Here is a 54,421-nt window from a genome sequence, read left to right on the forward strand (position 1 = left end):
GGAAGAGGCACCCGCCATTGGCCAACGCACCCGTACATGGACCGGGCCGCGCTGCAGCTCCAGTTCGATGGACTGCGTGGCTCGCATGGTTCCGCTTCGGTGACCACCGACACCGGGACGAAGGCAGGGGTGCCAGCGGGCTCGCCATCGTGCCCAGCCACGCGCCGCCACTTGTGCACAAGGTTGGCGTTGAGGCCATAGCTCATCGCCACCTGGGCCACGGACGCGCCTGGCGCCGCGCATGCGGCGATGACTTGGCGCTTCAGGTCTGCATCGTGGCGCCGGCGACTGGCGGGCTTGGCGTCTGACATGGTGTCCACCTAACTGGTTTGGTGGACACCATGCTGGCCGTCGTTGACGGGCGGTTCAAGGTGAGTTGGCCGGACGCATACCTTGCAACGGCCGTTGCGGCCTTGTCCTCGGCGGGAGCGTCAGCACAACTGGCCAGCAAAGCAAAGCCGGTCGTGGCGAGAAGCAGGGCGACGTTACGCAGGAGGTGTTCAGTAGCCATGGATGTACATCGTCGTCTGGACATTCTTCGTGTCGACATGACCGACGGAGGAGGGACTTCCACGACCCGCGTCCCATGGCGCCGTTCTTGCCCTCCAGCCCCGATGCGCACTTCCACGTCCGCCGCCCGGCCACGGATCGCGTCCGCGGTTTCTGCGCGGCTTCATCTGTTCTTCGCGATCCTCGCCGCCGGCTTGTGCGTCGCATCGCTGCTCGGCTGGATCTTCGGCATCGAGCGCCTGACGACTTTCGTCCCCGGTCGGCCCGCCATGTCCCCGATGACCTTTGCGGGACTGTCGACCGGTGCGCTGGCGGCCGCCGCGATTCCCCGCTGGCTCCCACTCGCCCTGGCGTCGGCGCTCGCACAGCTCTCGATCGGAACCTTCGTCGTCATATGTCACGCCGTCGGGTGGACGCATCAGCTGGGCATCCCCACCTTCTGGTGGTCCTCGAAATTCACGGGACTGATGCTCGTCATCTCCGCGTCCGCCTGCGTGATGCTGGCGCTCAAGAAGTACGCCGTCGGTCAGGTCGTCAGCTTCGGCGTCCTGCTGATGGCGGGACTGATGGGGCTCGCGCACCTGTTCCCGAACGCATCCGTGTACAAGGCGCTGCCCGGCACCGGCGTCGCGATCCCCACCGTGCTCGGCCTGGCCGCCGTCTCGTTGAGCCAGCTCACCGCCTGCCGCTCCAGTGGCATCGCCGGCGCGCTGTCGTCTGGATCGTTGGCCGGGCGCACAGGTCTTCGCCTGCTCTTCGCCGGCGTCGGCGCCGTGCTGGCGATGTCCTTGGTCGTGGCCTTGGGATACAGGATCGATCTCTTCGATGCGGAGTCCGCGCTGCTGCTGATCGGCTGGGGCTCCGTCGCCGTGCTGGGAACGACGCTCTGGAGCCTGGCGGTGGCCGTGGCGCGCGCCGACGCCGCCAGGATGCGCGCGGAACGGGACCTCGACGAGCAGCGCACCATGGTCATGGCCGCACTGTCCCACGACATCCGCACGCCGCTGCAGGTGGCGTCCCTGTCCGCGGTCCTGCTGCAACGGCTGGTGCAGGGGGAGCAGGCACTCAACGCCGTCGAGCGGCTGCAGCGCTCGCATGGACGCATCGATCGCATGCTCCGCTCCCTGCTGGACAGCCTGACACTCGAGGGCGGCCAGCCGCTGCATCTGCGCGCCGGCGCGGTCTCGCTCCACGAGCTCGTCGCGGAGGTCATGGCGGAAAACCCCTCGACGCTGGACGGCCGGGTCGCCTGGGAGGGCGAGGCCCAAGGGTGGTGGGACCGCGACGCGGTCTACCGCGTCATCGAGAACCTGCTGCTGAACGCCGCCAAGTACGGGCGGCCGCAGACGCTCATCTGGTGCCGCATCGAGCCCCGAGGCGACCATGTGGCGCTGACCGTCGAGAACGAAGGCGAGCCCATCCCCGAATCGTCGTGGGAGGCGATCTTCGAGCCGTTCCAGCGTGGGGGCAGGGCGTCCGCGGCGGACCCCGTCGGCTGGGGCGTCGGATTGGCCTACGTCAAGGCGGTCGCGGCGCGACATGGCGGCGGCGTGCGCGTGGTCCAGTCCGACGGGACGCGCACCGCTTTTGAGTTGCTGCTGCTGCGGGACTGCCGGCCTTTGCTCGGTGGCATGCAGGCGGAGGAGGCGTCAGGCGGGCGCAGATGATCGGCCGATGCCCGATCAACGTCCAACATCTCGTGTGCTCATGCGGCGCCGCGCCTCGTCACTCCCACCGACCGAACACATGTGCCCCGGTGGCCGCCGACACGGCTCTCGTCGCGAATTCGATGGGGAAGACTTCGCGCAGTCCTAGTCCCAATCGCTTCAACGCGCGGCGCGTCTCGGCCGCGGAATCGCTGTTGCGACAGACTGCATCACGGCGGGAGCGGGCGGCGCCGCAGATCCGTTCCGCTGTGTTTATCTCCAAAGATTGGAGGTCGATGAAAGACGGCCGTCATCCTCTCGATTGGTGATGTGGCGGAAAGGCCGACCCACCCAAAAGAGGAGGAGACGTTTCAACTCGGAATCGGCGAGCATTCGGCCCGATCGCGAACGACGATTCCGAAGGAGAAGGCATGAGTTCCGTGAAACTGAGCGCCGAGACGCTCAAGGTCCTGGCAGGCTTGATCAAGAACCCGTCCCAGGCCCTGCCGGACGCGCTGAAGACCTTGGACCCCAGTGGTCCGTGGCACCTGCTGACCCAGAAGGTGGGCTCCAACCTGGCCAAGACCGGAGAAGCTGAACTCGCCTTGCCGCTGCTGGACAAGTCGGTCGCCAAGGACGGCTCGCTGTCGACCGACTGGACCTGGAATGCCTCGATCGAGGCCAATGCCGCGTTGGCCGTGGACCTCCTGACCGAGGAGGATCTGGAAGCGCTGCCCGTCAAGCCCGACGCCGGCCACACGCTCATCGTCTACGGCGCAAGTATTTCCGCAGGCGGCACGCTGGGCGCCAACGCCGACCATCTGCCCTGGGGCAAGGTGGGCGCGAGCGCCGGCGGCAAGCGCGGCGCGGACATGCGCTGGTACATCCAGGCGGCGGACAGCGTCACCCTGCTGGCCGCGCTGGAAGCGGCGCAAAACCACTTCGTCTGGCCGCACGACCTGCAGGGCATGCTGCGGCAGGCGCTGCGCACCGATTGGTTCGGCATGGCCTATGAGCTCGACGGCGAAGCGCAACTGGCCATCGACGTCGATGCCTCGCTCCAAGGTCCGGGAGTGACCTTCAGCCTGAACGGCGACACCTCGACCGTCGGCCTCTCATTCGGTCTGAAGGCGGGATTCAAGGCCGCGCGCAAGAGCCGCTGGAAGCTCAGCGCCATGGTCGAGCCGCGCGCTCTACCGGGCGGTGCCGCGGTGCTCGGGCTGCGCGTGCAGTTGCATGACCTGAAGCAGAACAGCAGCAGTGGGTCGGTGGCCTTCACGGCCGGCGCCGACTTCTCGGCGGTCGCCGCCAGCGCCGAGCGCGCGCTTCGCGCCGCCTGGCCGGCGGTCGAGCGCAGCGAGCTGCTGGACGCGCTGACGCAGCCCGGGACGGTCGTCGCCGACGACCTGCGCGGCCTGATCGACCAGGAACTGGATGGCTCGCTGAAGCCGCTCGCCGCCGTGCTGGCCGGGGGCAAGCCCAGCGCCGACCTGCGCGCGGGCCTGGTGGACAAGATCACCTTCGGACTCGCGGATGTGCTGGACGGAGCGCTGGGCAAGATCGCGGACGAGAAGGCCGATCTCCATCAGGTCGCGACGGCCTGGTTGCATCAGCTGCTGGGTCCTGCGGCGGATTCGGTGAAGGTGGACGAGAAGATCCAGGCCCTGGTGTCCAAGTCGCTCGACCAGGCCACCGACCGCCTCCAGCAGGCCATCGAGTCGCTGCGTAAACAGATCGTCGGGAAAGCCCAGACGCCGATCGATGCGGTGCTCAAGGGCCTGGGCGAACTGGGCGCCCAGTTCGACGAAAAGCTGACGGACCTCAACGACAACGGCGTGTCGGCGGCGATCACGAAGGCGCTGAAGCAATATGCCGATCGCCGCGACAAGCTGCTGGGCGTGCTGGCCGACAGCCACCGCCAGAAGCTGACCTTGGCCCTGGCCGCCGCCTCTGCGCGCGAGACCGGATCGGAGGCAGCCTTCGACGTCTGGTTCCGTCCGGACGACAGCGTCACGCCCGAAGCGCAGGCGCTGTTCGATGCGTTGTATGCGGGCCAGCTGCTGACGCTGCCGGAGCTGGTGCGGGCCGCAGCGGCCCGAGGCGCCATCGCCGACGCCAAGGGCTGGCTGCTGTCCACCAGCAAGACGCTTCAGGAGCAGCGGGTGACGCTGAACTTCTTCGGCGTCGAGATCGGCAGCCGGTCGACCTGGCTGCGCGACGTGGCCGTCAAGACCGATCTGGTCACGGGCGACCTGCTCGCCGTGAACGCGGGCCTGTCCGGCGAGACGGCGATCTTCAATCCCTGGAAGAACCGCACGGCGCGGCTCGGCCTGCGGCTCGATCTGAGCGGTGAGCGTGCCGCCTCCCGTCAGCTGGCGGTCTCGCTGGACGGTGCCTTCACGGCGAAGCAGGAGAACACGAATCGCCAGAAGGTGCAGGACCTGCTGAACGCCTACGCTGATGCGACCGGCACGCAGCAGAGCGACATCAGCCAGTTCCTGGAGCTGCCGCCGGCCAGCGACAGCGACGGCCTGCGCCGGTTCTGGAAATCGCTGACGATCGCGGTGCCCGTGGCGCTCGATGGCCGGCAATGGGCGAGCTTCGCCGCCATGGACGCGGCGCAGATCGAGCGCGTGTCGACGGAGGTTGCGTTGGCGCAGTTCCAGCGGCGCTACGTGGCGGACTCGCTGTTCTCCAAGGATCCGGTCGGGGATCTTCGGCGGTTGGTAGTCTCGGTCAGGGATCTGAAGAAGGCAGACAACGTCGACGTCCTGAGCTATCTGAAGCTGTTCCCGGAGCGCCATGTCGGCGCGTTCAGTGCCGCCGCCGCGGCTCGCAAGGTCGGCATCGAGGCCTCGGACAGCACGTTGCACAGCCCGGGGGCACGACGATTCCTGGCCTATCACCGCCTGTCCGCCACCATCCAGGCACCGCTGCGTCTGCGCGATCTCGCTGCCGAGGCGTCGCGCGTCGTGCAGTCGCTGCCTGCCCATCCGGACCCCGCGGCCGTGCGCCAGCTGCTGGAGCCCATCATGGCGCGCATGCAGGACGCGCTGGCGCCGGTGGCGCTGGTCAGCGAGACGTGGCTGGGCCTCGGCCTCTTGGGCGCCAAGGACGAGCCCGTGGCCTGGCCCTTCGTCAGCTTCGTGACCACCATGGCCCGACTGGCCGGTCTGCCCGTGCCACCCGGCTTCGCGCCCATCGCCCAGGTGGGCAATGGATCCCCGGTGCGTCTGATCGCGGGCTGAGGGCGGTTGGGCGGGCAGCGTGATCCGCAAGTCCTGACCCCAAAGGGGGATACCGATCCCCAGCACTCCCACCAAGGAATGAACCGCCGGAAGTCTGTCCGGCCCGCACACATGCCGCCCGCAGCCCGGCGTTCCAGCACCTGACCCAGCAGCAACACGCCGGCCGTGCAGTACGCGAAGGGCCCCAGTGGCAGGACGGCGACGTGAGATCCAGGCGGATGCAGGGCGAGATTCAAGCCGCTCAACGCGCGCCGTGCTGCCGCAGCAAGGCGATCATCTGATCGTCCTGGTTGTGGCGGGCCCGCGCCATCACGGAAGTGCCGTCCTTGGCGACGGCCTTCACGTCGGCGTGGTGCTCGATCAGCAGCTGGGCCATCTCCATGTTGCCGACGCCGGCCATCCACCACAGCGGCGTCGCGCCGTCCGTGTCGCGCGGATCGACCGGAACGCCCTGGTCGAGCAGCACGCGGGCGACATCCTTCTCTCCCGAGTCGGCCGCGCGATGCAGCACCGTGTTGTTCCTGACTTCCGGATCGACGGCGCGGGGATCGGCGCCGGCGGCGATCAGGAAGGTCGCCGTGGCGGCGCGGGCCGACGAGGACGCGGTGCTCTCGCGTGCGCCGCCCGCCAACGCCCACAGCGCTTCCGTGGCCACGGGTCCCGGGCTCAGGCCCACGCGTGGTGCCAGGATCTGCAGCATCGGGAACTGCCCGGCAGCGGCGGCGGAGACGTACGCGCGCTTGACGACATCCGCAGCGGGATTGGCATCGAGCAGCAGTCGCGTCAATGCCTCATCCCCGGCGAAAGCCGCCACGGACAGGGCCGGTCCCACCCTCGGCCCCCACTGGGACTGATCCACCTTCGCCGCCAGCAACTGCTTCACGACGGCGGTCCGTTTGGCCCGGGTGGCCGCATCCAGCGCGGTCAGTTCCTGACCCGACAGTTCGTTCACGGGAATCGCCGCCTGGAGATACCACCGCACGGCGGTCTCGTCTCCTCGCGCGGCAGCGGCGACGAAGGCGTCCTGCGTGAACGGCTGCCCCAACTTCACCAGCTGCTGCCGAGGATCTTCCCTGGGCTCGGGTTGGAACAGCGCCACCAGCTTCTTCGCCGAATCGGTGAAGCCGGCCACGCCGGTGACGATCGCGGCGATCACCAGCAGGACCGCCACCCAGCGCCGCTGCTTCAGCTGCGCGAGATAGCGTTCGTGAAGCGGCGGGGCCGGTGGCGGTGGCGGTGGCGGTGGCGCGGCATCGGGCATCGCAGTTCCTCGTGAGAGACCGGTGCCGGGTCTTGCGCCGTCAGGGCAATGCCTTCACCTTGATGTTCCGGAAGTGTGCCTCGCTTTCCGGGTCGTGGCCCTGCAGCGCGAAAGTGCCGCTGGCGAGGTAACGCTTCTCCAGTCCCTTCTTGCGGACGATGGGCGACTCCTCGGTGTAGTCGGCCGTCTTCTCGCTGTTGACGAAGGTGGTCACGTGTCTGCCTTCGACGCGAACAGTCAGCGTGAACCACTGGTGGTCCGGCGACACGACCTTCAGGTAGTCCTGCACGCCCCACAGCCCGCCGGTGCGGCTGGGGTCGCTGTGGGAGTTGTTGACCTGCACCTCGTAGCCCAGCTCAGGCCAGCCCACCTCCTGCCACTTCGTGTGGAAGTACACCCCGGAGTTGGCCTTGGGGAAGGTCATCACGTCGACCTTCAACTCGAAGTTCTTGAAGTCGTGCTGCTGCACGGGGCCCGTGTAGAACAGGTGCGAGCGCGGACCGCGCACGACGATGGCGCCGTCCTTCACGCTGAAGGAGCCGGGCTGGTCGCTGGCGCGCCAGTGCTCCAGGCTCTTGCCGTCGAACAGCAGTTGCCAGCCGGCGGCGGTCTCTTCGGCGGTGAGCGTGTTGGGCATGTCGGCGGCGTGGGCGGAGGGGGACAGGGCGAGGCCGGCGACGGTCACGGACAGGGCCGCGGCCGCGGTGACAGGGGCGAAGCGCATCAGGCGACTCCTACGATCTGCAAGACCTTGAGGGGCGGGCCGTCGAAAGTGACGGAGGGAATGTTGCCGACGAAACCGACGTCCTTCATGCCGTCGGGCGTCGTGTAGAAGCCGCCGGCGGTCAGGTCGCGGAAGCGCTTGAAGAAGCGCGCGGCGGTGGCGAACTCGGGACGGGCGGATTCGGTCCAGCAGATGTCGTCGGCGATCTGAGATTGCTGCGCGACGTCGAGCTGGTCGAAGCGCTTGCCGCCGAAGCGCTTCGCGCTCTCGGCGTCCAGCCAGGCCAGCCCCTCCAGGATGAGCGGCTTGTCCTTGGCCTGGTTGGGGTAGGGCGCGCTGATCCATTCGTCGATGAAGCGGTGCACCTGCAGCTGCGCCGCGCTGGGCGACTGGTCGTCGGCCGGGATGATGAGACCGCACAACGCCTGCGCGCTGCGGTTCTGCGCGGCGTCGAAGGTCAGCGGCCACAACTCGCCGCTCGTGTAGCGTTTCGTCAGCAGCGGGTCGGTGCCGTAGCCCTTGGGCTTGCCGCCCTTCTTCCGGGCGGGCGTGGCGCCGGCCGACACGTCGACGCTGAGCGCCGCGGCGGCCGCCAGCATCCATTGCAGGGTCGTTCTGCGGTCCATGCTCAGAGCTCCTTCTTGCGGAAGCGGTCGACGATGTGGTCGGCCTGGCGCCAGGCCAGCGCCATGATGGTCAGCGTCGGATTCTTGTCGGCGTTGGAGGCGAAGGGCGCCCCGTCGGACAGGAACAGGTTGGGCACGTCCCAGGTCTGGCCCCAGCCGTTGGTGACGGAGCTCCTGCGGTCCGCGCCCATGATCGCGCCGCCCACCTCGTGGATGATGTAGCCGCCGGGGGCGATCGCCTTGCGGCCGTCCAGCTCCGGGCCGCCGTCGAGCACCTTGCCGCCCATGGCGCCGACGATCTCCGCGAAGGTCTTCTGCATGTGCGCGGCCTGGCGGGTCTCGTGCTCCGACCACTGCCAGTGGAAGCGCAGCACCGGAATGCCGAAGCGGTCCTTGGTCGCCGGGTCGATCTCGCAGAACGACTGCTCGTTGGGGATCATCTCGCCGCGGCCGGCGAAGTACACAAACGATCCGAAGGTCCGGCGCACGTCCTGCTTGAACTTCGCGCCGTAGCTGCCCTTCGTCAGCCACTCCAGGCCCGCGCCGGTGCCGGCGCCGGGCATGCGGCGGCCGGTGCCCAGCTCGATGTGATACCCGCGGGGGAAGCCCAGGCCCTGCTCGGCCCAGCGCGCGCCCTGCTTGCCGTAGAGCCACCAGGGCGCGTACATGTGAGAGCCGCCGGCGCCGTCCTCGTTGTGCGGCGGCAGGTTCTCCAGCAGCGGCACCTGGCCGGCCAGGTCGCTGCCGACGGTGTCCATCACGTACTTGCCGACCTTGCCGCTGCTGTTGGCCAGCCCCTGCGGATACGCGCTGGTCCTGCTGTTCAGCAGGATGCGCGCCGATTCGCAGGCGCTGGCGGACAGCACCACGGCGCGGGCCTTGGCTTCGATGTGCTTGCCCGTCTTGCGATCGATGAAGCGCACGCCGCTGGCCTTGCCGTTGCGGGTCGTGACCTCGTAGACCATGGCGTCGCACAGCACGTCGAGGTTGCCGCTGGCGAGCGCCGGCGGCAGATGCACCGCGGGGCTCTGGTAGGTGGCGCCGATGGAACAGCCGCGCGAGCAGGGCGTGGCCCAGAAGCAGGCGGCCCGTTCGCGCATGGACTGCGCGACCAGCGCCTGCGCGCGCGGGTTGCCCGGATGCAGCAGGGCGGGGATGCGGGCGTCGTCGAGCTTGGCGGTCAGCACCGCGCGGTGGATGGGCACCACCGGGATGCCGAGCTTGCCGGCGCGCTGGGCGACCAGGCGTTCCCCCACGCGCGCGGCGGGGGCGGGCAGCAGACAGCCCTCGGGTGAGTCGGGGGTGTTCTCCAGACCCTCGTTGGTGCCGTAGATGCCCACCAGCATCTCGACCTTGTCGTAGTAGGGGGCCAGGTCTTGATAGTCGATGGGCCAGTCGAAGCCCAGGCCGTCTCGCGTGTGGGGCTTGAAGTCATAGGGGCCATTGCGCAGCGAGATGCGGCCCCAGTGGTTGGTGCGGCCGCCCAGCATGCGGGCGCGCCACCACTCGAAGCGCTGTTCCTCGTTGTCGGAGGCCTGCGTGTAGGGCTCGCCCGGCACCTGCCAGCCGCCGTCCACCGTCGCGTCGTAGAACCCGAAAGCCTTGTCCGGCGTGCTGGCGCCGCGCAGCGGGGCGTCGTGCGAGGTCTGGAACATCGGCGTCTCGGTGCGGAAGTCGTAGTACCTGCCGGCTTCCAGCATCAGCACCTTCACGCCTTCGAGCGCCAGCGTGTAGGCCGTCTGGCCGCCGCCAGCGCCCGAGCCGACGACGATGACGTCGTAGTCGCGCGCCAAGTTGCGCGTCGTCACAAAACCCATGCGCCCTCCTGAAGAAGTCGGCGCAGTTTGCCACCGCGGGGGAGGGCGTTTCGGGAAGTCATGGAGCGGCCGCGCGACGGCGTGCGATTACGATTCCGCGCGGCGGCGGAGATGGCGCAAGCCCCTATTGCACGGGTCCGGTCTGCTCGTGCTGGAAGCGCTTCAGACTCAGCCCGCGCGTCGTCCGAACATGATGATCCCCATCCCGAGCAGGCTGACGCCGACGCCCAGCCAATCCGTCCCGGTGGGCTTGATCTTGTCGACCACCATCAGCCAGATCACGGCCACGCCGATGTAGACGCCGCCGTAGGCCGCGTAAACGCGACCGGCGGCGGTAGGGTGCAAGGTGAGCAGCCACGCGAACAGCGCGAGGCTGCCTGCCGCCGGAATGAGCAGCCAGATCGGCTTGCCCTGCTTGAGCCAGAGGTAGGGGAGGTAGCAGCCTACGATCTCGGCGAGGGCGGTCAGCACGAACAGGGCGAGGGTGCGAAGCAGGTCCATGGGCGGATTGTGCTGTGGGGGGCGGGTCTTGCTCTGGCGCGTGCGGCAGATCGCTCCGAGCCGCCGGCCTCTGCTAACGTGCGATCGACATGCGCGCCACACCGATCCGCCTTCGACTGCTTCTCGCATTGACCGCCGCCATCTGCATGATGCCTGCATGGGCGGTGACGTCGTCGTCGTCGCCCGAAGCCGTGCGGTCGCCGCCGCCGCTGAATCTGCGACTGCCGCAATCAACGATGCGCGATGCAGGTCCGATGGTCCAGATTCCGCCATCGAAGCCTGCTGCGCTCGCCGGTCAGTCGATGCGTCTGCAGCCCGTCAGGAACATCTTCGAGTGGGGCGTCGAAGGCAGCCGCGAGGCGATCATCGCCTGCCAGAAGGGCGCCTACCCAGGCGCCGCGGTCGCGGCCTACCAGACCTGGACGCCGAAGAGCAACGCGCAGCCGGATCACTGCGACAGGTTCTGAGAATGCCCGCCCGACCCGCCTGCCGGAACTGCCGGACGCCCATCCTCGCGCTGACCGCCGCTGTCACCGGTGGCGTCTGCGTGCGCTGCGCCGGGAAGTGGCGCCACGCCACGAAGCATTCAGCGGTGCTTGCCGATCAATCGGCATGGTCCGATGCGAGCAAGCGTTCCCGGTCCTACGAGCCCGACGCGACCATCCATTACTTCGACGAGTTCTACTGGTGCGAGCGCTGCGACGCGCCGTCCGTGTTCACCGCGATCCAGCAGAAGCACGCGTACGAAGTCGAGAAGCGCTATCTCTTCCAGACCCGGAAGCTTTGCGATGGCTGCCATGCGCTGTCCAAGGCGTCGCAGCGCGCCTCCGACACCTCGGTTTGACCTTCGGCGCCGAACGATGGTGCCCCCGCTCCTCGGTGCAAGACCTGGCACCTGAAGCCAGCCGCTCGGCGTTCCTGCGAATTATTCGCAATTGCGATCAATTCTCATCTATAGTGCCGATCCGCCTGCGGACCCGGTGTGGGGACCGCTCAACGACTCAACCGGCTCCACCGACATGTCCCTCTTCAGGTTCCAGAAGCTCGGCCTCCTGCTGACCCCGCTGCTGCTGTGCGCGGGCGCCGCCCAGGCCCATTCGCCCTACCTCAAGCCCAACACCTTCACCGCGGAGGAGCAGCGCAAGCATGTGACTGTCGAAGCCTCGTTCGCCGAAGGCGACCTGCGCCCCGACGTGGCGATGAAGTCCGACACCTTCCAGGTGATCGGGCCCGACGGCAAGAAGCTGCCCCTCGCGCCGGCCGCCGTGCTGAAGGACGCCAGCTACCTGGAGGTGCCGCTGGGCGCCGGGAACGGCACCTACCTCGTGTCGTCGGGCGTGCGCAAGGGCCGCCTGGCCAAGGGCATGTTGCGCGAAGGCAAGGTGGTGTTCTCCGAACGCGCCGAAGACGCCAAGCCCGGCGACAAGCCGATCGACGTGCAGAGCATCACCCGCGCCGATGTCTACGTGACGCGCGGCCGCCCGAACGCGGTGGACTTCGACACCGAGGGCGTCGAGATCTTCCCGGTGACCAAGCCGTACGAGCTGTATGCCGGCGAGCCCGTCACCGTGCGCGTGCGCGAGAACCGCAAGCCGCTGGCCGGCGAGACGCTGACCGTCATCGCCGACGGCCAGAACTACGTGAGCCACAAGCAGCCGGAGCTGGACTTCAGCACCAACGCCGCCGGCGAGGTGAGCTTCAAGCCCAAGACCGCCGGCCTCTACCTGCTGCAGGTGCGCGTGCGTCGCGCGTCTGCCGACAACCCCGCGCTGTGGACCAGCACCACGGCCACCCTGACCATCGAAGTGCAGCCCCAGCCATGAAGACGACCCTCCAACGTTCCCTGCTCGTGAGCCTGCTGGGCCTGGCCGCGCTGCCGGTGCTGGCCGCTTCGCATTCCTCCACGACGTTCATCGCCGAGCAGGACCTCAACGGCGACGGCAAGGTGCTGCTCGCCGAGTTCAAGCTCGGCCGCGAGGTCGAGTTCGTGCGCGTCGACTTCAACGCCGACGGCCAGTTGAGCGAAGCGGAATACCTCGGCGAATTCGAAGGCCGGCTGATGCAGCGCATCGGCAAGCTCGCCGATCCCGAGAAGCGCCGCGAGGAACTCCAGCGTCAGATGCGCCAGGCGAAAGTTCGCTTCGGCGTGCTCGACAAGGACAAGAGCGGCGGCATCAGCCTGGAAGAGTTCATGGCCGCCGGTCTGAGCATGTTCAACCTGCACGACCGCAACAAGGACGGCGTCGTCGACGAGGTCGATGTGAAGATCGCCGAGGACGACAAGAAGGCGGGCAAGGAGAGCTTCGTTTCGCCTTAAGCTGGAGCGATGCAACGCATCGTTCAAGTCAAACGGCGGCCGCCGCTCGACAGCGTCATCGGTGTTCTCCTCGTCGACGCGCCGGGTCTGGTCGTCGTCTCGGCGATCTCGGGGTCGCTGGATCCGGATGGGTATTGCTTCCTGCCCAAGTCGGACCTCGTGGAGATCGAGGACGATTTCGAGCACCTCGATTTCCATGTCGCGGCGGCGTCCGTCTGGGACCGCGTCGAGCCGGACATCCCGGGGCTCGATCTCCAGGGCGGCTACTTCGAGCTGATGCAGTCGATGTCGCGGGAGCAGTCGCTCATCGCCATCTACCCGGAAGTGTCCGATCCGGACATCTGCTTCGTGGGCACCGTGCGCCGCGTGCTCTCGGACAGGATCGGATTCACCAATCTGTCCTCGAAGGGCGTCTGGGTGCCGGAGACCCAGACGATCAAGATCGGCGAGATCACCAAGATCGAACTGTCAACGCGCTATCTGAGGTCGTTGCAGGGGGTGATCGCGGGGTGGCCCCCTCTCCCGCACTGCGGGAGAGGGCGGGGGTGAGGGCCAGCGGCCGTGGCAGTCATCAATTGCCATCCAGCCGGAACGTCTCCCGCGCTTCGACCGCCGGCGCCGCATCGGCACTCTCGTCCTTCAACGCAACACCTGTCACCTGACGAGCCCGCGCTTCGTTGAGCAGCCACGCGAGCCGAGCCGCTGCGGCTTCCAGCGCCAGTCCTTCCGGCCGCACGTTGGAGATGCAGTTGCGCTCCGCGTCCACGCGGCCGGGGCGAGGCGCCCAGGTGACGTACACGCCCATGCTGTCGGGCGAACTCAGGCCCGAGCGCTTCGATGAACGCGAGCGCATGTCGCTCGATCGCCAGCGCAGACAGCCCGTCCGCCACGACCAGCGCCAGATCCGGTTGAGCCTCCACATCGAGCGCGGACAGCACGGCTGTCGACGCGTCGTCCAACCTTCGCCCAAGATCCGGCCGCTGAAGGTACTCCGCCCGATCGGCGGCAGCGCTGTGCAGATCGAGCGTCTCCAACCCCGCCTCGTTCAACGATGCCGCCAAGGCCGCGTGATCGAGCTCGAGATGCACCGCGTCCCGCGCCTGCGCATGCGCGAGCTGGAACGCCAGGTGCGCCGCCGTCGGCTGGCTGACGCCCGCGCGTCCCAGGCCGATGCGCGCCGGCGTGTGGCGGCGCAACGTGTGCCAGGGGTTGCGGATGAGGGCGTCGCTCATGACGATGGCAGCAAGGCGGCGAACGCCGGCGACATGCCGTCCACCAGATGCCCCGGCGCGCCGGGCTGGGCGATGCGCATGCGCTCGAGCCAGCGCTCGAACTCCGGCGCGGCGCGCAAGCCCAGCACCCGCCGCGCATACAGCGCGTCGTGGAACGACGTCGTCTGGTAGTTGAGCATCACGTCGTCCGATCCCGGGATGCCCATGATGAAGTTGCAGCCCGCCACGCCCAGCAGCGTGAGCAGCACGTCCATGTCGTTCTGGTCCGCCGCGGCATGGTTGGTGTAGCAGATGTCGCAGCCCATCGGCAGGCCCAGCAGCTTCGCGCAGAAGTGGTCCTCCAGTCCCGCGCGGATGATCTGCTTGCCGTCGTACAGGTACTCCGGCCCGATGAACCCGACCACCGTGTTCACCAGCAGCGGCTCGAAGTGCCGCGCCACCGCGTAGGTCCGGGCCTCGACGGTCTGCTGGTCGCAGCCATGGTGCGCGCCGGCGGACAGCGCGCTGCCCTGGCCGGTCTCGAAGTACATGACGTGACGCCCGCGTCCGCCGTCGTCGAAGACGGCGCCTCGCCCCAGCGACAACGCGGCCGCGCGAGCCTCCGCCAGCAGCTTCAGATCGACGCCGAAGCTGCGGTTGGTCGCCTCCGTGCCGCCGATGGACTGGAACACCAGATCGACCGGCGCGCCGCGCTCGATGCACTGCATCGTGTTGGTCACATGCGTGAGCACGCAGCTCTGCGTGGGGATCTCGAAACGTTCGATGACCTCCGCGAGCAGGCGCAGCAGATGCGCCACCTGGGTCACGTTGTCGGTGGCCGGGTTGATGCCGATGACCGCGTCGCCGCTGCCGTACATCAGGCCGTCCAGCACGCTGGCGGCGATGCCGCTGACGTCGTCGGTCGGGTGGTTGGGCTGCAGTCGCGTCGACAGCCGGCCCGAAAGGCCCAGCGTGTTCCGGAAGCGCGTGACGACCTCGCACTTCCTCGCGACCAGGATCAGGTCCTGGTTGCGCATGATCTTGCTCGCTGCGGCGACCATCTCCGGCGTGAGGCCGGGCGCGAGGCGCGTCAGCGTCGTCGTGTCCGCGGTGTCCGAGAGCAGCCACTCGCGAAGGTCCCCGACGGTCAGATGACTGATCGGCTGGAGGGCCGCGGCGTCGTGCGTGTCGACGATCAGGCGCGTGACCTCGTCGTCCTCGTACGGGACCACGGCCTCGTTGAGGAAGGCCTTCAGCGGCAGGTCGGCCAGGGCCATCTGAGCGGCCACGCGCTCCCGCTCGGACTCGGCGCATACGCCGGCGAGCCGGTCGCCCGAACGCTCCGGCGTGGCCTTGGCCATCAACTCACGCAAGCTGTCGAAACGGTAGCTGACGACGTCGTGCGCCATGCGGGCTCCTGTCCTGCGCGTCAGACCCGCGGCGCGGGCCGTTCAGTCTTGCCGTCGGCATGCCGCGCGAAGCGGTCCTCCTCATCGCCATGCACCGGCGCTTGATCCGGCCACGGCCAGCCGCCGAACTCGGTGCGGCGGTAGTCCTCGAACGCCTGGCGCAACTCCTGCTCGGTGTTCATGACGAAGGGGCCGTACTGCGCCACCGGTTCGCCGATCGGTCGGCCCTGCAGCATCAGCAGCTCAGCGGGTTCGTTCCCGTTGACCAGCGCCACGCTGGCCCCGGCCCGCACTTCCACGGAATTGCCGACGGCCACGGATCGACCGTCGATGGTGATCTCCTTGCCGGCGAAGAAGTACAGCTTGCGTCGCGTGCCGTCCCCCAGCGCCGCGGGCAGGGTCCATCGCGCACCGGCTTCCAGGCGCAGCGTCCACATCGCCAGATCCGAATGCAGCCGCGCCCCCCACGAGTCCGGCGGCGGCGCGAGCGGCTTGGCCACGTTCCCGCCGGCATGCCCGGGGGCGGGGAGATCGCCCGCGATGACCACCACCTCGGTGGCGCGCCCGGCCGCGTCCACGAAGGTGTGCCGGGGGATGTCCTCCGACCAGAACATCGTGAAATGCGGCGCCACCATCTTGCTGTCCGCCGGCAGGTTGAGCCAGATCTGGAACAGTTCCAGCGGGTTGGGGCGGTCGTCGTGCAGCAGCGGGAACATCTCCGCATGGACGATGCCCTTGCCGGCCGTCAGCCACTGGACGTCGCCGCCGCCGAAGCGCGCGCCGGCGCCCAGCGAGTCGGAGTGGTCGATGCGACCCTGGCGCACGATGGTCACGGTCTCGAAGCCGCGGTGCGGGTGGGCGGGGAAGCCGGGCACCTGCTGGCCGTGGTACATGCTCCAGCCGTCCTGGCGGGAGAAGTCCGAGCCCATCTTCCGGCCCGCGAGCAGCGAATCGTCCGGGCCGTAGTGGCCGTTGCCGCGCGGATAGGCGTCGTCGTGGTGGACGCAGAACAGGAAGGGATCGATCGTGTCCCAGGGCATGCCCAGGGGCTGGACGGAGAGGACAGAGAGGACGGACGAGGCGGTCTCGGTGGTGTCGGTGTCGGGCGTCATGGTGATCCGGTGGTTCCAGGTGTTCCCCGCACCCTAACCCGATCCGGCCGACCTTGCGCGACGCGAGGGCGTTCCTCAGGGCAATCCCCGTCGGTGGACGCCCTACACGAGCTTCAGCCAGTCCCGGCTGGTGGGGCCGGCGACGCGGGCGTACAACGTCCAGGGCTTCCGGCGGGCGTTTTTTTACCGTCGGCTCCACAGGGAAGACGATTTCATGAAACTACAACGGACGATCGTCAGGAATACATTGGCCCGCCTGCGCCGCTGGCTGGCCGCCGGCAATCTGCTGCTGGCGCTGATGCTGTGCCTGGCCGCCGCGTTGAGCCTGCGCAACGCCCGGGAGGGCGACGAGGACGCCGCGCGCCTGACCGCCGAGAACCTGTCCACCAGCATGAGCAGCGAGGTCGCCTCCGAACTGCGCCTCATCGACAACGCCCTGGCCACGGTGGCCGAGCGGTATGCCAAGACGGCCCGCGAAGCGGACCGCCCCGACGTGCTGTCGCAGATGGTCGCCGAGCAGCGCGTGCTGCTCAAGCATGTGAGCGCGGTGCGCGTGGTCGACGCGACCGGCGACCTGGTCAGCGACGGTGTCGGCGCCGACGGCGGGCCGACGGCGGCCATCCACCTCGGCGACCGGTCCTACTTCGAGCGCGCGAGGGCGCGCGACGCCACCGTCGTGTCCGAGCCGCTGCTCAGCCGCCTGACGGGCGTCTGGTGCATCGTGGTCGCGCGCCGGCTGATCAACGCCGACGGCGGATTCGACGGCGTGGTGCTGACGGAGGTGAGTTCGGAGCATTTCGCGGAACACTTCGCCGGGATGGCGCTCGGGCGCTCGGGCGCCATGTCGATGCGCATGAACGACAACTTCCTGCTGGTGGCCCGTCATTCCGCGTCCGAGCCCCGGGCGGTCAAGGGGCTGGGCGAGGGCACCGTCTCCGCGGCCTTGCGGGAACACATCCAGCGCAACGCGGCGCAGGGCTGGTACGTGACGTCGACGGCGCTGGACAAGGTCGAACGGATCACCGCCTACCACCGCGTGGCGGGTTATCCGTTCACCGTCCTGGCCGGCCTGAGCACCGATGAGTACCTCGGGGCCTGGCACCGGCAGGTGGCCGAGGTCTGCGTCCTGGTGGCGTTGATGATCCTGCTGGTCGGTGTCGCCTCCGTGCTGCTGTACCGGGGCCAGAAGCAGGAGCATCACGGCCGTCTCGCGGCGGACCGCACCGCGCGCGAGCAGGCGCTGATGCTGGAGAACGACCTGGTCGGCATGGTGCGTCTCAAGTCGCGCGTGATCCTCTGGGACAACAAGGCCCTGGCGCGCATCCTCGGCTACGGCCCCGGCGAGCTGCGCGGCAGGTCCATGCGCGACCTCTACCTGGACCAGGCCACCTTCGACCACATCGGCCGGGCCGGTTACGGCGCGCTGCGGGGCGGGCAACGCTTCCGCACCCAGGTGCAGATGCGCAGGAAGGACGGCGGCGTGTTGTGGATCGACCTGAGCGGCATGCTGGTGTCCGAGGAAGAGAGCCTGTGGATGCTGATGGACATCGACGCGCTCAAGCAGAGCGAGGAGAAGGCCTACGGCATGGCCTTCCGCGACGCGCTGACCGGTCTGCCGAACCGGCGCCTGTTCGAGGAGAAACTCGCCGACGCGCAGGCGACGGCGTTGCGGACGGAGGCGGGCATCGCCGTCTGCTATCTGGATCTGGACGGCTTCAAGCCGGTCAACGACCGCCACGGGCATGAGGCCGGCGACGAGGTGCTCAAGACGGTCGGCGCGCGCCTGCAGCAGACCTTGCGCGCGAACGACATCGTGGCGCGCCTGGGCGGCGATGAATTCGCGATCGTGCTGGCCGCCAGCGGCGACTCGGGCAGCGCGCGCACCGTGATCCACCGCTGCCTGTCGGAGATCGAGCGGCCGATCGAGGTCGCCGGCGGGCACCGGGTCACCGTGAGCGCGAGCATCGGCATCGTGCTGGCCCGCGGATCCTGCGACATGGCCGCGGTCATGCGCGGCGCCGACGACGCCATGTACGCGGCCAAGCGTGCCGGCAAGGGGCGCATCCAGATCGGATCGACCGTGTCGCCGGCCGCCGCGTCGTCGGTGGCCGCCCTGTCGACGCCGCCGCCGATGGCGGTGCCGCGGCCGCTGCTGGTGGCATAGGGGGCAGGAACGGTATTTGCTGCGGCCCGGAACCCGACCTCCCCGGACCGCCCCCGCAGGCGCCTGGGAAGATGCCATTTCCCCGCCCGCCCCGTTCCCCCTCATGCCCCAACAACGCTGTTCCACCGGCATCTCCGGCCTGGATGACATCCTCCAGGGCGGCCTGCCGCAAGGTCACCTCTACCTCTTCGAGGGCGAGCCGGGCACCGGCAAGACCACCCTGGGCATGCATTTCCTGCTGGCAGGACTGGCCGCGGGCGAGTCGGGGCTCTACGTCACCTTGTCCGAGACCGCCAACGAACTCAAGGAAGTTGCGAAGTCCCACGGCTGGGACCTCGATCAGGCCGGTCTGGAGGTGTTTGAGTTGGTCAGCGCGGAGCAGCTTGGCCCGGACGCAGAGCAGTCCATCATCCACCCCGCCGAGCTGGAGCTGAACCAGACCGTCCAGGGCGTGATGGCGCGGATCGAGGCGAACCGCCCCAAGCGCGTCGTCTTCGACAGCCTGTCGGAGATGCGCCTGCTCGCGCAGGACCCGCTGCGCTACCGGCGCCAGGTGCTGGCGCTCAAGCACTTCTTCGCGCACCACGACTGCACGGTGCTGATGCTGGACGACCTCAGCGCCTCCACCGGCGACATGCAGCTGCGCAGCATCGCCCACGGCGTCGTGTGGCTGCAGCAGATCGTCGGCGAGTACGGCGCCGACAAGCGCTTCCTGCGCGTGGCGAAGATGCGCGGCATCGGCTTCCGCAGCGGGGAGCACGATTTCACCCTCAAGACCGGCGGACTGGAGGTGTTCCCTCGCCTGATCGCGGCCGAGCACCACAAGACCTTCACGCCGGAGAACGTCAGCACGGGGAACGAGGCCTTCGACGCCGCGCTGGGCGGCGGCCTGGCCCGCGGCAGCAGCACGCTGTTCGTCGGACCGTCCGGGGTCGGCAAGACCACCACCGCGATCGCGTGCGTCCATGCGACCCTCCGGCGGGGCGAGAAGGCGGCGTACTACCTCTTCGACGAGGGCCTGGGCACACTGCTGCCGCGCGCGAAGGCGCTGGGCTACCCCCTGCAGGACTACATGGATGACGAGCAGTTCCTGCTCAGCGCGCTGGATCCCGCGGAAGTCACCGCCGGCGAGTTCGCCTCGCGCGTGCGGCGCTCGGTCGAGCAGGACGGCGTGCGCACGGTGGTGATCGACAGCCTCAACGCCTACCTGCAGGCGATGCCCGGCAGCAAATTCCTGATGCTGCAGATGCATGAACTGCTGACCTACCTCAACAAGCGCGGGGTGATGACCATCCTGGTGCTCGGCCAGCACGGCATCCTCGGTCAGGGGCGGCTCGACATCGACCTGAGCTATCTGAGCGACGCGGTCGTGCTGTTCCGGTACTTCGAGGCCCGCGGCAACCTGCTCAAGGCGGTGTCGGTCGCCAAGAGCCGCACCAACAAGCACGCCAACACCATCCATGAGTTCCGGCTGGGCGGGCAGGGCGTGGAGGTCGGCGTGGCGCTGACGGACTTCGAGGGCGTGGTGTCCGGCATCTCCCGGTACGCCGGTGAAATGGCGCTGCTGGGCGACGGCGACGGCGACGACGATCGGCGCAGCGCTGGATGACGAGCGCCTTCGAATCCCGTGTGATCGTCCTGGCACCGTTCGGCCGGGATGCCCGGGTGATCGCCGAGGTGGTGACGGGCCTGGCGCCGGCCCATCCCGTCCACACGCCGGAACAGCTGCTGACGGCGCTGAACGAGGGCGCAGCGGCGGCCGTCGTGACGGAGGAGGCCCTCTCCATCGCGCCCGGCAGCCCGGTGCACCTCTGGCTGAGCCGGCAGCCGCCGTGGTCGGACTTCCCCTTCGTGGTCCTGACCAGCAAGCGCACCGGCCGCCGCGCGCCCAACGCGGCCACGTCGCTGCATCTGATGGGCAACGTCATCCTGCTGGAGCGGCCGCTGAGCCCCGACACCCTGCACACCGCCGTGGAGGCCGCGGTGCGCGCCCGGGCGAGGCAGTACGCGAACCGGGCGATGCTCGCCGAACTGGCGGTCGCGCACGACGCGGTGGAGCGCCTGAACCGCGAGCTCGAGGATCGCATCGAGAGCCGCACGCGGGAGCTGTCCATGGCCAACAACCGGCTCATGAACGAGATCGCGGAGCGCGAGCGGGCGCAGGCGGCGCTGCTGCAGGTCCAGAAGATGGAGGCGATGGGGCACCTGACGGGCGGCATCGCGCACGACTTCAACAACCTGCTGCACGTGATCGGCACCAACCTGGACCTGCTGGCGCGGCTGGACTGCCCGCCGCCGGCCGGCCGGATCGTCGAGGGGGCGCGTCGGACGGTGAAGCGTGGCGCGCGCCTGACCGAGCAGCTGCTGTCCTTCGCCCGCAACCAGTCGCTGGTGCCGCAGGCCACCGACGTCCACGCGTCCGTCGACGGCATGCAGGAACTGCTGATGACCTCGGTCGGATCTCGCGTGCGGATCGACCTGGACCTCGTGCATCCGCGGCCCGTCGCGCTGATCGATCCCAACCAGCTGGAGATGGCCGTCCTCAACCTCGCGCTGAACGCGCGCGATGCGATGAAGGAGGGCGGCGCCATCGTCATCTCGACGCGGGAGGTCGAGTGCGAGCGGGAGGGGCAGGTCGTGCCCGGCCTGCGGCTCACGGTGGCGGACAACGGCGCGGGCATTCCGGCGTCGATCGTCGAGCGCGTCTTCGAGCCCTTCTTCACCACCAAGGCGATGGGCAGCGGCACCGGCCTGGGCCTGGCGCAGGTGTACGGCTTCGCCAAGCAATCGGGCGGGCACGCGGAGATCGAGAGCGCGCCGGGGCGGGGGACGCAGGTGCACCTCATCTTTCCGCTGGCCACGGAGGCGCTGGCGGCGGAAACCGAGGCCGACGGCGCCGGGCTGGCGACGCCGAGCCAGGAGATCCTGGTGGTGGAGGACGACGACGAGGTGCGCCATTCCATCGTCCAGAGCCTGGAGCTGCTGGGTCATCGGGTGACGGCGGTGGCCAACGGCGCGGAGGCGCTGATCCGGCTCGGCGAGCGCCAGCCGAGCCTGCTGATCGTGGACTACGTGATGCCGGGCATGAACGGCGGTGAGCTGATCCGCCGCGTGCAGGACGCGTGGCCGACGATCCCGATCATCCTGGCGACGGGCTATGCGGACATGGACAAGGTCGGCCAGGTGCTGGGCGCGCGGTCCATCCTGAAGAAGCCGTTCCGCGTGGATGCGCTGGCGGAGGCGGTGCACCTGGCGGTGGCCTGAGCGTCAGGGCGACGCCGTTGCGTGCACCGGGCCGAACTGGAATCAGGACGCCGGATCGAAGAAGAACACACGGAGTTCCTGCTGGCAGCGACAGGCCTTGGCGAGGCGCGCGGCCCAGTCGATGGCCGCCTCGCGCGAGGGCAGCTCCAGCACGCAGAATCCGCCGTTGAGCGCGGGGGCCCCGGGATAGCCGCCGTCGGCGACGCTGCCGTCCCCGGAGACGAGCACCGGGGGAACGCTCTCGTCGATGCCGCCGGCGAAGACATAGACGCCGGCTGCTTTCGCCTCCTCGACCACCGCGTGGGAGTCGCGGACCACCGCGTCCCATTCCCCGTCGGGGACGACCATCGCGGCGCTGGGGAAGGAGATCAGGTACTTGGCCATGGCGTGTCCTCGTTTCACACGGAGGATATCCTCTGTGCGCCCGACTCCCCGATGAGGCCCGTTTTGCACATCTCCACCGACAACTCCGACTCGACGTCGGGTGAGTGCCTGAATCCATGACGACCGGCATCACCGTGCACGGCGCCTTTGAGCGGATGGCGCGTCATCGCCACGGCGAGGGTTACGTCGCGCTGGTGCTCGCCGGCGGCTACATGGAGGCCGGCGATCGCGGCCGCCTGCGCGTCGAGGCCGGCCAGGCCGTGTTCCATGGCCAGCACGAGTCGCATCTGAACGAATTCTTCCGCGCGGGCGCCCGCGTGCTGAATCTGCCGTCGACCGGGGCCGACATCGGCCAGGCGTTCGGTCAGGTCGATGACCCCGACGCGATTGCCCGGCTCGCCGAGCGGGATCCGGACGAGGCCGCCCGATTGCTGTGCCGGACCTTCCGTGCTTCGACGGTTCGACTGGGTGACTGGCCGGATCTGCTGGCGGCGGCGCTCGCGGAGGATCCGACGCTCGGACTGGCCGAGTGGGCCGACACCATGGGCATCGCGCCGCAATCGCTCAGCCGTGGCTTTCACCGTGCCTACGGCATCAGTCCGAAACGCTACCGCCTGGAGTTGCGAACGCTGCAGGCATTGCGCCAACTGCCCGGATGGCAGGGGTCGATGGCGACGCTCGCCGCCGAGACGGGCTTCGCCGATCAGGCGCACCTGACACGCGCCGTCGTCGCCCTGACCGGGCGAACGCCGACGCGCTGGCTGGGTTAAGTCCGTTCAAGCATGGATCCGTTCGCGTGCCTAGCATCGAGGCATGCAACGACGAACCTTCCTCCATCTGCCGCTGCTCGCTTCGGTGGCATCCCTGCTCGCCGTCGAGTCCCTCGGCGCCCAGACCCGGACCAACCGCACGCGATGGCGGGTGCGGGCTTCCGAAGGCTTCGATGCGATCGCCTTCCTGGGGCCGCTGTCGGGCACGCCGCTGTACCTGGACTTCTACAGCGACGACGCCGCGGTCTTCGCGCCTCGCCTGCCGGAGGCGGTGCGCAGCGACGTGGCGCGGTTGTGGAACGAAGCGACGAAGGACGGCTTCGGCCTGCTCGGTCCCAACCTGCAGGTGCTGTTTTCCGCCAACGGGCACGACGCCACGATCGCCACGCTGCTGACCGCGCTCCGGGCGCGGCAGACGGCCATCCTGCCGGGCTACAAGGCCAGCAGCTACTGGAGCGAACAGGACTGGGCCTGGTTCGATCGCGCGGCGCCTCGCCTCGATGCGATCTTCAGCGCGATGCAGCGCGCAGGATTCGCCGCTTTCCGCAAGGCGCGGATCGGCGATGACCTGGACCGGCGCATCGCCGAAGTGGGGCGGGCGCTGGCCGGTTTCGACGTGATCTCATGGCAGGAAAAGCTGACCGGCCGCCGCTTCGAGCCGGAGATCCAGATCGTGCTGCTGCAGTTCTCCAAACCTCACGGCATCAAGGTGCAGGGTCAGACCTTCCTGCAGGCGGCCGACTACGACACCGCGACCACGGTGCGGATCGCCGCGCACGAGATGCTCCATCCGCCGATGCCGATGGACGGCCCGGCGGCGACCGCGGCGCTTGCCGCGTTCGGTCGCGATCCGCTGATCACGAGGATCGTGCGCGACCACGATCCGCGCTGGGGCTATACGACGCTGAAGGGCCTGATGGACGAGGACCTGTGCCAGGCGCTGGACCAGATGATCAGCGAGGCGCTGGGCGTGGCCCGCAACCCGGCGGACCGCTGGCGCAGGTCGGACGACGGCATCCACGTGATCGCCGCCGGACTGTATGGTCTGCTGCGCCAGGATCGCTGGGCGGAGAAGGGCGGGTCGATCGAGCGCTGGCTCGCCGATGCCGCTGCCCAAGGCCGGCTGGCGCCGGCGGTGTTCCATCCGGCGGCGGCGCGGGTGCTGGAGCGGCCGGTCGACGCGCTGTGGCCGGTACCGGCAGACGCGCCGGCGAAGGGCGCCTCGGCGCCCGGCTGATCACCGCAACAGGCCGTTCAACCGCTCCATCCGCAGCTCGCGACACGACGGTCCGAAAGAGCAAGGCACCCGCATACAACGCCTCCTGGAGCAATTGGAGGATTGAACATGCAGGCAGGTTCTGCGGCGGGCGCGGGCGAAGACCGCGTGACCGCCACCGTCCCTCGGAAGCGGAGTTACTTCTTGGCCAGCGCGGCCACGGTCCTGGCCATCGGGATCGCGGCGGCGGCGACCTGGCTCACCGCGATGAGCTTCGTCGAGGCCTACGGCATCGGCGCGACACACCTCGGTCAAGCGGCCGACCCGGCCAAGCGGGTGCCCCCGGGCATGGAGATGCTCGTGCTGGATGCCGCCGCGCTGCTGTTCGTGGCCGTGCTGGCGAGGGTGGCGTTCCGGGGATTCCGATCACCGTCGCGAGATTGAGCCACCCGTCAAGCCGCCTCCGCGGCCGCCGCGCTCATGCGGGATCCAGCTCCCGCAGCACCGCTTCGTAGACCGCCAGGTCAGCCGCGGAGAAGCAGCAGAACACGACGGACTCGATCGCCGGATGCTGCTCGATGGCACGTCGAACGCTCGCGATGGCGACGCGGCTGGCCTGCTCGATGGGATAGCCGAAGATGCCGGTGCTGATGCTCGGAAAGGCGATCGAGCGGACGCCCGCCGCGGCCGCGATCTCGATCGAGCGCGCGTAACAGGAGGCCAGCGCTTCCGGCTCGCCGGAAGCGCCGCCGCGCCAGACGGGTCCCACCGTGTGGACGATGTGCCGCGCCGGAAGCCGGTAGCCGCGGGTCAGCTTCGCGTCGCCCGTCTTGCAGCCGCCGAGCAGGCGGCATTCGTGGACCAGGTCCGGACCCGCCGCACGATGGATGGCGCCGTCGACCCCCCCGCCGCCCAGCAGGGACGAGTTGGCGGCGTTGACGATGGCGTCGACTTGCAAACGGGTGATGTCGCCTTGGAGGGCCGAAAGCTGGTTCTTCATGTCTGGTCTCCCGCCCGCGGCATCTGGCGGTGGGCTGATGCCGTGAGGCCTTGCGCAGCGAGCGTATCGCAAGACCCAGGCATCACGGCGTTCGCGACGGGACGGATGGCAATTAGCATCGCGCGTCCCGTTCAAGAGTCGACGTCTCATCCATGCCTTCGCCCGTTCCTGCCGACGACCCTTCCAGCGTGCAACCGCAGCGCATCCTCGACGTCCGCCACGCGATGGCGCTGTGCATTGGCATGGTCGTCGGCGCGGGCATCTTCAAGACCTCGCCGATGGTGGCGCAGTTCCTGGCCACGCCGGAGCAGCTCTACCTCGCCTGGGCCCTGGGCGGGGTGCTCTCCTTCATCGGCGGCCTGTGCTTCGCGGAACTCGCCGCGGCCTTCCCCGACGCCGGCGGCGACTACCACTTCCTGCGCCGCGCTTTCGGCGCGCGACTCGGCTTCCTTTTCGCGTGGTCGCGCTTTGCGGTGATCCACACGGGCTCGATGGCCTTGCTCGGTTTCGTGTTCGGGGACTACCTCGCGCAGGTCGTCGACCTCTCGCCCTGGCTCGGCGAGTCCGTCAGCGCCTGGCTCGCGGGCGGCCTGATCGTCGCGCTCACGGGGCTCAATCTGCTCGGCGTGCGGGTGGGGCTGGGCACGCAGCTCGGCCTGACGACGCTGGTCATCGGCGGGCTGTTGCTGCTCGGAATCGGCGCGGGTTGGCAACAGTGGCAAGGCCTGGCGCCGGCCGCAGCCGCCGGACCTGGTCTTGCGGGCGCAACCGCCGGGTCGACCGGTCCTGAGGTCCTCGGTACCGCGACGGTTTCCTGGGGCACCGCGATGGTGTTCGTGTTCCTCGCCTACGGCGGCTGGAGCGACGCGGCCACCTTGTCCGCCGAGATGAAGGATCCCCGCCGCGGCATCGTGCGGGCGCTGCTGCTGGGCCTGGGCACGGTGACCGCGCTCTATCTGCTCGCCAACTGGGCCTACGTGCGGGTGCTCGGTCTGGGCGGACTGGCCGCAAGCGGCGCACCGGCCGCGGAGGCCATGCGCGTGGTGTTCGGCCGCGGCGCGGAGCTCCTCATGGTCGGCGTGGTGACGCTCACGGCGTTGTCGGTGATGAACGCGATCCTGATCGCCGGCCCGCGCACGACCTACGCCGCTGCGCGCGATCTCGCGGCGGAGCTGCAGCTCGCGCGCTGGGATGCCGATCGCGGCACGCCGACCGTCGCGGTGATCGCCACCAGCGGCATGGCGCTGGCGCTGGTCGCCTTCGGCGCGGCGACGCGCGACGGGTTCTCGACGATGGTCGACTACCTGTCGCCGGTGTACTGGTGCTTCATGACGCTCAGCGGGCTGGCCGTGCTGGTGCTGCGCCGCAAGGCGCCGACGCATCTGCGGCCGTTCCGCGTGCCGCTGTACCCGGTGCTGCCGCTGCTGTTCGTCGGCTGCAGCGCCTATGTGCTGTGGTCCAGCGTGGTCTACGTCAGCTCCGGCGCGATCGTCGGCGTCGCGGTGTTGGCCGCGGGCGCGCTGCTGCTGTGGGGATACGGGCGCTTGAAGTGCGCCGGATGAATTCGATTCAGAACGCCACCACGAGCGAATCCGCGAAGCGCTCCGCGACGAACTGCCGGACCTCGGGCGACTGGCCGCGCGGACGAGAAAAAGCCCGGGAGGCGGGACTCCCAGGCTTGAAATGCTCGGAAGAGCACACGGCAAAGGTCGACGTCAGGATCGCCTAGGCGCAAGGCCTTGGCTACGACGCGATGCGCAGGTGCTTATGCATTCCCTTGGCGCTCATCCACCGCACGCGCCGGGCGCCGGCATCCCGCCTGTCACCAGGCGTCGTCCTTGTCCCGCTGATCGAGTTCGTCCGCGCTCAGACTGGCGTCGCGACGCACGGCGCGCCTGACGCTGCCGAAGATGGCGATGACCAGTGCCGCCACGAGCGCGCCCCCCAGGAGCAGGGCCTCCCAGCCCGATGTCGTTTCCATTCCTCTCCCTCAACCCGACTTCAATTTCTTGTCAGTCTAAATGTTGCCTTCCGCACATATCTACCCCGATGTGCGGGGTGCGTACGATTCGTCTGATCTACTCGGAATCCCGACAGGAGCTACCCAAGATGGGACATCGCGAACACCGCTACACGGTCACCGTGCGCTGGACCGGCAACCGCGGCACCGGCACCTCGGCCTACAAGGCCTATGGCCGCGACCATGAGATCGAGTCCGCCGGCAAGCCGACCATCCCGGGATCGTCCGACCCGGCCTTCCTGGGCGACAGGACCCGCTGGAACCCGGAGGACCTGCTGGTGGCCTCGACCAGCGCCTGTCACAAGCTCTGGTACCTCCACCTGTGCGCCGAAGCCGGCATCGCCGTGCTCGACTACGTGGACGAGGCCGAAGGCACCATGGTCGAAGGCGAGAAGGGCCGCTTCACGCGGATCGTCCTGCGGCCCGGCGTCACCGTGCGCGCCGGTGACGACGTCGAACTCGCCCGGCGCCTGCACCACGACGCGCACGAGCAGTGCTTCGTCGCGAACTCGTTGAACTTCCCGGTGCTCTGCGAGCCGGTGATCCGGACGGCGTAATCTGGACGAAGTGATCCGGACGAAGTGATCCGGGGCGGCTCGTCAAGTCCCAGACCGACGCTTCCCCGTCCGGGCTGTGGCCGCGACGGCCCGCCGCGGTCAGGATGTGGTCCTCCGAGTCTCCGGATCCGATCGCATGCGTTTGCCCGTCCTTCGAGCCGCGTTCGCGGCCCGTGCCGCCTTCGGCGCCACAACCGCCAGTGCCGCCAGTGCCGCCGCGCTGATCGCGCTCTCCGCCCACGCCGTGCCCGACGCCAGGAGCCTGGTCACCGATTCCGCCGCCATGAGCCAGCTCGTCGAAGCCGTGAGCTACGACGTGATGTCGGAAGCCGCGATCGGCGCCTGCGATGACATCGGCGCGGATGCGGTTCCCGCGATGCGCGAAGCCTGGATCGCCTGGCGGGCGCGCTATCAGATCGCGCCGATGCGCGTGGTGCTCACCCGCATGATGCAGCGGCGCGGTGCCGATGCGCCCTGGGACAAGCTCGTCGAGCCTATGCGCCAGCGCGTGCTGAGCGACCCTCAGGCCTGCGCCACGCTCGCGCGCGAGTGGCAGGGCGGCGGCAAGGACGTCGCCGCGCGTTATCCGCAGGCGGGCGCCGTGGCGCGCGCGATCGTGCAGGCCAACCTCGTCATGCCGATCACGCCGCTGCCCGTCGCCGCCGAGCCCGCGCGGGGCCAGGTCTTGCTGCCCAGCCAGGTCATCGCCCTGACCGAGCAGCGCGGCAACTGGCTCGTGATTTCCGAGGAGGCGGCCCGCCGCAAGCTCGGCGTGGTCTATGTGAAAGGCCGCGTGGCCCGTGACATGCGCCGTCCGGAGAACTTCCACCTCCAGCAGGAGCAGGGCGACCGGATCGGAGGACAGCTCATCCACCTGAAGTTCAACGCCGAACCCTGGGTGGGCCGGGAGATCGTGCTGCGCGGCGTGGTCACCTCGCTGAACCGGCTGTCGATGGACCTGGCCGACGCGGCGCTGGTCAACGATGCGTCGGGCCTGACGCCGTCGCCGCTGGCGCAGACCCCGCTGGCCCGCAAGGCAGTGGCGCTGCGGCGCGTGTCGACCGCGCCGGGCAAGGGCCTGGCCGACAAGGACCTGGCCGCCGTCGTGATCCACGGCCAGGCCAACAACCTCAACGGCACGCGCTGGGAGGAGGACGTGCGCTTCCTGCTGCGCGACGGCAGCGTCTACGGCCGCACCGAGATGCCGCCGGACCAGCTCGACGTCGCCGCCTCGCGCCGGCTGGAGCCGCAGCGCTGGGGCCGCTGGCGCAGCGCCGGCAAGGGCTACGCGATGCAGGCACAGGATGACGACGGCCGCACGTCGGGCGACTGGAGGCCCGAGCAGCACGAGGCGGTGCGCCCGTGGCCGGCGGATGCGCGGCTGGAGGGCAGCTTCAGCCGGCGCAGCGTCACCGGCAGCATGATCACCGGCGGCACCTCGGCCACGCGCGGCATCCGCTTCACGAAGGACGGGCGGTTCGAGCGCAGCTTCAGCGCGATCTCCAGCACCGGCAGCCTGCAGGCGATCACGGGCACGGTGATCGCGGGCTCGTCGCACGGCGACGGCAAGGGCAGCAGCAGCACGGGCAGCAGCACCGTCAGCACGGGGCTGGGGGACGTCGGCGTCAGCAGCGGCACGCGCACCAAGGATGATGGCGCCAGCCGCCGCGGCCGTTATCAGCTGAGCGGTTATGCGATCACGCTCGAGTACGACGACGGCCACACCGAGCGGCTGCTCAGCTTCCCGGTCGACGGCGACAACCGGTCGGTCTATCTCGGCACGGGGAGCTACGACCGCGACAAGTGAGGCGGTCGTCGACCTGCGCTGGCCGCCCTGACGCCCAGTGCCTGCCGCGCTTCGATCCCCGGCGCGGGGCTCACTGCATCCGCAGACGCCGCGCGGCTTCCTCGTCGACGGCGTCGTCGATCTCGCGGATCACTTCGCCGAGGTCGACCGGACCGGTCGCGTGCTTGAAGCGACCCGTCAGCGGCGTATCGGGCGTGAGGTTGCCGCTTTCGTACAGGGCCCAGATCTCGTGTCCGTAGTCGGTGCTGAGCAGGTCCGGGGCGAAACCGCCGAAGAAGTCGCGCAGGTTGTTGACGTCGCGCAGCAGCATGCGCTTGGCGTGGTTGTTGCCCGCGGCGTCGACCGCCTGCGGCAGGTCGATGATCACGGGGCCGTCGGCGGCCAGCAGGATGTTGAACTCGGACAGGTCGCCGTGCACCACGCCGGCGCCGAGCATGCGCACGACTTCGACCAGCAGACGCTGGTGGTGGAGGCGGGCTTCCTCGGCCGTGAACATCGAGTCGTTCAGGCGCGGTGCCGCGTCGCCGTTCTCGTCGACGACCAGCTCCATCAGCAGCACGCCGTCCATGAAGTTGTAGGGCCGCGGCACGCGCACGCCGGCGCCGGCCAGGCGGTAGAGCGCATCGACCTCGGCGTTCTGCCAGGCGGCTTCCTGCGCCTGTCGCCCGAACTTCGTGCCCTTGGCCATGGCGCGCGCCTGCCGGCTGTTCTTGGTCTTGCGGTTCTCGGTGTAGTCGACGGCCTGGCGGAAGCTGCGATGCGTGGCCTCCTTGTAGACCTTGGCGCAGCGGGTCTCGTCGCCGCAGCGCACCACGTAGACCAGCGCTTCCTTGCCGCTCATCAGCTGCCGCACGACGGTGTCGATCAGGCCTTCCTCGATCAGGGATTGGAGACGCGGAGGTGCTTTCATGGATGCCTTGGGCAGTGTGCTCATCGAGCGCCGTTCGGGGCGGCTGGATGGGCGGGAACCAGAGGGGCGACGAACTCCCAGACCGCCGTCAGGTTCTCGGCGGCGAGTGCCTTCATGTCGTCCGACAGCGGCGCGGCCAGGGTTTCGGTCTGGGCTGCGGTCCAGAAGCGCTGCGCGGCGCGGGAGGCCTGTTCCCAGACCTCGGGACGGGCGCCTATCGGGCCGACCTTGGGCTCGATCGGGCGAAGATCCGGATCCACGCCGCCGCCGATGGAAGCGTATCGCATGGGCAGGATGTCGTAGGCGGGCGCGATGCCCTGGTATTCCCCGCGCTCGTCGATGAGCAGCGAGAGGTTCTCGAAGTGCCGATCGCCGTTGCCGATCAGTTCGCTGAAGGCGGCCATCGTATGGACGTGTCGGGCGTCCTCGGCGGACAGGTACTTCGCTGCCACGCAGCGCGCGGCGAACTCCGACCAGCTGTCGCGCTTGCCGAAGAATTCGTCGTCGACGGCGCCCGCGGAGAGCATGCCCACGCGGCCGTTGAGTCCCACGCGATCGAAGCGCTGGACTTCCAGGAACACGTAGTCGCCAGCCGCCAGCAACTGCGTGCGGGCGGCGGGCACGCCCACCTCGGCCAGCGATCGAAGCGCCAGGTGCTCGAGCGGCAACAGCTCCGCCATCCGGCTGCCCAGCTTGGCGAACTTGACGATCACGTGGCCGGCGTCCTCGGTGAGCCAGAGGAACTTGGGCTGCTCGCCGCCGACACTGGAGCCGTAGGCCGAGCCCTTCAGGGCGGTCGCCATCGCCAAGTAGGCGAGCGGCTTTTCGGTGACCGGAGTCGCCCTGGCCTTGCGGAGTTCCAGCTCCATTTGCAGAGAGGTATTGCCGAACACGAGGTTGCCCGGGAGGTTGAGGCCTCGCGAGAACAGATAGACGATGCGGTGCTCGTCGCTCCAGTCGCGCAGACTCTGCGGGAAGCCTTGTGTTCGAGCCAGGTCCTGGGCGAGTTGCTTGCCCAGAAAGCCCGACGGGGAGGCGAAATTGATGTACGGCGGTAGCCCTTCGTAGAGCGTGACGCGTCCGTTGTCCCCGGCCAAGCGCTCCAAGGTCGCTCCGCCGCTGAGGAACTCCAATTCCGCAAACGGAACGACGGAGCCGGATGCCAGCAGTCGGCTGACACGCTGCCTGGACGCCAGCCTCTGCGGCAGTTGGCGGAGTAGGGCGTACTTGGGCGTTCGGACGCCGCGAATACGAAAACTGGTAATAGGAAGAATGCCTGAACGAATAGTTCGAGACAATGTTGGCTGGCTCACTCCCAAACGGGCGATGAGGTCACTTCCGACACGCGGTCCCTCTCTCAGCGCACGCGCCAGCGCCTGTACGAGATCGTTCTCGGAAATGTCGCCTGATCCGGCCAATCTGAATCTTCCATGAATAGTTCAGAGAATTCTACATGAATGCTTCAAGGCTTGCCGGGCTCGCGCGTTGGGCGCGCATCGCAGCCATCCGCACGCCCGTCGTCGGCTTGCTGCTGCTCGCCATCCGCAACTACGTGCTGCACCAGAGCGCCAACCAGGCGGGGAGCATGGCGTTCTCGATGGTGCTGTCGATGTTCCCGCTCTTGCTGCTGTTATCGGCCGGGGCGGCGTACATCGGATCGCCCGGGGATGCGGCCGCGCTCGCGGGTCGGATCGTCGAGTACGCGCCACCGCTGGTGCGCAGCGCGCTCCAACCGGTGGTCAACCAGGTGCTGGCGCAGCGCAGCCAGGCGCTCCTGGCGATCGGCCTGTTCGTCACCTTGTGGACGGCGTCGTCCGGCATGCAGGCGGTGCGCACCGCGCTGAACCGCGCCTACGCCGTCGAACGCGGCCTGCCGTTCTGGCGGGCGCGCCTCAAGGTCACGCTGTTCACGCTGATCGTGGGCGGCGCCATCCTCGCCATCTTCAGCTCGGTCATCGTCATGCCCTACGTCTGGGAAGCGCTGGAGCGCGGCGTGGGCGCGGGTCGCGAGACGCTGTGGCTTCGCAACAGCGTGCGCTACGGCGTCGCCTTCCCGGTGCTGGTGGTGCTGTATGCGCTGCTCTACGGCTGGCTGCCCGACGTCCGGACGAAGTTGCGCACGGTGCTGCCCGGCGCGGTCGTCGGCGCGGCGCTCTGGGTCGCGGCGGCGGCGACGCTCTCGTACACCCTGCGCAGTGCGGGCAAGCTGGCGCTGCTCTACGGCAGCTTCGCCGGCGTGGTCGCCACGCTGGTGTTCCTCTACATCAGCGCGACAACGCTGATCTATGGGGCGGAGGTGAATGCCGTGATCCGGGAGCGATTGAAGGCGGGTGACGAGTCGGAGCCGCCCGTTTGATCGGATGGCGATGACGACACCGTGATCCGGCGGTCGTCGCCGCACGTAGAACGAGGCATTGACCTTTCCGCAATGACCTCGTCCCTTCTTCATCTGATGCTGATTTTCGAGTCCCGGCTGGCGATCGCGGTGGGGAGATCCCATTGAACCTGCGCCTTGCACTCAAGGCTGCGGCCCAGTTCGCGGTGTTCCAGGCCGCATGGTTCGCTTGCGTGTTGGGCGCGGCTCACGGTCGTCCGGGGTGGGGCGTGGCGGCCGTTGGTGCTGTCGTCGCGTTGAACTGGGCGTGGAGCGATGCGCGCATGGTGGAGGTGCGGATGACCCTGCTGGCGATTCTGCTGGGCGCGGCGTGGGACACCTGGATGCTGCGTTCGGGCGTGCTGAGCTACGCGTCCCCCGGGCCGATGCCCACGTTCGCCCCAATATGGATCCTTGCACTCTGGGCCCTGTTCGCGACCCTGTTGCGCGGTCCGCTGGCGTGGCTGCACGGGCGGCCTCTTCTGGCCAGCCTGATGGGCGCGGTCGGCGGGCCGCTGTCCTACCTCGCGGCGGTTCGACTCGGCGCGGGGGCTTTTCCAGACGCTAGCCGAGCCATGCTCGTCCTCGCCCTCGGATGGGCGGTGATGACACCCGCACTGACGGAAGCCGCGCGATTTCTGAACATGGAGCGACGACCGGGCAGGGCGCTCCAGCGTCGGCTTGGGATGGCCACCGCGCACTTGCGGGCGTTCCTTCGTGCTTCCTCCGCCGCTGGCCCGCAAGTGGGAGATGGCGAGAGAGGCAAGCAAGAGAAGAGATGACACCGGCCGGATGCAAGGCGGCGTGCGCGTTTGTCGATGACGCGTGGACGCCGAGGTTCTGACCCGGCTCGCGGCGAAGGGCACGCTGCTGAGCTCAAGCGCGGACTTCGGATGACGGTGCACATCGGCGTGGACATGGCTTCAGGGCTCCGCACTCCGTGCCACGACGTCCGTTCAGAACCTAAATATTGTTCCCGGATCTGCGGCCGCGTCCCTAGGCACACCCATCATTCCTTCCATTGTTTTCTGGCACTTCATCTCCTAGAGTTTGTTCTCAAACTGACGCATTCCTACATCTTGTTCGTTGGCTGGCGATGCTGGGAGGTCGGAGGAATGTATGGAGAAGACGCCCCCCGGTAGGCACATCGGCGGAGTTACGGACCGTCCCGACTTTGACCTCGGCTCCTGGCCTACACCTGACGTCGGTGCCTTGGACCGCGACAAGCGCAAGGCCTATCTTGATAGGAAGAAGGCCGTCGAGATGTGCGTTGCTGGCAGCTCGAACGCAGCGATCAAGCGTGCCTGCGGAATCGGACTGAAGCAGGCCACGCGGCTGATCAAAGAGCGCTGCATGCTGATCCATGCCGATGGGCGAATTTTCGGGTTTCGGGCGCTCGTAAAGAGCTTGCGAATCAATCCGTACACCCGAACTAAGCCAGTCGCCATTGATGCCTTCGGGCGCGGCGGCGCCGGCGCTATGAGCGCGCTTCTCAGCCTCGACCCAGAGTTCAAGAAGAAGCTTGACCGGAAGATCCTTACCGGGATGGCGAAAGGAGAGCTGACCGAGGTCAAGCGTTCTCGAGTTTCTCTATGGCGGTGGTTCCTGGACGAGCTTCGTGCACGGAAGTATGAGATTCGCCGCGAATGGCCATTCAGCAGCGAGCAACCCGGCGGCTACGCTGCCTTGAACCGTTACGCGGACTCGGTTCTCAAAGACAACCCTCGTCGGTTGGCACAGGATGCAGGCGGCGAGTCAGCCGTGAGGAAGTTGCGCGCGGGTGACGGCGTCGATCGGCCAACGATGCGCCCGTTCCAAAGAGTGGAGATGGATGGACATAAGTTGGACGGCCGGTTCTGCGTTCTCTTGCCTGACCGGGACGGCTGGGTGGCACGCATCATCCATAGGCTGTGGGTCACAGTGCTCATAGAAACCTATTCGCGCGCGGTGCTTGGGTACTTCCTCAGCCTAGGGCGCGAGGTGCCAAAAGACGATGTGCTACGAGCCATCAAGTCCGCTTTGACGCGCTGGGTGCCCCGCCCCGTCACCTTCAGCGACACAGCCATGGCGGATGGGGCGGGCTTACCTTCGGTGCTGGGAGATCGCTTCGTTGGCCTCTGCTGGGAGGAGACCAGCGTGGACGGTGCCTTGGCTGAGACTTGCAGAAGCGTGAAGGAGCAGCTTGCCCTCGTCGTTGGCTCCGACCTGCTGGAGCCGGCAAACAGCTTTTCGGTTCGCCGAAGTCTTGACGATCGGCCGTTCATCGAGACTTTCTTTAGGACGCTGGGCGACCGCGGCCTACAACGACTCTCGAACTCAACGGGCGCATCTCCGCAGGCGCGGAAAGTTGTAGCGCCGGATGCCGTGGCGGTCGCCAGTCAGTTCCAGTATGAGTATTTGGAAGAACTCCTACAGAGCCTAATCTGCAATTACAACGCGACGCCGCACTCCTCGCTGGGCTATCGGTCACCGCTTCAGATGTTGAGCTATCTCGATGATCGCGGAACGCTGCCCCAACGGAGAGCTGATCCGAACCTTGTACAAGGGTTATTGACGTACCGAAAGCTCTGCCCTGTTCATGGTGGGGCGGGCGAGGGGAGACCGCCCTATGTCAACTTCGCGAACGCTCGTTACGGCGGTCCGACGATCAGGGATCGCGAGGACCTTGTTGGGAAAATGGTTTGGATGAGCAATCATCTCGAAGATGATGCTCGCGTGGCTCGCTGCACGCTCACGTCCGGTGAGCTGGTCGGAGTTTTGAGGGCGGCCCCACCGTGGGACAAACTCCCTCACAGTCTGGCGGTCCGTAGACAAATAAAGGCGCTTGAAAAGAGCAAGCGACTCAAAAGCCTCGGGTGCGATGCAATTCGCGCGTTCTTGCAGTTTGTAGAGACCCAGCCCAACAAGAAGCTTCCGGTTCATCCCGCTTATTTGGCGGTGCGACGCGTCCTTGCGCAAGAGGCCCAGAACTTCGAGGGAGACCGAGCCGCAGATCGTGCACTCCGAACGCTGACTGGGCTTGCACCAGAGACGGCGACGCAACTGGACGAAGAGGCGAAAAAATCGTCCGAAAGCTCGTTGCCACCGCCGCAGCCACCATCATCTCCGTCTAGGAAGACACCTTCGGACTCAGCGACTCGACCAAGCGTTAGCCGACGTCCGCTTCCGGCGCGTCGGCTCGCGGAGAACTGAGCGATGAGGCGTCTTCCCAAGCACATTGACCGCAAGCATCCACTGGTGACCGGTCAATATGCCATCTTCACCCCTGCCGTTGATGCGTTTGTCGAAAAGCTTGGAGATTGGATAGATGGGAAGGTCACCGGCGGGTACATCTACGGTCCCTCAAGAGTCGGGAAGACTCGAGCAATCAGGTTTTATCTAGGGAGCGTGCTGGCGGAGCGCTTTGGGGGGCCCGTCCCCTTGCACGTGTGGAGTCGACCATTTGTGCAGAAGAGTGCCGCCGAGATTTATATGAGCATGCTGGACGGGTTCAAGCACGCGTACGGCGGAAAGCGGGCTTCACCCAACGAACGCTTGGCTATTCTAAAAGAATTCTTCATTGCTTCAGCTGGGAGTTGCCGGACTAACTCTGCCTACTTGATAGTCGATGAAGCCCAAGGGCTGACTACACAGGAATGGTTATGGCTCCTCGCCGTTCAAAACACTTTGGACTCAGAGGGCTATGCACTCTCGGTGTTCTCAGTGGCCTCTCATCAAATGGCCTATGAGTTCAATCTCCTGGCTAGGACCGGTAATCCGCATGTGGGCGCGCGATTCCTCGTAGATCACTGGACTTTTCCAGGGGTGCAGTCAATCGAGGAGCTGGAATATATCCTCAACGGCTACGACGAGGATAGTCAATGGCCGCGCGAGAATGGTAAAAGCTATCTTGCATATTTCGCGCCGGACGCGTTCGAACAGGGGAAGCGTCTGGCGCATTGCGCGGCAAACTTGTGGGAGTGCTTGGTGGCACTGTTGCCAGCGGGAGCTGTAATTGATTGGAACTTCCCGATGAAGCACATCGCGCTTGCAGCAGAGGACGCGCTCTTTCGACTCGCTTCTGGAGAAGATTGGAGTGAAGTGACGTCTCAGGAGAGTTGGATCGATGCACTGACGAAGCATCGATTTGCCGATCATATGCGGGCGGTAAGTGTCGATCTTTAGCTTTAGGACGCGACGTTGTCCCGCACAATTCAAAGCGTTGATCTGGGCGAAGCTCAGCAAAGCCGTGTGAAATATACATGGTGGCCCGGAACAATACAGCCCTACTCGTCACTTTGGGTGATTACATTGCGCTTTGCATTGCTAAATCGGCCCAAGTATGAGGCCCTGCATGCGGATCTTCTTGGGGTAAATCAGGAGAATCGAAATCCACGATGCATTCTCAGGTTTCGAAGCGATGTTAGATGGCCGCAGCACAGTTCGGTCGACCTGCGTGGGTTTGCCAGAATGTTGCAGGAGCCAATTACAGCCTTCCGGTGGTGTAATGAGAGAGAGTTCCCCATTGGCTTCCGTTACTGCCTAAAGCCTGGAACTTGGCTTTGTCCGGACTGCATTGGAGAGGGTTTCCACACAACCCTTTTTTCCGCGTCTTTTCTTACGCGATGCCCGTATCACGCAGCACCGCTACTCAACCACTGTCCGAAGTGTGGCTGGTTTCTCGCAGATCGAGCGAAGCTCATGACCGGCAGTTTGCTCAGTATCTGCCGATGCAATAACGAATGGATGAGTATGAGCAACGCGCGCCAGCCCGTGCGCATCCCTGCTCGAGACTCCACGCTACGGTCCGTCATCCGCTGGATGAAATCGTCAAGTCGACGTTTCTGGACTTACCATCACGGGCCAGCACAAGTCTTCGGAGAGTCGCATACGCTGGAGTCTCACATCTATCGATGGGGAAGGGAGCTTGGAGAGTGGTGGCCGTATTGGGCGAGTGTTGATGTACCAGCGCCGGATGATCCGTCGTTTATCCCTTGCATCGAACGCTCTGGAATCAAGCTTTCTGGCCTCGATGCATTGCCCCGCACGCCCCGTTGGGCGCGCCCGCCCAAGAGAGAGTGGAACGATCCCAAACCGTCTAACCACCAAAGTATTTACAAATCCATCCGGCGCTACCTCGTGAAACACGTCCTCGGATGCCGCGTCGCGTTGATGGTGTGGATCGGAAAGAATCAACTAGCGGTTGATTTCAGGGAACGACTCGCTGCGGACCCTTATATTAAGCAAGCATGGTTCATCCTGCGCTGGATGCAGTGCTCCGCAGTTGGTTCAGCGGGCGCTAAGCGATGGTTCAAGGCAGTGCTAGGTCACCCGCATGATTGCTTTTCGTCAGACGAGCCTGTAAAACACTGGGCATGGCCTACACGAAGGACCATTCACTTCAGCCGTGGCGGAATATGCTCCGATTGGATTGCCGACTGGCTCAATGCCAACGAAGCTCTCGTGGACTGGCCGACTGACGAACTTTTCGAGCATTGCTCGACTAATGAAGGTTTTCTGTTCGCACTGTTTGGGTTGTCGAGCCCTTTACGATGGTGGGCCTGGCTCGACGAGCGCGGAAAGCTCGCTTTTGGTGCGCGCCGTCGGCGTATTACGGGATGGACGCCGGCTCACCGGACCGTCAAGAGCAACGGCGAGAAATACAGATTGCGTTGCGAGGAGAAGTTGCACCGACTCCGTCTGGCCATGGGCGCTCAGGTGATCCGAATGCACGATGACGGAACGTGGAAGAGCGAACCACGCCGTACGTTCGCACCGGACGCCGATCTCCGCAGGGCGCGGCTTAACGCGGGCCTTGGTATAAAATCATGGTTCGGCACTGCGCGGGACCCTTCGCCTACAACCAATCCAGATCAGCCGTGGCTATTGCGAAGCCTAGATTTTCCGGTTTGTGTCAACGCGGAAAATACGGTGGCCGGAGTACGAAAGTTAAAGGCCGCAGTTCGAGCATACGTTGCATATTTCGGAAAACCTGAGGCTCGGATTGAAAGGGGAGGGGTCTCGTCCGAAGCCATATAAGGAATCATGTGTTGGTTTTGAGGGTTGGCCATAATTCCTGAAAATTCGCAGAATGTGTTCTATGTGTCTGATTTTTCAAGTGTTTTTAAAGGGGATTGCAACGCCTTCGATGTCGCGCTGCATAGGCCCTCGCGTTCCAAGTTCTTGGCCCGTAGCTTGCGATGTAGCGAATCCCTCACCGCACTCGGCTTGAAGGCAGCCGAGTCGCTACAACGGAGCAGCTTCTTTGACACGTCGGTCTCCACCGCCACAGCTTCAGCGCTAACCAGGCGCCGCGTGCCCCGCTCTACAAGTTCCACACCCGGTTGGCCGACCATCGAGACCACCAGGATCGCCCCGAGCATGCGCCAGGGCAACTTGTCGAGGTTGTTGACCAGCATCGCTCCCAAGCGAGCGATGGCACTGTCATTACGGAAATACCAGAGGTAGGCGTGCTCGCCCTGGGGCGGCGTCGCCTCGGTGGAACGGGCGGTCGTCGTGCGCGAGGCGCGGTTCGGCTTGCTCATGCGGAAAATGCTACGGAGCCTGCAAACCGGGCCGGAGGCCTGTTTTCCGGATTTAGCGGCACGAGCAGCGCCGCTCGCGATACTGCTGCTTCCAATCCCCTTTGCGCCGAACCGCGGAGGAAGCTCAAGGGGCGTCAGCGATCTTCGCCGCGTGGCGTAGCAGCGCAAGGATCAGCCTGGCGCACGAGTCGCGGAACTCATCATGTAGCGCGGGGTCCAGGAGCGGGGTCAGTGCCCGGGCCGAATTACTTTCATGCTGGACGCTGAAAGCTTTTCCGTCCGCGTGGGCGATCGTGCCGTGGCGGAGCTCCATGAGGAGGTCTCGCAGAGCCTGGAACTTGGCCAGATCGATGTGATGCGGGAAAGCCTCCCGCTCAAGCGCGTCAAGTTCCACCGCCATCTGCTTGTTCGAAGCGACTGCGGCGCCATCCTCGTAGCCGACCGTATAAAGCTGCCCGAAGTAGACGATCGCCAGCCGGATTAGGTGCCGCGCCGCGCTCTGCGCTTCGGTTGAGTGCAGAGCCTCACTTGCCGGAACGCCCTGGAGCCGCTGCGCCAGATCGAGACAGTCCCGGCAGTCCGTGAGCGCCGTGGCCCACAGGAGTGCACGTCCCATCAAGGGTTTCGCCACTTCTGCCCCTTCGTTGGAGTGCGAGGTGTCTCTTCGGATGCGTTCTGAGTGTTCAGCGCGGCGGCGAGGCCCGAATCCGCATTGACCGCCGCTGGTTGCGGGCGTGGTCCGAGGCCAAGCCCCGCGCCGGCGGCCTCCTTGGCCAAACGGGCTTGCAACAATCGCTTGTGCGCGAGATCGGTGCCGTAGACGTAGACGCTTGCCTGCTCGACCATGAAGCGGTTCAACTCCCTCAGCAACACCACGTCCCCTTTCTTGACGACGCGGCGGGCCGTTTCGCGGGAGTTGAACGCCAGGAAGGCCCGGTCCGGGGCCACTGGTAGGTACAGCAGGAAGTTGTCATTGAGCGCGCCGAACAGCGTCAGCGGCCGGTCACCAATGAGGAGCCGCTCCGAGGTGCCAGTGAACCGCCTTGTCACCCAAGAAGCCTCGAAGATCGTCCGGTTGAGCGCCGAGGTCTGGATAAGCGTGGGCAGCGAGCGCGTGCCGAAATCCTGGAGCAGGTCTGGGGAGTTCTTTTCCACATAGCGCCTGAGGCTTGCCTCGGGCCGCGGACCGCGCGCCTCCAGGAAGTCGTCGGGCCCGGTGTCGAGCTCGTCGCCCAGGGCCTCGATGCCACGAGCGCGCACATGCGCAACCGCGCCCGGACCGCGTAGGGCCAGCGACACCAGAAAGAGCGTCCACGCGTACTGCTGTTGCTCGGTGAGGCGGTTGAGCTGATCGTCCAAGATTGCTCGATGAACCTGCGACGCGGGTTCGTCGACGTGCAGCGTCATGAACTCTCGCTCAAGAATCTGGCTCGGTTCCCCACGCGCGCGGCCGATGGCATAGAGGTCGCGCTCCTTCGCAACAGACCTCGCCTTGTAGCGTTTTTCGGAGATGTCGCCCCGCAGCCATCGCATGGCGGACAGGCGTCCGTCTGCGTTGCCCTCCCAGCGGCTCAAAAGGAATCGCGGGATGAAGTGATGCTCGTTGTGCGTTCCCATGTGCAAGGGCAGCCGGCGTGTCAGTCGCAGATGTGGATGCCGGTGTGGCGCAGCATGTCGGTGGATCTCATCGCATGCAGGCCTTGCATGGTGGACAAGCGTTTGGACGCCGGTGTGATCAGCTTGGCGACGCGACGGATTTCGGCATCCCGCAAGCCAAAGACCGTGCCGGCGAAGCGAGGGGCATCACCGTCGAGGGCATCAACGATTGCGTTCATCGCGCCCTGCAGGTCCGGGCTCAGCCGGGTCACGTTCAGGTCGTCAAACGCGAAGCCCAGAAAGACAAGGCGTTCGGCCTCCGAGATGATCTTCTTGGCCCGATCGAAGCCCTCGGAGTGCTGGTCCCCGCGGTGCTCTGGAATCACCCGGATCTGCGACGCGGCTTTGGTTACCAGACGCTGACGATGCTGCTCGTCAGCCGAGGAGATACCGGAGTCGCGCAATCCGCCCAGCCCATAGGGAACGAAGTTCTGCGATTGGGGGTTAAGGCTACCCAGGCTGCCATACACGTGGACGATCGGGAACTGCGCTGTCGCTGTCCACGCTTCGTCATCGGTCAGCTTGTACGTGTGCCGCAGGAAGCTCCACAGTGCCAGTTCCAAAGAGCGGTCATAGTTGAAGGTGACGAACGAGACCTTGTTGCTGCCCAGGTGCTCGCGAGGACAACGGATGGCATTGAACACGGCTGCGTACCAATCGTCGTCGTTGGCGTCGTCAAACAACCGATGAACTACCTCGTAGCCAAGCAAGACCTTGGCGATGGCAATTCGGCCGATCTCCGCGAACTCCATGCGATTCGCGAGGAACGCGTCAATGGACGGGGCCTTGGATTCGATGAAGGCCTGGAAAAACTCCGTCGTCGAAGGTTCAACGGCGATAGGTTTTGGTCGATCAAGAAACTTCACATCGTGCAGGTACGTCGCTGGCACTTTCATGATGTCCTGGCGCAGCTTGACGCCGAGGGGAAAGCCATAGGGGTAGCTAGCGCCGGCGCCTAGAACGAACACGGTGTTTTTGTGAATCAAGGCCTCTCTCCTCCCTTGCGTTCCTATTCTGCTGCATGCGGTACACGCGGTGGCGGTCGGAGTCGCACGTGCTCAGGCGACCGCTGGCGGTTCGCGGGTCAGCTTGATGCAGGCGCGGAGTTTGGGCTGGCGCCCCCGATGCGCGACAGCACGTCCTTCATCAACTGGTCGTGCGCCAGCGCGGAGGCCCCGGCAGCTGCCAGTTGTCGTTCCAGCTCTAGGTTGCGCTGACCCAGTTCCGTCGCGCGCGCCAGCAAGCTCTGGTATTGACTGCTTGCCTGCGCCGCCTGGGCGCGAAGGTCTTCCACGGCCTGCGTCTGGATGGCCAGACGCTGCGCGGCAGGTTTGAGTTCACGGAGCAGGTCGTCGAGCTGGCGTTTCTCGGCCCGCGCGCCCGTCAACTGAGCCAATGCGTCCGCCTTCTCCTGCAAGGCGCTACGCAGTTCGGTGTGCTTTGCACTCAGCGATTCGGAGGACGCGCGCAGCTCCCCTTGCAGGTACTGCAACTGCTGCTCGTGCTGGCGCGCCTCGCGATCACGTTGGTCGCGCGATGACTGACGGAAGTGGTCCAGCGCCTCCCGGGCGTGGTTGTGCTTCTCCTCCAGCGAAGCGATGTGCACCTGGGCCGCCTTCAGTTGCTCCTGGAGACCGGTGACCTGGGCACCGAGTTGAGCCGTTTGCTCAGCGCGTTCCACACGGGCGGCCACCAGATCCGCCTCCAGTTCCTGCCTACGCGCTCGCTCACCGGCAAGCTCGCCCGCTAGGCGCTCGACCTCCAGGCGCGCGGTGCGTGCGTCGGCCTGAGACCGGTCCAGCGCCTCACTGATGCGCTTCAGTTGGGCCGCGTGTCCGGACTGGAGGGTGTCCAGCCGCTCCTTTGCCTCGTACTCCAGCCGTGCCGCCAAGTTGGCAACAAACGCCTGCAGTTCCTCGCTGACCGACACCTGCGGGGAGTTGACGCCGCCCTCGTCGGCCTCGATTTCCTTGAGGTGCCGGTAGATGGTTGCCTTCGAGCCAGTGTTGCCCAGTTCGATTCGAATCGCGTCGATCGACGGGTGTTTGCCGGCTTTCATCAGCCCCATCCTTGCTCGTTGTACCTCTGCCTTGCTCACACCTGGTCGTGCCATGTCCGCCCTCAATTTCGTATGTGATACGTAATGTGTATGGTACGTAATACATTACGAGCTTTCAAGCCTCGAATTGCGCGGAGAACTAAGATTGGTTAATGTCTGGTTATTCAACCTGATCGCAGGAATGCGTCGTGGACCCCCATCCTAAGGGGCCAAAACCGTCTGGAACCCTGGTTCCCCGCGCAAAGTCCGCTGAAATCCGCCTTACCCTACGAACGAACGATTTCCGGCAAACAAGCAGACGCAACGCGCCATCCGTCGCCGCTCGCGTCGATCCAAGGAGGAGAAGATGACCGTTCCGTCCACCTCGGCCGCAGCTGCGACGGCCCCAGCGGCCGCAACTGCGACCCCGCCGGCGCCAGCGTCAACAAGCCCCGCAACCCTTCTCACGGGTCACACCCTGCCCAGCGGATGGACGCTTGTGCAGCAGCTCTCCAAGTCACCCGGCGGCTCAGGCTCCAACTTCTGTGTCGGCTACATCGCAGAACGAAACGGCCAGAAGGCCTTCGTGAAGGCGCTGGACTTCGTCGACGCACTGGCCGCGTCGGATCCCGTGGCAGAGCTGACCAAGCTGACGTCTCTCGCCACTTTTGAGCGGGAGGCCATGGAGTTGTGCGAAGCGAACAAGCTGTCGCGGCTGATCCGGCTGATCTCGCATGAGTATGTGAACCTCGACCCGACCAACAATCCGATGAACCGGGTGTACTGCCTGATCATGGAGATCGGTGCGGGTGATCTGCGCAAGCAGTTGTCCCACCTGGGCGTGTTCTCCTGCAGCGCCGTCTTCTCGATCCTGGCGGACGTGGCATTGGGCATGAGTCAGTTGCACAGGCACGGTGTGTCGCACCAGGACGTCAAACCGTCCAACGTCATCTCCATGACCGACATGGCGGTACCCAAGGACTCGGTGTTCAAGGTGGGCGATTTGGGTCGAGTCGTTCGCAAGGACCGCAGCGGCCCCTACGACGCGATGGCGTGGCCCGGCGACGGGCAATACGCCCCGCCGGAGCGCTGGTATGGCCATGTGCCGTCTCAATGGACCGACGCACGCGAGGCCTCCGACGCCTATATGCTGGGCAGTCTCGTGTTCTTCCTGTTCACCGCGACCCCGCTGCAGGCGATCGTTGCGAACCGGCTGCCGCCCCTGATGCACCCAGGCACGTGGGCGGGTGGTTACAACGAACCGCTGATCCTGGTCCTGCGTTCGCTGCAGCTGAACATCATCTCGGACGACCTGGTTCCAAAGGTGCCGGCCTCGCTGAAGGACTCGCTGGCCGCCATCGTCAAGGAGCTGATCGAGCCGGATCCCGCCAAACGGGGAGACAAGCGCGCACGCGCCCAAACCGGCAAACCGGTTGGACTTGAGCGCTTCGTCCCCAGATTCCGACAACTGGCCACCCAGGCCGGCATCCTTGAACGAGTCAAAGCAACGCCGTGAAGTCGTCTCTCCCCAAAAGGCGGTTGATCCCGCGCTGGCGCCCGACGTCGCTGACGCTGGACACCAGCGAGGTCGCGTCGACGCTCAATCTTCAGTCGAAGCCCCTGCGCTTTGACCATGAACGGTTCGAGCAGTCGGTCGCGGCGTGGCGCGCCAACCCGACAGCCGGGCACCTGGGCGACGTCATCTCGTTCGCTGCCGATACCGAGCTTCACCACAGAATCGCGACCCTCGTGCGGGAGGCCCAGGCAAAGGGCTTGGCGGTGTCGCCAGTCCATCGCGAACTCTTCCGTGGCGTATCCGAGGAGTTTGATCGACCGGACGATTTCACGACCGAAGGTCAACTCGATTTCCAAAGCCGAGTGGCGCAGTTGCGCCGGGAGCTGCTCATCGCGCCAGAAAACCTGCTGGCGCTGCTGGACTTGGCGCAGTTGCAACTCGCCGCGGGCAAGGTCGAGGCAGCGGAACGACTGCTGATCACCGCGATGGGGTTGGCGCCAAATGGCCGCATCGTATTGCGCACCGCAGCGCGCTTCTACGTGCATCGGGGCGAATTTGACCGGGCGCACCGCATCATCACGCGTCACCCCGGTACTCGCAAAGATCCTTGGCTGATGGCCAGCGAGATTGCGCTCGCAGACGCGGCTGGCTCGCCGTCCACGATGGCTACGCCAGCTGCGCGTTTGATCAAGGAGGCTCATCTGCACCCGCGGCACTTGGCCGAAATGGCCGGAGCTTTGGTGAACACCGAGTTGGCGGCTGGCCGCCTCAAAGAAGCACGGCAGCTGCTGCGCAAGGCGCTGCTCAATCCCACCGACAACATCGTGGCTCAGGCGGTGACCGACGCTTCGAAGATGGGCATCGACCTGGATGAGCCTACCGTCACCATGGCGGTGAAGCGGTCGTCGGAAGCGCAGCTCTTGCAGGCGTGGTCAGGCCATGACGCAGTGGCATCCGAGGCCCACGCGATGCGGTGGCATTCCGAGGAGCCTTTCTCCAGCCGTCCAATCCAGTTCCTGACGATGCTCTACTCGTTGCAGGCAGAGTACGGCAAAGCGGTCCAGTGGGTTCGCCGGGGCCTGATCGCGGATCCCAGCGATGAGGGCCTATTCGTAAATCTGGCGTTCGCCAAGGCCGCTTTGGGAGAAACCGACCAGGCGGAGGTTGCCGTGCGACGTGTCAAGGATGCGTCCCTGGCGCCATACCTGAAGGCAACCGAAGGACTCATTGCGCTCAAGCGCGGTGACTTCGCCAAGGCCGAGACTCTGTACCGCGAAGCCGAGCAATCTTTCGACAAGCTCGGGCGGCCGGACTTGGCAGCGCTGACGGTCGTCTACCACGCCAAGTTCTCGGTCGAATCCGAGGCGCCGGATCGCGCACGCATTCTTGCTGAAGCCCAGGCCAAGTTCGCCAAGGCGCCAACAGCCGAGGGCGCCCTGTTGATGTCCAGCCTGTTGCCTTCAGCCCTAGAGACGCCGCCCGTCGATGAGCCGAAGCGCCGGCTGAAGCAATGGGTCTTCGATTCGGCGACCAACACTCTGACCGAGCGTCCTGGCATCACGGCCAAGGGAGCGCCGGCGATCGTTGTGGCTGATCGCAAGGGGCCGCCTCCCCGAAGCTGAATGACTTATGCCGATCCCGTCGAAGGGGTGTCGGGCGCCGGGACGATGCGTGTGACCTTGGCGCCCTGGAACGCCCGCTGAACTTGCGCAGCGGCTCCGTTCAAGGCCTCTTGGGCCGTGCGCGCTGGCGTGATGAACTGAAGTTCTACCGAGCACGTCGCGCCGGCTCCGACCAGCGTGTCAAAGCATCCAGCGTCGTCCAGCCGCTGCATCAGCGACTCCATCACGGGGTCATGCTCGGCCAGTTCCACCTGCAGCGTGAACTCGAACTCAAGTTCAGCCACCGCCTTCGCAGCCAGGTCCGCCGCCAAATGCGCGTGGCTCACGGTGCCGCGGCCAGCTCCACCTCGCCGGCGGCCAGTTCATCGTGCGTTGGGGGTGCGACTGCCTCGCCGTCGCGCCGCAACTCAGCCCGGCTTCGTTCAAGCAGGCCGCGCTTGGCAGGGTCGGCATTGATGCGACGTCGAGCTTCCAGGATGGCGCCCCTGTGCTCGGGCCGTCGCTGGGCCCAGTCCGCAAGAAGCGCACCATGCCGTTGCGGGTAAACCACCCACCACTCGACGATCGTCGACGCGTCGTTCAGGTCCAGCAGCATGCGAGCCCTTTGAAGTTGGAGCCCTACTATACTGTATGCAAATACAGTATTCATCATGTTGGTTCGGGCACTTCGACTTCGGCGCCAAGGGATCCGGCTTCCTATAGAAGAGCTGCGGGCGGAAGTTCCGCTTGCGGGCCATCTTCTGATGCGGGAAAGCGCATATCAAGGCCGCGACGGACGCGGTAAGCAGGTCTGCCTGCTGATGCCTCCCTCAGGCAGTGCCGTCCCGATCGTCGAGCTGTTCTCGGCGCGGCTCCTGCGCATCGAATCACGTGGCCTCCTGATTGGAGGCCATGAAGAGTTCTGGAACAGGAAGCAGAAGACCTCGCATGTGCAAGTGCTGTGGGCCTGGCCCATGCCTCCGGAGATCAAGGAGGAAGCACCACCGTCCACGGTAAGCAGCCCGGAAGTGCGTCGTCTCCTTGAGGCATTGGACGCCATGGCTTGATACCTTGCAGTCTTGCGATCAAGCTGCGCCCGGCCCGCTGCCCAGTGCTGGGTTCTCGACGATGCTGCGATCGTTGAGCCAGAACTGGATCGCCCAGTTGATCGTGATGGACATGCGCCGCTCGCCATCGATAACCCAGTGGATGGACTCCCCGTTGAACATCAGGTGTCCCTGACCAGGTTCGATCAGTTCGTCGTACTGGTCTCGAGCGGTCATAAAGTTCAGCATGATCCCTTTACGGATCTCGAAATATCGCTCCGCGTTCATCTCGGAGAAGTGGACGGTGACGTTGGTGAACTGGCGCCCGTTCTAGCGCTGGGCATCAACCGCACTTTCCGCGGCCCACATGAGAGCGGACGCCTATTTCGCATGGGATGAACGACGCCTGGTCCGTCCCGATCCAGCCGATCTTGGCCGTAGCGCTCGGGATCCGCCGTTCAACCGCAGCAGCAGCTCTCCGCTGGGGCCGGCCTTCGGCGGCTCGATCAGGATGCCGGCCTCTAGCTTCTTGCCGGACACATCCAAGAGGGTGACGAACTTGCCGGCCTCGCTGCTGTCGAGCCAGACTTCGTTGATCTGCCGCGACGACCATTGGCCCGTCGGCGATGCCCAGGCCGGAATCATGGCGACGAGTCCTCGTATGCGGGAGGCTTCGATGGACTTGATCGCGTCGGCCAAATCGGTCTCCCAGGCGATGCACAGGGTGTGGCTGATCGCCCAATCTAGGTTGCCGGTATCGACCTGTTCTACGGTCAACAAGTACCAGGGGGCGTGCAGCGGCATCTCGACGACCCGCCAGTGCTTGCCACCCGGGACGTTGAGGCCTGCGGGCATCTGAAACTCGTACTGCGGAAGCGAAAGAAACATCAGTCTGATGCCGCAAACAACTAGGGTTGGTCGGCGCGATTGTTGACATGCGGACAATTGTTCGCGGCCCCCGTCCATATCCAAATTTTTGATACGGCGCGGGCTCGGATACGGTGCGAGGCTGAGAGCGATCCATGGCCAAAACTCTGCACAGCCGACACAACGAGATATTTCTGGAAAAGCTGCGCAAGCTTCGGGAGTCCCGCGGCTTGCGCCAGGCTGACCTCGCGCTTCTGATCGGCCGAAGCCAAGGCGCGGTGAGCTACGTCGAGAGCGGTCAAACTCGCTTGGACATCATCGGCCTGCGAGATTGGTTGGAAGCACTGGACTATGGCTTCATGCGCTTCCTCAAGGAACTCGACGCAGACTTGCGCCGACTGGATGCGCTGAGGATGCGTCCCAAGACGGGGAAGTCGCGCAAGCGTGCGGCGCGGACGGCTCGAACACAGCTCAGCCAACTGCTTCTTGCTGGGCCCGCGAGCGACGAATGAATCGCCCCAGCCATCGACCCGCACGACGATCGGACAAGGCCTGGGGATGACTACTCCGGACGAGAGGCGCCGCAACCTTCTGTGGGGGCGTGAGATGCTGAAGGAGTTCAGCGTGGACCCCAGCTTGACGGCGGACTGGCGCGCAGCTGCCGGCGAGCTGCTGGCCAGTTATCCGTCGCTGGACTTCCTGCGGCACTTTGACGCCACCGAGCCAAGCGAGCTCGATCCCTACGCCGGCGTACTCTTTCAGGTGCGAATGCTCTTCAGCCGTGTCCTGGCCAGTCCCAGCAGCTCCGAGCAACGCGCATACAGCCTTCGGGTCGTGCTCCGACACTTTCCATAACCGGTCTGCGGCTACAGGAGGCTGGGAAACTGATGACGCTGAATTCGCTCGTCAAGACGTTTGACAAACGCTTCGAGCGTGGTTCCGCAGGCATGCGTCCATAGGGCCAGCTCGAACACGTCGACGCGCCGACGCCCGGACTCGCAACGGCTGACGATGTCCTGGCCGATCTGCATGCGCTCCGCCAACTCCATCTGGCTGAGGCCGGCCTCAGCCCTGAGGGCGTTCAGCTCCTCAAGGAACAACTGGTACTTCTCACTGTGGAGCGGGCTTCTCATCCTGTTGCGGCGGCGACTGCAACAGCACAGGATCAGAGGGAAGAGAAATTATGGGAAAACGCCATAATTCAAACGGCGTTGTCCTGTGATCCGACACCAAACTTCGCCATCGACTCGCATGGTGGACCGCTTCGCGCTCTCGCGTCGGCGAGCTCCAGGTAACGTGCGACTTGGCGACTTAAAGCCGATCTCGGCCCCGAATCGGATAATCCATGCGGGACCTATCGCAAGCCCATGAGTTGGTGGGCTAAGCGCTCTACGCGCGGGTAGTCCGTTCAGCAAGTGCCCCGCACGGGGCACCCTTGAAATTCCTGAGGCTGACGAGACCACAAAGATGGATGAGGACTTCTGGGCCGAAGTGGATGTCGAGGCTGTCGAACCGGACCAGTTCCGGGCCGTGTTGGTATTGGGATTGAGAACGCGCTTGGGCGATGACAACGATGTGATCCGCATCCCTCTTACGGGCGAGCACCCCACTGCGGACGAGGCGCGCGCTGCCGCCCGCGCCGCCATCGCAGCAATGGGGCAAGGCGGTCAGTAGGTCAACACGGCAACGCATCACTCACGAAGGCACCAAAGCACGATGACGCTCCTACACCAAGGATGCATTTACTGTGGCCAGGATGGACCGTTCAACGCCGAGCATGCGATCCCGGCTGGCTTGGGCGCGGGTGACGAGTTCGTGCTCGAAGATTTGGTGTGCAAGGCGTGCAACGACTTCTTCTCGCGAGACCTGGAGGTCCGAGTGCTGCGTCGCGGCGATATCGGTCTTGGACGCCTGGCGCTGCAGCCGCACGGGCGGTCTAGGGGAAGCAAGACGCGCGCGCCGACCTTTGAGATGTCCTCCGCCAAGCTGTTGACCGAGGATGGGCGCGCGCTGGAAATCGCGCTTGGGACGGGTCTGGCGCCAGAGATCCTGCCGCAGCTCACCCTTCGCGGCCGTGAGTTGGAGGGCAACGGAAGCGATCGCGCCAAGGTGGGCGTGTTCTTGCAGCGTCTGGACCGGGTGTTGGGCGAGCGCATCGAGCTCGTGCTCAAGCGCCTGGATTCTGAAAAGTCGCTCACCTTTGAGGATCTGCGCTGGAACGGCGGCGCCTATGAGCACGTCGGCGCGCGGACTGAAGGCAAGCCAGGCAAGGACGCGATCTGGATGGAATCACCGCAGCCCGACACAGGCAGCCTTCCGAGGGCTCTTGAGCGACAGAACGGCTCCATCGTTTTTCAAGTCAAGGAGCGCGATGTGAGTGCGGCGGCGACGTTGGCGACGCTCCTCCGTCGCAACTTGCCCACGCTCCAGCAGTCCCTGTCGTCCGTGGCGCGAGAGACTGACATCCAGCAGCCGCAGATCAGGGTCACGGGCCACTCGCCACTGGAGGAAGACGTGGCCCGGTTGATCGCCAAGATCGGCTTCAATCTCCTCGCCCTGGAACAAGGCGCGGAATTCTGCCGACACCCGCGGTTCGACGTCGTTCGCTCGGCCGTTCGCACGGGCAGCCCTGAACTTCTCATGTCGGAGTGGAGGGAGACCGAAGGCCTGTTGCCAATGCTGCGGCGAATCTTCGCTCAGCGGCACTGGATGATGCTGGCGCCCATGCCCAACCCAGGGACGCAGGGACATGGGCTTGCCTTCGGCTGTAGCTTTTATGGTGGGGCTTCCCGGATCGTTCTACTCACTGAAGACCTGCCGGCGCAGAACTTAGACTTTCACGTCTTCTACGCGGTCGACTACCAGACGCACAGCGTCGCCCGATACGACCTTCGCCAAGTCGTGCAGATGATGCAGCAGCCAATGCAAGGCGATAACACGGTTGCTTCTTCATGAACGCCAACGTCCAGCACTACATCGATGCCGCCGATCGTGAGAACACGACACGCAGCTACGCGTCGGCGCTTCGGCACTTCGAAGTGGAGTGGAAGGGGCTGCTCCCAGCGACGATCGATACCGTCGCCAGGTACCTGGCGGAACACGCCACCGTCTACAAGATCAGCACCTTGAGGCTGCATCTGGCTGCGTTGGCGCGGTGGCACGCTGACAACGGCTTTGCGGATCCGACCAGATCGCCGCTCGTGCTCAAAGTGCTCCGAGGAATCCGGGCTAAACACGCTGCTCCGCAGCGTCAAGCACGGCCTCTTCAACTCGACGTCTTGGAGAAGGCATGCGAATGGCTGTTGCAAGCGCAAGTCGCAGCGGTCGAGAGTGGTCGCCGTGCTGAAGCGCTGCGCCGCGCGCGCGATCGATCCCTGCTGCTGCTCGGGTTCTGGCGAGCGTTCCGGTCGGACGAGCTTGCGCGGATGCGCATCGAGGAAGTCCAAGCCCTGCGCGGTCAAGGGCTAACGTGCAGGCCAGGACGAACGAAGACTTCAGACGAGGAAGACGATCGAGCATTCCGTTGTCCGGCGCTGTCGCGGCTATGTCCCGTCGACGCCTACCTGGACTGGCTCGAACTCAGCGGCAGAACCACCGGGCCTGTCTTCCCAGGTATCGACAGGTGGGGAAACATTGCTCATGAGCAGATGACCAGCCAGGCGGTGCTCCCGCTGTTGCGACGGATCCTCAAGGATGCGCAGGTTCAAGAAGCCGACACCTATTCCAGCCATTCGCTGCGCCGCGGCTTCGCAGGCTGGGCGAGCGCCAACGGGTGGGACTTGAAGGAACTCATGGAGCATGTGGGGTGGCGCGACGTAGGTTCAGCCATGCGCTATATCGATGTTCCGCAAGACTCGGTGAAGGCCAAGATTGAACGCGCTCTGGCCACCAGCGACGGTAGACCGACCAAAGCCTCGCGCTGAGGCAAGGTGCCACTTAAGGGTCCAGCACTGGCGCCCAGCGCCCGTGCAATCCTCTCGGATGTGACCAGTCGCGAGACCTGCTCACGAACAGGGCGCGGCAATCGGGGGCGCGCGATGGCCCCGCCGTTAGCGGTTTGCATCAGCCATGCTGCGATCAGCGATCGACCCTGCGTCGCAAAGCAGCTTTTGAAGGTGCTCGTTGCTTTCGAAGCTCTCTCCGTAGATTTTGTATACGTCCTCGGTGCCAGAGGGGCGCATTGCGACCCAGCCGCGGCGCGAAGTCAGCTTGACGCCGCCGATTGGCTGATCATTGCCCTGCGCTCGCGTTTGCACTTGCGTGATCTCATCGCCGACGAGCATCAGCCGCTGAAAGTCCTCGGCTTTCGCGTTGGACAGCCGAGCTCGCTGATGGCGAGTAGCGGGAGCGTCGATGCGATCTGACCAGGTCGACCCTAGCGTGGCACTCAACGTGCGGTAGTACAGCCCAGGATCCGCCCCGGCACGCGCGGTGATCTCCGCGGCGAGCAGACCCGCCACGATTCCGTCCTTCTCCGTTGTCCACACCGAACCGTCGCGCCTTAGGAACGACGCTCCGGCGCTCTCTTCACATGCCATCGCCAGTTCGCGGTCATAGAGACCCTGGGCGAACCATTTGAAACCCACCGGCGTCTCCAGGATGCGGCGATCCCTGGCCTGCGCGACTCGGTCGATCATGGACGTGGTCACCACGGTCTTTCCCACCGCCGCCGCCATGGGCCATTGGGGTCGGTGCATCAGCAGATAATCCGTCGCGACGCTGAGAAAATGGTTGGGCGGCAGCAGACCGCTGCTCGGACATACGACGCCATGCCGGTCATGATCGGTGTCGCAGGCAAACGCGACGTCGAACAAGGAACACTGACGCGTGAGCGCCTGCATGGCGAATGCGGAAGACGGATCCATGCGGATCTGGCCGTCCCAGTCCAGCGGCATGAACGAAAACGTAGGGTCGATGTTGGCGTTGACCACGGTCAACGGGAGGCGATAACGGTCGGCGATCGCTTCCCAATACATGACGCCGGCGCCACCCATCGGGTCGACCCCGATGCGAAGCCCCGAATCTCGAATCGCTTGCAGATCGATGACGTGGCTCAGCGCCACCACGTAGCGCTGCAGAAAGTCGTAGGGACGCGCGGCGCCAGAGGCCAAGGGCCTGGTGACTTCAATGCGTCTTACGCGCTTGCAGTGCTCCGCAAGATGCTGGTTGGCCAACTCCTCGATCACCGAGGCGGCGTGGCTGTCGGCCGGCCCTCCGTGGGGAAGGTTGTACTTGAACCCGCCGTCCCGCGGTGGGTTGTGGGAGGGCGTCACGATGATGCCGTCGGCCAGCGGACCGGGTGCGTGCATCCGGTTGAAGTCGAGGATGGCGAGGGAAACAGCGGGCGTTGGCGTGAACTGGCCTGACGGCGCCACACGGACATCTACGCCGTTGGCCGCGAGGACCTCCAGGGCACTCGTACGCGCCGGCAGGGACAACGCATGCGTGTCGATGCCAAGGAAGAGTGGGCCTGTCGTCCCCGCCCTCTTTCGATAGTCACAGATGGCCTGCGTGATCGCCCAGATGTGCCGCTCATTGAAAGAGCCATCCAAGGACGAGCCGCGGTGCCCGGAGGTGCCGAACCGCACGCGTTGCTGTGGCTCTTCGGAGTTGGGGATCAGTGAGAAATAGGCGCCCCGAAGGGCGCTCACATCGATGAGGTCCTCCTCGCGCGCTGGCTCGCCGGCCCGAGGGGAAATGCGTGTCGTCATCAGAGTTCCTTGGTCCGATCGTGAGGAGCTGGGACCTCGAACGATCGGAAGTTGTCAGTCTTGTAATCCAGCGGTCAGTGTTTGGCGGGGCTGCCAGTTCCACAGTTCGACCCTTCTCGGCAATCGACGGGCACAGGGTGGTGGAAATGGGGCGAGCCAAGCAGATCGATCGGCACCGGCCTCACTGGGGCATCGTCCTGGTGACGCTGGCGCTCTTCCTGTGGGGATGTACGACGCCAGGGGTTCCGACTCACCTCGAAAGCCAGGGTTGGCGTCTTGCGACGCTTTGGGCGGTGCGCCCCGCGGCAGAGTTCAAGGTGCCGGCTGCGTCGCTGGATTGCCGCCGACCCGAAGACACGACCGCGCCCTATGCCCTGGCCAGCTACCGGAGCAACCATCGGGGCTGGATCCTGCTGCTGCCGGCGGAAACGACCCGACCGACATCAGACCCTCGGTTCGTTTTCGTCAAGCCAGGGTCCTGCGAAGCACCGATCGAAGATCTCGCTCAAGGCGAGTCAACGCCATTGCAGGTCGAGCGCACGGACGAGCGGGGTTCAACCAGATGAAGCGGGAGTTGAAGCGGGAATGGGTGTGCCGCAATTTGGGCAGAACTT

At 66.0% G+C, this 54,421-nt stretch carries 55 protein-coding genes and 1 pseudogene (1 of these 56 cut by a window edge); 30 read left to right on the forward strand and 26 right to left on the reverse strand.

The window, feature by feature from the left end; all coding sequences use genetic code 11:
- The coding region (tnpA, locus tag PV762_RS27040) for an IS66-like element accessory protein TnpA (protein WP_421038094.1) at positions 1-311 on the reverse strand (311 nt) is incomplete at its 3' end.
- 303 nt (positions 312-614) lie between these two features.
- Here tnpA and PV762_RS27045 point away from each other — a divergent pair.
- Both PV762_RS27045 and PV762_RS27050 read left to right on the forward strand, forming a co-directional pair.
- Entirely contained in the window at positions 615-2,177 is a 1,563-nt protein-coding gene (locus PV762_RS27045; protein WP_421038095.1) for a sensor histidine kinase, read from the forward strand.
- Positions 2,178-2,587: 410 nt separating this feature from the next.
- Positions 2,588-5,404, forward strand: coding sequence for a hypothetical protein (locus PV762_RS27050; protein ID WP_421038096.1), 2,817 nt, complete (start codon positions 2,588-2,590; stop codon positions 5,402-5,404).
- A gap of 241 nt (positions 5,405-5,645) precedes the next feature.
- Here the strand turns inward: PV762_RS27050 and PV762_RS27055 are convergent, their stop codons facing one another.
- The 5 genes from PV762_RS27055 to PV762_RS27075 all read right to left on the reverse strand — a co-directional run bounded on the left by PV762_RS27055 (position 5,646) and on the right by PV762_RS27075 (position 10,333).
- On the reverse strand, positions 5,646-6,665 hold the full coding sequence (locus PV762_RS27055; RefSeq protein WP_421038097.1) for an ankyrin repeat domain-containing protein: 1,020 nt from the start codon (positions 6,663-6,665) through the stop codon (positions 5,646-5,648).
- Between the two features lie 40 nt (positions 6,666-6,705).
- Complete coding sequence (locus PV762_RS27060; protein WP_421038098.1) at positions 6,706-7,389, reverse strand: 3-keto-disaccharide hydrolase; 684 nt, start codon at positions 7,387-7,389, stop codon at positions 6,706-6,708.
- The gene (locus tag PV762_RS27065) at positions 7,389-8,015 is read right to left on the reverse strand and encodes a gluconate 2-dehydrogenase subunit 3 family protein (protein ID WP_421038099.1); all 627 of its coding nucleotides are present in this window, start codon (positions 8,013-8,015) and stop codon (positions 7,389-7,391) included. Before PV762_RS27065 ends, PV762_RS27060 begins: the two co-directional genes overlap by 1 nt.
- 2 nt (positions 8,016-8,017) lie before the next feature.
- Positions 8,018-9,832, reverse strand: coding sequence for a GMC family oxidoreductase (locus tag PV762_RS27070; RefSeq protein ID WP_421038100.1), 1,815 nt, complete (start codon positions 9,830-9,832; stop codon positions 8,018-8,020).
- A gap of 168 nt (positions 9,833-10,000) precedes the next feature.
- The gene (locus tag PV762_RS27075) at positions 10,001-10,333 is read right to left on the reverse strand and encodes a YnfA family protein (protein ID WP_421038101.1); all 333 of its coding nucleotides are present in this window, start codon (positions 10,331-10,333) and stop codon (positions 10,001-10,003) included.
- A gap of 89 nt (positions 10,334-10,422) precedes the next feature.
- Here PV762_RS27075 and PV762_RS27080 point away from each other — a divergent pair, with 89 nt between their 5' ends.
- The 5 genes from PV762_RS27080 to PV762_RS27100 all read left to right on the forward strand — a co-directional run bounded on the left by PV762_RS27080 (position 10,423) and on the right by PV762_RS27100 (position 13,199).
- Positions 10,423-10,800 carry a hypothetical protein gene (locus PV762_RS27080; RefSeq protein ID WP_421038102.1) on the forward strand — a complete coding sequence of 126 codons (378 nt, stop codon included), beginning with the start codon at positions 10,423-10,425 and terminating at the stop codon, positions 10,798-10,800.
- A gap of 2 nt (positions 10,801-10,802) precedes the next feature.
- The gene (locus tag PV762_RS27085) at positions 10,803-11,177 is read left to right on the forward strand and encodes a zinc-ribbon domain containing protein (protein WP_421038103.1); all 375 of its coding nucleotides are present in this window, start codon (positions 10,803-10,805) and stop codon (positions 11,175-11,177) included.
- Positions 11,178-11,352: 175 nt separating this feature from the next.
- Positions 11,353-12,156, forward strand: a complete 804-nt coding sequence (locus tag PV762_RS27090) for a DUF4198 domain-containing protein (protein ID WP_421038104.1) — start codon at positions 11,353-11,355, stop codon at positions 12,154-12,156.
- Complete coding sequence (locus tag PV762_RS27095; protein ID WP_421038105.1) at positions 12,153-12,650, forward strand: hypothetical protein; 498 nt, start codon at positions 12,153-12,155, stop codon at positions 12,648-12,650. Before PV762_RS27090 ends, PV762_RS27095 begins: the two co-directional genes overlap by 4 nt.
- A gap of 9 nt (positions 12,651-12,659) precedes the next feature.
- Entirely contained in the window at positions 12,660-13,199 is a 540-nt protein-coding gene (locus PV762_RS27100) for a hypothetical protein (protein WP_421038106.1), read from the forward strand.
- A 22-nt stretch (positions 13,200-13,221) separates the two neighbouring features.
- On the opposite strand, the pseudogene PV762_RS27105 reads toward PV762_RS27100, so the two are convergent.
- The 3 genes and pseudogenes from PV762_RS27105 to PV762_RS27115 all read right to left on the reverse strand — a co-directional run bounded on the left by PV762_RS27105 (position 13,222) and on the right by PV762_RS27115 (position 16,382).
- A pseudogene (locus PV762_RS27105) lies at positions 13,222-13,975 on the reverse strand (ethanolamine ammonia-lyase light chain EutC).
- On the reverse strand, positions 13,879-15,270 hold the full coding sequence (locus PV762_RS27110; RefSeq protein ID WP_421038107.1) for an ethanolamine ammonia-lyase subunit EutB: 1,392 nt from the start codon (positions 15,268-15,270) through the stop codon (positions 13,879-13,881). Before PV762_RS27110 ends, PV762_RS27105 begins: the two are co-directional and overlap by 97 nt.
- Positions 15,271-15,290: 20 nt before the next feature.
- Entirely contained in the window at positions 15,291-16,382 is a 1,092-nt protein-coding gene (locus tag PV762_RS27115) for a pirin family protein (protein ID WP_421038108.1), read from the reverse strand.
- Positions 16,383-16,596: 214 nt separating this feature from the next.
- On the opposite strand from PV762_RS27115, the gene PV762_RS27120 reads away from it, so the two are divergent.
- From PV762_RS27120 to PV762_RS27130, 3 genes are all read left to right on the forward strand, one after another.
- A complete protein-coding gene (locus PV762_RS27120) occupies positions 16,597-18,546 on the forward strand; it encodes a diguanylate cyclase domain-containing protein (protein ID WP_421038109.1) in 1,950 nt (649 codons plus the stop codon).
- Between the two features lie 103 nt (positions 18,547-18,649).
- Positions 18,650-20,155 (forward strand): ATPase domain-containing protein, encoded by a 1,506-nt coding sequence (locus PV762_RS27125; RefSeq protein WP_421038110.1) that lies wholly within the window; start codon positions 18,650-18,652, stop codon positions 20,153-20,155.
- Complete coding sequence (locus PV762_RS27130; protein ID WP_421038111.1) at positions 20,152-21,810, forward strand: response regulator; 1,659 nt, start codon at positions 20,152-20,154, stop codon at positions 21,808-21,810. Before PV762_RS27125 ends, PV762_RS27130 begins: the two co-directional genes overlap by 4 nt.
- 42 nt (positions 21,811-21,852) lie before the next feature.
- On the opposite strand, the gene PV762_RS27135 is transcribed toward PV762_RS27130, so the two are convergent.
- On the reverse strand, positions 21,853-22,194 hold the full coding sequence (locus PV762_RS27135) for a YciI family protein (RefSeq protein ID WP_421038112.1): 342 nt from the start codon (positions 22,192-22,194) through the stop codon (positions 21,853-21,855).
- Between the two features lie 116 nt (positions 22,195-22,310).
- On the opposite strand from PV762_RS27135, the gene PV762_RS27140 reads away from it, so the two are divergent.
- From PV762_RS27140 to PV762_RS27150, 3 genes are all read left to right on the forward strand, one after another.
- Entirely contained in the window at positions 22,311-22,964 is a 654-nt protein-coding gene (locus PV762_RS27140) for a helix-turn-helix domain-containing protein (RefSeq protein ID WP_421038113.1), read from the forward strand.
- 43 nt (positions 22,965-23,007) lie between these two features.
- Complete coding sequence (locus tag PV762_RS27145; RefSeq protein WP_421038114.1) at positions 23,008-24,201, forward strand: hypothetical protein; 1,194 nt, start codon at positions 23,008-23,010, stop codon at positions 24,199-24,201.
- A 108-nt stretch (positions 24,202-24,309) separates the two neighbouring features.
- Positions 24,310-24,624, forward strand: a complete 315-nt coding sequence (locus tag PV762_RS27150) for a hypothetical protein (protein ID WP_421038115.1) — start codon at positions 24,310-24,312, stop codon at positions 24,622-24,624.
- A 34-nt stretch (positions 24,625-24,658) separates the two neighbouring features.
- Here the strand turns inward: PV762_RS27150 and PV762_RS27155 are convergent, their stop codons facing one another.
- Complete coding sequence (locus tag PV762_RS27155) at positions 24,659-25,180, reverse strand: O-acetyl-ADP-ribose deacetylase (protein WP_421038116.1); 522 nt, start codon at positions 25,178-25,180, stop codon at positions 24,659-24,661.
- A gap of 152 nt (positions 25,181-25,332) precedes the next feature.
- Between PV762_RS27155 and PV762_RS27160 the strand changes: the two genes are divergently transcribed.
- On the forward strand, positions 25,333-26,742 hold the full coding sequence (locus tag PV762_RS27160) for an APC family permease (protein WP_421038117.1): 1,410 nt from the start codon (positions 25,333-25,335) through the stop codon (positions 26,740-26,742).
- 260 nt (positions 26,743-27,002) lie between these two features.
- Here PV762_RS27160 and PV762_RS27165 read toward each other — a convergent pair whose 3' ends face one another.
- On the reverse strand, positions 27,003-27,161 hold the full coding sequence (locus PV762_RS27165; protein ID WP_421038118.1) for a hypothetical protein: 159 nt from the start codon (positions 27,159-27,161) through the stop codon (positions 27,003-27,005).
- Positions 27,162-27,289: 128 nt separating this feature from the next.
- Between PV762_RS27165 and PV762_RS27170 the strand changes: the two genes are divergently transcribed.
- Together PV762_RS27170 and PV762_RS27175 are read left to right on the forward strand one after the other, a co-directional pair.
- Positions 27,290-27,757, forward strand: a complete 468-nt coding sequence (locus tag PV762_RS27170) for an OsmC family protein (RefSeq protein WP_421038119.1) — start codon at positions 27,290-27,292, stop codon at positions 27,755-27,757.
- 136 nt (positions 27,758-27,893) lie between these two features.
- Positions 27,894-29,564, forward strand: a complete 1,671-nt coding sequence (locus PV762_RS27175; protein ID WP_421038120.1) for a hypothetical protein — start codon at positions 27,894-27,896, stop codon at positions 29,562-29,564.
- Between the two features lie 70 nt (positions 29,565-29,634).
- Here the strand turns inward: PV762_RS27175 and PV762_RS27180 are convergent, their stop codons facing one another.
- Positions 29,635-30,474, reverse strand: a complete 840-nt coding sequence (locus tag PV762_RS27180; RefSeq protein ID WP_421038121.1) for a PA4780 family RIO1-like protein kinase — start codon at positions 30,472-30,474, stop codon at positions 29,635-29,637.
- 20 nt (positions 30,475-30,494) lie between these two features.
- Positions 30,495-31,892 carry a HipA domain-containing protein gene (locus PV762_RS27185; RefSeq protein ID WP_421038122.1) on the reverse strand — a complete coding sequence of 466 codons (1,398 nt, stop codon included), beginning with the start codon at positions 31,890-31,892 and terminating at the stop codon, positions 30,495-30,497.
- Positions 31,893-31,927: 35 nt separating this feature from the next.
- On the opposite strand from PV762_RS27185, the gene PV762_RS27190 reads away from it, so the two are divergent.
- The 5 genes from PV762_RS27190 (at position 31,928) to PV762_RS27210 (ending at position 38,866) form a co-directional block, all read left to right on the forward strand.
- Positions 31,928-32,830 carry a YihY/virulence factor BrkB family protein gene (locus PV762_RS27190; protein WP_421038123.1) on the forward strand — a complete coding sequence of 301 codons (903 nt, stop codon included), beginning with the start codon at positions 31,928-31,930 and terminating at the stop codon, positions 32,828-32,830.
- A 143-nt stretch (positions 32,831-32,973) separates the two neighbouring features.
- Complete coding sequence (locus PV762_RS27195; RefSeq protein WP_421038124.1) at positions 32,974-33,630, forward strand: DUF2878 domain-containing protein; 657 nt, start codon at positions 32,974-32,976, stop codon at positions 33,628-33,630.
- A gap of 430 nt (positions 33,631-34,060) precedes the next feature.
- A complete protein-coding gene (locus tag PV762_RS27200) occupies positions 34,061-36,040 on the forward strand; it encodes a hypothetical protein (RefSeq protein WP_421038125.1) in 1,980 nt (659 codons plus the stop codon).
- 3 nt (positions 36,041-36,043) lie between these two features.
- The gene (locus tag PV762_RS27205; RefSeq protein WP_421038126.1) at positions 36,044-37,012 is read left to right on the forward strand and encodes an ATP-binding protein; all 969 of its coding nucleotides are present in this window, start codon (positions 36,044-36,046) and stop codon (positions 37,010-37,012) included.
- A 516-nt stretch (positions 37,013-37,528) separates the two neighbouring features.
- On the forward strand, positions 37,529-38,866 hold the full coding sequence (locus PV762_RS27210) for a hypothetical protein (RefSeq protein ID WP_421038127.1): 1,338 nt from the start codon (positions 37,529-37,531) through the stop codon (positions 38,864-38,866).
- A 59-nt stretch (positions 38,867-38,925) separates the two neighbouring features.
- On the opposite strand, the gene PV762_RS27215 is transcribed toward PV762_RS27210, so the two are convergent.
- From PV762_RS27215 to PV762_RS27235, 5 genes are all read right to left on the reverse strand, one after another.
- Positions 38,926-39,372 carry a hypothetical protein gene (locus PV762_RS27215; RefSeq protein ID WP_421038128.1) on the reverse strand — a complete coding sequence of 149 codons (447 nt, stop codon included), beginning with the start codon at positions 39,370-39,372 and terminating at the stop codon, positions 38,926-38,928.
- A gap of 124 nt (positions 39,373-39,496) precedes the next feature.
- Complete coding sequence (locus PV762_RS27220) at positions 39,497-39,988, reverse strand: hypothetical protein (RefSeq protein WP_421038129.1); 492 nt, start codon at positions 39,986-39,988, stop codon at positions 39,497-39,499.
- Positions 39,988-40,989, reverse strand: a complete 1,002-nt coding sequence (locus PV762_RS27225) for a DUF4238 domain-containing protein (protein WP_421038130.1) — start codon at positions 40,987-40,989, stop codon at positions 39,988-39,990. Before PV762_RS27225 ends, PV762_RS27220 begins: the two co-directional genes overlap by 1 nt.
- A gap of 20 nt (positions 40,990-41,009) precedes the next feature.
- Positions 41,010-42,014, reverse strand: coding sequence for a hypothetical protein (locus PV762_RS27230; RefSeq protein ID WP_421038131.1), 1,005 nt, complete (start codon positions 42,012-42,014; stop codon positions 41,010-41,012).
- 98 nt (positions 42,015-42,112) lie between these two features.
- Entirely contained in the window at positions 42,113-43,141 is a 1,029-nt protein-coding gene (locus PV762_RS27235; RefSeq protein WP_421038132.1) for a DNA-binding protein, read from the reverse strand.
- Between the two features lie 424 nt (positions 43,142-43,565).
- On the opposite strand from PV762_RS27235, the gene PV762_RS27240 reads away from it, so the two are divergent.
- Complete coding sequence (locus PV762_RS27240) at positions 43,566-44,582, forward strand: protein kinase domain-containing protein (protein ID WP_421038133.1); 1,017 nt, start codon at positions 43,566-43,568, stop codon at positions 44,580-44,582.
- On the forward strand, positions 44,579-46,204 hold the full coding sequence (locus PV762_RS27245) for a hypothetical protein (RefSeq protein ID WP_421038134.1): 1,626 nt from the start codon (positions 44,579-44,581) through the stop codon (positions 46,202-46,204). The genes PV762_RS27240 and PV762_RS27245 overlap by 4 nt, the downstream gene beginning before the upstream one ends.
- A 5-nt stretch (positions 46,205-46,209) precedes the next feature.
- Here PV762_RS27245 and PV762_RS27250 read toward each other — a convergent pair whose 3' ends face one another.
- Together PV762_RS27250 and PV762_RS27255 are read right to left on the reverse strand one after the other, a co-directional pair.
- Positions 46,210-46,530, reverse strand: a complete 321-nt coding sequence (locus tag PV762_RS27250) for a hypothetical protein (protein WP_421038135.1) — start codon at positions 46,528-46,530, stop codon at positions 46,210-46,212.
- Positions 46,527-46,799: a hypothetical protein gene (locus PV762_RS27255; protein ID WP_421038136.1), complete on the reverse strand. Its 273-nt coding sequence runs from the start codon at positions 46,797-46,799 to the stop codon at positions 46,527-46,529. Before PV762_RS27255 ends, PV762_RS27250 begins: the two co-directional genes overlap by 4 nt.
- Before the next feature lie 55 nt (positions 46,800-46,854).
- Between PV762_RS27255 and PV762_RS27260 the strand changes: the two genes are divergently transcribed.
- Entirely contained in the window at positions 46,855-47,250 is a 396-nt protein-coding gene (locus tag PV762_RS27260; protein ID WP_421038137.1) for a hypothetical protein, read from the forward strand.
- An 18-nt stretch (positions 47,251-47,268) separates the two neighbouring features.
- On the opposite strand, the gene PV762_RS27265 is transcribed toward PV762_RS27260, so the two are convergent.
- Positions 47,269-47,517 carry a hypothetical protein gene (locus PV762_RS27265; RefSeq protein WP_421038138.1) on the reverse strand — a complete coding sequence of 83 codons (249 nt, stop codon included), beginning with the start codon at positions 47,515-47,517 and terminating at the stop codon, positions 47,269-47,271.
- Positions 47,518-47,610: 93 nt separating this feature from the next.
- A complete protein-coding gene (locus PV762_RS27270; protein WP_421038139.1) occupies positions 47,611-48,117 on the reverse strand; it encodes a hypothetical protein in 507 nt (168 codons plus the stop codon).
- 134 nt (positions 48,118-48,251) lie between these two features.
- Here PV762_RS27270 and PV762_RS27275 point away from each other — a divergent pair, with 134 nt between their 5' ends.
- Together PV762_RS27275 and PV762_RS27280 are read left to right on the forward strand one after the other, a co-directional pair.
- Complete coding sequence (locus PV762_RS27275) at positions 48,252-48,608, forward strand: helix-turn-helix domain-containing protein (protein ID WP_421038140.1); 357 nt, start codon at positions 48,252-48,254, stop codon at positions 48,606-48,608.
- Between the two features lie 46 nt (positions 48,609-48,654).
- Positions 48,655-48,951 (forward strand): BPSL0761 family protein, encoded by a 297-nt coding sequence (locus PV762_RS27280; RefSeq protein WP_421038141.1) that lies wholly within the window; start codon positions 48,655-48,657, stop codon positions 48,949-48,951.
- 11 nt (positions 48,952-48,962) lie between these two features.
- Here PV762_RS27280 and PV762_RS27285 read toward each other — a convergent pair whose 3' ends face one another.
- Positions 48,963-49,196, reverse strand: a complete 234-nt coding sequence (locus PV762_RS27285; protein ID WP_421038142.1) for a helix-turn-helix domain-containing protein — start codon at positions 49,194-49,196, stop codon at positions 48,963-48,965.
- A 367-nt stretch (positions 49,197-49,563) separates the two neighbouring features.
- Between PV762_RS27285 and PV762_RS27290 the strand changes: the two genes are divergently transcribed.
- From PV762_RS27290 to PV762_RS27300, 3 genes are read left to right on the forward strand one after another with little or no spacing between them, the layout of a single operon-like run.
- Positions 49,564-49,770, forward strand: coding sequence for a hypothetical protein (locus PV762_RS27290; protein WP_377154959.1), 207 nt, complete (start codon positions 49,564-49,566; stop codon positions 49,768-49,770).
- Between the two features lie 42 nt (positions 49,771-49,812).
- Positions 49,813-51,051 (forward strand): hypothetical protein, encoded by a 1,239-nt coding sequence (locus PV762_RS27295; RefSeq protein ID WP_421038143.1) that lies wholly within the window; start codon positions 49,813-49,815, stop codon positions 51,049-51,051.
- Positions 51,048-52,019, forward strand: coding sequence for a tyrosine-type recombinase/integrase (locus PV762_RS27300; RefSeq protein WP_421038144.1), 972 nt, complete (start codon positions 51,048-51,050; stop codon positions 52,017-52,019). Before PV762_RS27295 ends, PV762_RS27300 begins: the two co-directional genes overlap by 4 nt.
- Positions 52,020-52,145: 126 nt before the next feature.
- Here the strand turns inward: PV762_RS27300 and PV762_RS27305 are convergent, their stop codons facing one another.
- Positions 52,146-53,807 (reverse strand): alpha-D-glucose phosphate-specific phosphoglucomutase, encoded by a 1,662-nt coding sequence (locus PV762_RS27305; protein ID WP_421038145.1) that lies wholly within the window; start codon positions 53,805-53,807, stop codon positions 52,146-52,148.
- Between the two features lie 146 nt (positions 53,808-53,953).
- Between PV762_RS27305 and PV762_RS27310 the strand changes: the two genes are divergently transcribed.
- Positions 53,954-54,373 (forward strand): hypothetical protein, encoded by a 420-nt coding sequence (locus tag PV762_RS27310; RefSeq protein WP_421038146.1) that lies wholly within the window; start codon positions 53,954-53,956, stop codon positions 54,371-54,373.
- On the opposite strand, the gene PV762_RS27315 is transcribed toward PV762_RS27310, so the two are convergent.
- A protein-coding gene (locus tag PV762_RS27315) for a zinc ribbon domain-containing protein (protein ID WP_421038147.1) crosses the window boundary here: on the reverse strand, positions 54,362-54,421 show its 3' end. Its footprint extends 357 nt past the window's final position; only the last 60 of its 417 coding nucleotides appear in the window; its start codon lies beyond the right edge, outside the window; the stop codon is at positions 54,362-54,364. The two genes, PV762_RS27310 and PV762_RS27315, sit on opposite strands and share 12 nt — an antisense overlap.

This window comes from Mitsuaria sp. CC2, assembly GCF_048957715.1.
In the GTDB taxonomy this organism is placed as follows: domain Bacteria; phylum Pseudomonadota; class Gammaproteobacteria; order Burkholderiales; family Burkholderiaceae_C; genus Roseateles.

What these genes read in the sequence shown, in the direction of transcription:
- PV762_RS27255 (WP_421038136.1), bottom strand. Translation starts at nt 46,799, where the DNA reads ATGCTGCTGGACCTGAACGACGCGTCGACGATCGTCGAGTGGTGGGTG.
- PV762_RS27150 (WP_421038115.1), top strand. Translation starts at nt 24,310, where the DNA reads ATGCAGGCAGGTTCTGCGGCGGGCGCGGGCGAAGACCGCGTGACCGCC.
- PV762_RS27110 (WP_421038107.1), bottom strand. Translation starts at nt 15,270, where the DNA reads ATGGCGCACGACGTCGTCAGCTACCGTTTCGACAGCTTGCGTGAGTTG.
- PV762_RS27295 (WP_421038143.1), top strand. Translation starts at nt 49,813, where the DNA reads ATGACGCTCCTACACCAAGGATGCATTTACTGTGGCCAGGATGGACCG.
- PV762_RS27125 (WP_421038110.1), top strand. Translation starts at nt 18,650, where the DNA reads ATGCCCCAACAACGCTGTTCCACCGGCATCTCCGGCCTGGATGACATC.
- PV762_RS27265 (WP_421038138.1), bottom strand. Translation starts at nt 47,517, where the DNA reads ATGAACGCGGAGCGATATTTCGAGATCCGTAAAGGGATCATGCTGAAC.
- PV762_RS27205 (WP_421038126.1), top strand. Translation starts at nt 36,044, where the DNA reads ATGAGGCGTCTTCCCAAGCACATTGACCGCAAGCATCCACTGGTGACC.
- PV762_RS27310 (WP_421038146.1), top strand. Translation starts at nt 53,954, where the DNA reads ATGGGGCGAGCCAAGCAGATCGATCGGCACCGGCCTCACTGGGGCATC.
- PV762_RS27100 (WP_421038106.1), top strand. Translation starts at nt 12,660, where the DNA reads ATGCAACGCATCGTTCAAGTCAAACGGCGGCCGCCGCTCGACAGCGTC.
- PV762_RS27080 (WP_421038102.1), top strand. Translation starts at nt 10,423, where the DNA reads ATGCGCGCCACACCGATCCGCCTTCGACTGCTTCTCGCATTGACCGCC.
- PV762_RS27090 (WP_421038104.1), top strand. Translation starts at nt 11,353, where the DNA reads ATGTCCCTCTTCAGGTTCCAGAAGCTCGGCCTCCTGCTGACCCCGCTG.
- PV762_RS27085 (WP_421038103.1), top strand. Translation starts at nt 10,803, where the DNA reads ATGCCCGCCCGACCCGCCTGCCGGAACTGCCGGACGCCCATCCTCGCG.
- PV762_RS27045 (WP_421038095.1), top strand. Translation starts at nt 615, where the DNA reads ATGCGCACTTCCACGTCCGCCGCCCGGCCACGGATCGCGTCCGCGGTT.
- PV762_RS27170 (WP_421038119.1), top strand. Translation starts at nt 27,290, where the DNA reads ATGGGACATCGCGAACACCGCTACACGGTCACCGTGCGCTGGACCGGC.
- PV762_RS27070 (WP_421038100.1), bottom strand. Translation starts at nt 9,832, where the DNA reads ATGGGTTTTGTGACGACGCGCAACTTGGCGCGCGACTACGACGTCATC.
- PV762_RS27220 (WP_421038129.1), bottom strand. Translation starts at nt 39,988, where the DNA reads ATGGGACGTGCACTCCTGTGGGCCACGGCGCTCACGGACTGCCGGGAC.
- PV762_RS27065 (WP_421038099.1), bottom strand. Translation starts at nt 8,015, where the DNA reads ATGGACCGCAGAACGACCCTGCAATGGATGCTGGCGGCCGCCGCGGCG.
- PV762_RS27130 (WP_421038111.1), top strand. Translation starts at nt 20,152, where the DNA reads ATGACGAGCGCCTTCGAATCCCGTGTGATCGTCCTGGCACCGTTCGGC.
- PV762_RS27290 (WP_377154959.1), top strand. Translation starts at nt 49,564, where the DNA reads ATGGATGAGGACTTCTGGGCCGAAGTGGATGTCGAGGCTGTCGAACCG.
- PV762_RS27180 (WP_421038121.1), bottom strand. Translation starts at nt 30,474, where the DNA reads ATGAAAGCACCTCCGCGTCTCCAATCCCTGATCGAGGAAGGCCTGATC.
- PV762_RS27135 (WP_421038112.1), bottom strand. Translation starts at nt 22,194, where the DNA reads ATGGCCAAGTACCTGATCTCCTTCCCCAGCGCCGCGATGGTCGTCCCC.
- PV762_RS27260 (WP_421038137.1), top strand. Translation starts at nt 46,855, where the DNA reads ATGTTGGTTCGGGCACTTCGACTTCGGCGCCAAGGGATCCGGCTTCCT.
- PV762_RS27095 (WP_421038105.1), top strand. Translation starts at nt 12,153, where the DNA reads ATGAAGACGACCCTCCAACGTTCCCTGCTCGTGAGCCTGCTGGGCCTG.
- PV762_RS27055 (WP_421038097.1), bottom strand. Translation starts at nt 6,665, where the DNA reads ATGCCCGATGCCGCGCCACCGCCACCGCCACCGCCACCGGCCCCGCCG.
- PV762_RS27145 (WP_421038114.1), top strand. Translation starts at nt 23,008, where the DNA reads ATGCAACGACGAACCTTCCTCCATCTGCCGCTGCTCGCTTCGGTGGCA.
- PV762_RS27075 (WP_421038101.1), bottom strand. Translation starts at nt 10,333, where the DNA reads ATGGACCTGCTTCGCACCCTCGCCCTGTTCGTGCTGACCGCCCTCGCC.
- PV762_RS27115 (WP_421038108.1), bottom strand. Translation starts at nt 16,382, where the DNA reads ATGACGCCCGACACCGACACCACCGAGACCGCCTCGTCCGTCCTCTCT.
- PV762_RS27165 (WP_421038118.1), bottom strand. Translation starts at nt 27,161, where the DNA reads ATGGAAACGACATCGGGCTGGGAGGCCCTGCTCCTGGGGGGCGCGCTC.
- PV762_RS27275 (WP_421038140.1), top strand. Translation starts at nt 48,252, where the DNA reads ATGGCCAAAACTCTGCACAGCCGACACAACGAGATATTTCTGGAAAAG.
- PV762_RS27120 (WP_421038109.1), top strand. Translation starts at nt 16,597, where the DNA reads ATGAAACTACAACGGACGATCGTCAGGAATACATTGGCCCGCCTGCGC.
- PV762_RS27155 (WP_421038116.1), bottom strand. Translation starts at nt 25,180, where the DNA reads ATGAAGAACCAGCTTTCGGCCCTCCAAGGCGACATCACCCGTTTGCAA.
- PV762_RS27175 (WP_421038120.1), top strand. Translation starts at nt 27,894, where the DNA reads ATGCGTTTGCCCGTCCTTCGAGCCGCGTTCGCGGCCCGTGCCGCCTTC.
- PV762_RS27215 (WP_421038128.1), bottom strand. Translation starts at nt 39,372, where the DNA reads ATGAGCAAGCCGAACCGCGCCTCGCGCACGACGACCGCCCGTTCCACC.
- PV762_RS27300 (WP_421038144.1), top strand. Translation starts at nt 51,048, where the DNA reads ATGAACGCCAACGTCCAGCACTACATCGATGCCGCCGATCGTGAGAAC.
- PV762_RS27190 (WP_421038123.1), top strand. Translation starts at nt 31,928, where the DNA reads ATGAATGCTTCAAGGCTTGCCGGGCTCGCGCGTTGGGCGCGCATCGCA.
- PV762_RS27225 (WP_421038130.1), bottom strand. Translation starts at nt 40,989, where the DNA reads ATGGGAACGCACAACGAGCATCACTTCATCCCGCGATTCCTTTTGAGC.
- PV762_RS27160 (WP_421038117.1), top strand. Translation starts at nt 25,333, where the DNA reads ATGCCTTCGCCCGTTCCTGCCGACGACCCTTCCAGCGTGCAACCGCAG.
- PV762_RS27060 (WP_421038098.1), bottom strand. Translation starts at nt 7,389, where the DNA reads ATGCGCTTCGCCCCTGTCACCGCGGCCGCGGCCCTGTCCGTGACCGTC.
- PV762_RS27280 (WP_421038141.1), top strand. Translation starts at nt 48,655, where the DNA reads ATGACTACTCCGGACGAGAGGCGCCGCAACCTTCTGTGGGGGCGTGAG.
- PV762_RS27270 (WP_421038139.1), bottom strand. Translation starts at nt 48,117, where the DNA reads ATGTTTCTTTCGCTTCCGCAGTACGAGTTTCAGATGCCCGCAGGCCTC.
- PV762_RS27050 (WP_421038096.1), top strand. Translation starts at nt 2,588, where the DNA reads ATGAGTTCCGTGAAACTGAGCGCCGAGACGCTCAAGGTCCTGGCAGGC.
- PV762_RS27140 (WP_421038113.1), top strand. Translation starts at nt 22,311, where the DNA reads ATGACGACCGGCATCACCGTGCACGGCGCCTTTGAGCGGATGGCGCGT.
- PV762_RS27210 (WP_421038127.1), top strand. Translation starts at nt 37,529, where the DNA reads ATGACCGGCAGTTTGCTCAGTATCTGCCGATGCAATAACGAATGGATG.
- PV762_RS27235 (WP_421038132.1), bottom strand. Translation starts at nt 43,141, where the DNA reads ATGGCACGACCAGGTGTGAGCAAGGCAGAGGTACAACGAGCAAGGATG.
- PV762_RS27305 (WP_421038145.1), bottom strand. Translation starts at nt 53,807, where the DNA reads ATGACGACACGCATTTCCCCTCGGGCCGGCGAGCCAGCGCGCGAGGAG.